Raw genomic sequence first — 56,471 nt, 5'->3', positions numbered from 1 at the left:
TTGTAAGGGTCTTTGAGGGAGTGGCTGAGTACGAACTCCGGTTGTACCCGGCGATACACATCGGCCAGGCGGAACAGGGTGTCCTTGTCGGCGCGCATCGGGTAGTCGCCGATGTCGAAGAACTCCACGCTGGCACCGAGGATTTCGGCCGCCGCCAGGGCCTCTTCACGGCGTGCGTCCTTGACCTTGGCTTCGGTCATTTCACCCTTGCGCCACAGCTTGGCAGACTCACCACGCTCACCGAAAGACAGGCAGACCACGTGCATGGCATAGCCTTGCTCAGCGTGCAGCGCAATGGCGCCACCGGCACGCCAGACAAAGTCGGCGGAATGTGCGCTGACCACCAGGGCGGATTTTTGTGGGGTATTCATGGTTCGCTGGCTCCTGCAGTGGGGGTGGGCGCAGGATGTCATTGGCCTGTGCAGGGCACTAATGCGTTCATTTGCAGCGGCTATGCGTTTTATTTATTGCCGGGCAAGCGGGGTAGAGGCATAGTCGCCGCAGTCACGAGCCGAGCGCCGGGAGCCCTTATGATCGATGTCGAACTGCCCAACCTGATGCAAGTGCGCGCGTTCATTCGGGTAGCCGAGCTGGGCAGCGTTTCGCGGGCGACGGAGGTGCTGTTCCGTGCTCAGTCCGTAGTCACCCGCGCCATCGCCGAACTGGAGGCGCGCTTTGCCGTGCCCCTGTTCGAGCGCCATGCCAATGGCATGCGCCTGACCGACTATGGCGAGTGCCTGCTGCCGCGTGCACAGCGCGTGCTGGCGGAACTGGACGGTGTGCCGAGTTTGCTGGGCACCGCGCAGGGCGAGCCCCTCTACCTGTTTCAGGCGCGGCGCCTGCAGGTGTTCGTGAAGCTCTGTGAAACACGGCACATGCAAACCGTGGCGCGGCACTTCGGCCTTAGCCAGCCGGCGGTCAGTGCTGCCTTGAAAGTGCTCGAAGGCGGCTGCGGACAGCCCTTGTTCGTGCGCACGTCGCGCGGCCTGCAGCCCACTGTGGCCAGCCGGGACATTCTGTTTCCCATCCGCCGGGCGCTGAACGAGTTGCGCCTGCTGGACAGTGACCTGAGCGCGATGCAAGGCACCCTGCGCGGGGTGGTGCATGTCGGCGCGTTGCCGTTGGGCCGCTCGCGCATTCTGCCGGATGCCATTTTACGCTTCACGGCCCAGCACCCACAGGTTCGGGTGGTGACCAACGAAAGCCCGTTCGACCTGCTGGCAACCGAGCTGCGGGTAGGGGATGTGGATTTCGTCTTGGGCGCGTTGCGGCCTCACGACTATGCCAGCGACCTGGTGGGCGAGCCGCTCATCAACGAGGAAATGGTGGTGCTGGCCCGTCGGGGGCACCCGCTGTTGCACACTCACCTGACGCTCAAGGGCGTGCACCAGGCGCGCTGGGTGTTGCCGCGGGCCGGCTCGCCGGCCCGTCAGCTGCTCGACAACTGCTTCGCCGCCGCGGGCCTGACAGCGCCGTGGCCGGTGGTGGAAAGCGCTGATCTGGCGGTTATCCGTGGCCTGCTGGTGCGTTCGGACATGCTGGCGGCGGTGTCTGCGCACCAGTTGGCTTACGAGATTGCCAGCGGCGAACTGCAACGCCTGCCGCTGGCACTGCCCGGCACTGCCCGCGCCATCGGCCTCATGCAGCGCAGTGGCTGCCTGCAGTCACCGGCGGCAGTCGCGCTGATGGCCTGTATCCGCCAGGTCATCACCGAGCAGGCGTGAGCCCAGGAGGGTGCCTTAAAGCAGGCTCAGCGGGTAGCTGACGATCAGCCTGTTCTCATCGAAACTGTTGGTGCTGCCCCAGTCCCGGCGCTGGCTGGAGTTGCGCCACTTGAGGTTCAGGGCCTTGAACGGCCCGGACTGGATCACATAGGCCAGCTCGCTTTCGCGGCCCCACTCGGTGCCGTCCTGGGTGCTGGCGTTGTGCACGTTGTCGCCGTGGATATAGCGGTTCATCAGGGTCAGGCCGGGTATGCCAAGCACCACGAAGTTGAAGTCGTGGCGCACCTGCCAGGAGCGTTCGCGGGCGCTTTCGTAGCTGGAGCCGAAGGCGTCGTTGGCCAGCGTGCCGCCGCTGGCGCCGTTGACCCGGAACCATTCATCATCGCCCATGACCTTCTGCAAGCCGACGTAGAACGTGTTGCCACCCAGCTTCGCCGAGAACAGGCCCGAAGCGGTGCGGTTGTCCAGTTCGCCGGCTTTGGCGCCACCGTCGTCCTTGCCCCAGAAGTAGCCCAGGTTGGCGCCCAGTACCCAGTTGCCCAGCGGCTGTTGATGCTGCACCTGGAAGTAGCGCTGCTGGTAGATGTCTTCCAGCTGGGCATACCAGGCGCCGACCAGGGTGCGCTCCTGGTTGAAGCGGTATTCGCCGCCGGCGAAGTTGAAACGGTCCGAGGTGAAGGCTGTGCGGGTGAACAGGCTCATGTCCTGCATGCTGGCGTCGTTGCGCGGGCTGTTCTGGCGGAACTGGCCGCCATACAGGCTCAGGCCGGCCAGCTCGTTGGAGGTGACCTGCGCGCCCTGCAAGGTTTGTGGCAGCGAGCGGCCGTCATCGGCGCGCAGGATGGGCAGGGTGGGTGACCACTCGCCGACCTTGAGTTCGGTCCTGGAGACCCGCATCTTGCCCGCCAGCGCCGTGCGGCCAAAGTCGTCCGCCGGGCGCCCGTCGTCATGAACAGGCAGCAACTGCGTGCCGGCGGTGCCCTTGCCGCCATCGAGTTTGATGCTGTAAAGGCCCAGCACGTCAACGCCGAAACCGACCACGCCGGGGGTGAAGCCGGACTTGAAGTCGAGGATGAAACTTTGCGTCCATTCCTCGGCTTTGCCTTGGCTTGCCGTGCCCGTGTAGTCGCGGTTCATGTAGAAGTTACGCAACGTCAGGCTTGCCTTGGCATCGTCGACGAAGCCTTCGGCCAGGGCTTGCAGTGGCAGGCTGGCTGCCAGTGCGAATGTGGGGACGAGCGGGTACAGGGTGAGGCATTTCATTATTTTTATTCTCCAGGGATGGGCAAAGCGCTGCCCGCCAGCGGCGCATCGGCGCTGGGCAGGTTGAATCAGGGAGCGGTGGGGGTGGCGGCGCGGGACGCGCCGTCACACGATCAAGCGGGTTGCATCGGTCAGTTGGGTGCTTTGCCGGCCACCGAGTAGCGAACCTGCTGGTTACGGGTCTTCATGAAGTCTTCGATGCTCTGCCCGCGCATGGCGGCGTAAATGTCCAGGTTGGATACACCCAGTACGGCGCCCAGCTTCTCCAGCACGAAGAAGATCACCCCGTAGTGGATCAGCCCACGCCAGTCGCGGCGGCGCAGCAGGTCGCTTTCCTCTTCGCTCAGGCCCGCCTCGCGGTACAGCGCTTCGGGTTCGCTCAGGAAACGCTGGCGCCACTGCGGCTCAATCATGCGATGCAAGAACTTGTTCAGGCGGTAGCCCTTGGCACTGCGCTCCAGGGTGTAGGGGTAGGTGCCTTCAAGCTGCTCAGCCCCTGCCAGCTGATGCTGCATGTGCTGGCGGTGACGTTCGTTGACCGGCGCCGGCAGTGCTTGGTCGCGGTTTTCCAGCAGCAGGGTGGCGATGCCGGTCATCGACGGCAGGTAGTAGCTTTGGTGCTTGCGCTCAACGTTGGCAGACAACGCGCCACGCATGATCAACCAGGTAATCACCTCGGCACCTTCCATGCCGCCGAGCGTGGCGTACTCGGCCAGTGTCATCTCGGTAAGGCGCTGCGGGTCGTTCACCAGCAGGTCAAGGAACTGCGCGTCCCACTCTGGGTTGTTGAAGCCGCAACGCTCGCCATGCACCTGGTGTGACACCCCGCCGGTGGCGACGATCGCCACCTTGAGGTCTTCGGGGTAGCTCTCGATGGCGCGGCGCAATGCCTGGCCCAGTTTGTAGCAGCGCCGTGCCGTGGGGATCGGCAGCTGCAGTACGCCGACCTGCAGCGGCACGATCTGTACGGGCCAGCTTTCATCGCAGGGCAGTAGGGCCGACATGGGCGAGAAGAAGCCGTGGTCCAGCGGCTTGTCGCGGAAAAAGCTCATGTCGAACTCATCGGCCATCAGGCTCTGGCCGATGTGCCGCGACAGCGCTGCGTGGCCGCCGACTGGCGGCAGGTCCCGCGGGTTGCCCCCTTCATCGGCCACGCCATATTGCTCGTCTACGCCCAGGGTGAAGGCGCTGTAATGGTCAAAGAAGAACGAGGTGATGTGGTCGTTGAAGATATAGAACAGTACGTCCGGCTGGCGCTGCTGCAGCCACGTGCGAATCGGCTCGAAGCTTTCGAAGATCGGCGCCCAGGCGGCTTCTTCCTGTTTGTCGTGGTCGACTGCGAAGCCGATGGTTGGGGTGTGGGAGACGGCCAGGCCACCAATGATACGAGCCATGCGAAAGTCCTCTGTTACAGGTTACGGCGCGGTTACTGCGGGGGTCGCGCGCAGCCGGGCGTGGCCGTTGGCCAGGATCGCCAGGGCAGCGGCGAATGCCGGCAGGCCGAGGAGGGTGAACAGCAGCGGCAGGCCCAGCCCCAGGCTGAGCACGGCACCACCGATGAGGGAGCCGAAAATGGCCCCGAAGCGCCCGATACCGAGCATCCAGCTTACACCTGTGGCGCGGAACTCGGTCGGGTAGTAGCCAGGGGCGAAGGCGTTCAGGCCGGTCTGCGCACCGCTCATGCAGAACCCGGCAGCCGCCACGCCCACCACCAGCAGGCTCGACTCCAGGCTCAGGGCGCCCAGTGAGACGATGCACAGGCCGCCGAGGGCGTAGGCGATGGCGATGACCCGGTTGGGGTTGCGTCGGTCCATGATCCAGCCGACCACGATTGCGCCCACTGCGCCGCCGATCTGGAACAGGCCGGTAATGGTGGCGGCGCGCTCGATGGACAGCCCGCCATCACGCAGCAGGGTCGGCAACCAGCCCATGGTCAGGTAGATCACTAGCAGGCCCATGAAGTAGGTCAGCCACAGGGCCAGGGTGCCAAACCGGTAGCGCTCGCTGAACAGCTGCCGGGCCGGTGCCTTGTGCTGCGTGGTTGGCTCACTGACGGTAAAGCAGGTGCCGGCAGCGAAGCGGCCGCCAAGCTTGGCCAAGGCTGCCGCAATCTGGCTGGCCGGTGCCTGGCGTGCGGCGAGGAAGCGAGCGGACTCTGGCAGCAGCCACCACAGCAAGGGCAGCAAGGCCAGTGGCAGCAGGCCGCCGGCCAGCAGTACCGATTGCCAGCCGTGATGAGGGATCAGCCAGGCGGACAGGAAGCCGCCCAGGCCCGAGCCCATGTTGAAGCCGGTGAACATGATGGTGATCATCAGCGAGCGGTTGCGTGTGGGCAGGTACTCGGCAAGCAGGGTGGTGCAGTTGGGCATGGCCGCACCCAGGGCAATGCCGGTCAGCAGCCGTAACACAGCCAGCTCATAGGGGTTGCGGGCGAAGGCGCAGGCCAGGCTCAGCAGGCTGAAACCGCTGACCGCGATCAGCAGCACTTTCTTGCGGCCCAACCGGTCGGCGTACGGGCCGGCGGTCAGCGCGCCGATGGCAAGGCCGACCATGCCGGCACTCATCACCGGGCCAAAGGCGGCGCGCGACAGGCCCCAGTCCTGCATCAGCGAAGGCGCGATGAAACCCATGACGGCGACATCGAAGCCATCGAACAGCACGATCAGGAAGCACAGCACCAGGATCAGCCACTGGTAGGCAGCAATGGGGCGGTTATCGATCCAGTCTTTGACATCGATGGGGGCATCGACAGGAGGCTTAAGCATGCGTGGTCACCTTTGTTCTTGTATTGGTGTGAGTTGCGCCGGGTTCCGGTAAGGCTTCGAACGCGTAATGGCCCAGCAGCAACCACCCCGCCGGACGACGGCGTGAGGCGGACTGTAATCCCATGGTCCAGGGCAGCGCCTGCGGGATTTCTTTAATGAGATATCCAATTTTTTTATCGCAGACTTCGCGGCGCTAATGTCGCGTCAAGCTGTGCCGCTCGGCAGCAAGCTGTTGCCCTGTAAAAGACCTGATGCGCTGCTGGCGTCGTCAGGCTTCCTGGCGATGACGACGCTTACGGTGATTTGTTTCTGAATGTGTGATCTCTCCCGCTCAGTCTTCGTCAAGAAGAGTGCCCCTCGCCGTCGTCTGGGGATTGATACAGGGCCTTCCATGCAAACGCTGTTGAACGAGATTCTCGAAGAAGTACGTCCCTTGATCGGCAAGGGCAAAGTCGCTGACTACATTCCCGCGCTGGCTGACGTGCCGGCGAACCAACTGGGTATCGCTGTCTATGGCAACGATGGCAGTTACCACTGCGCAGGCGACGCGCAGGTGCCATTCTCGGTGCAGAGCATTTCCAAGGTGTTCAGCCTGGTTCAGGCCATTGGCCATTCGGGGGAAGCCATTTGGGAGCGACTGGGGCATGAGCCTTCGGGGCAGCCGTTCAACTCGCTGGTGCAGCTGGAGTTCGAGCGCGGGCGGCCGCGTAACCCGTTCATCAATGCGGGGGCATTGGTGATCTGCGATATCAATCAGTCGCGCTTCGCTGCCCCCACGTTGTCGATGCGCGATTTTGTCCGACGGCTTTCAGGCAACCCTCACATCTCGATCAATACCCGGGTCGCTGATTCGGAATATCAGTTTCGCGCGCGCAACGCTGCCATGGCGTACCTGATGCAGTCCTTTGGCAACTTCCATAATGAGGTCGAGACGGTGCTGCGCAGTTACTTCAGTTACTGTGCACTGCAAATGAACTGCCTGGACCTGGCGCGGGCATTCTGCTTCCTGGCCAATGATGGGTTCTGCAAGCACAGCGGTGAGCAGATCCTGACGCGGCGCCAGACCCAACAAGTGAACTCGATCATGGCCACCAGCGGGCTGTATGATGAGGCGGGGAATTTCGCCTTCAGGGTGGGTTTGCCTGGCAAGAGTGGTGTGGGTGGCGGGATCGTGGCGATCGTACCGGGGCAATTTACCGTATGCGTGTGGTCGCCAGAGCTGAATGCGGCGGGCAACTCCCTGGCCGGGATGGCGGCGCTTGAGCTGCTCAGTTCGCGGATCGGATGGTCGGTGTTCTGATCTGCGAACTCAGGGGCCATCAGGCGTCGCCTTGGCGGGGCACACCGGAAATGGAACCTACCGAAGATGACCCGCGAAGCGTTTGCTCCTTATCAGTGCCTTGCCACTGACTTGCTGAAGTATCTGCCGTCTGACCAGAATGATGGCTCCCACGACTTGGCCCATATTCATCGTGTGTGGGTCAATGCGCACCGGATCCAGCGGGTGGAGGGTGGCGACCTTGAAATCTTGCTTGCGGCGACGGTGCTGCACGACTGTGTGGCGGTGGAAAAGCATTCGCCGTTACGTGGGCAGGCCTCGACGTTGTCGGCGAACAAGGCTGCATCAGTCCTTGCTGAGATGGGCTGGCCGAGCGGGCGTGTTGAGCAGGTAGTGCATGCGATCAAAACGCACAGTTACTCGGCGGGGTTGGAACCGCTGACACGTGAGGCCTGCATCCTTCAGGACAGTGACCGGCTTGACGCCATAGGCGCGGTGGGTATTGCCCGGTGTTTTTACGTCTCCGGGCGAATGGGGTCGGCGCTCTATGACTTCGAGAATCCTTTCGCGCAGCAGAGGGCGTACCAGGACGGGGCGTATGCCATCGAGCACTTCCAGACCAAACTGCTCAAGCTCGCCTCGGGCTTTAAAACCCAAGAAGGGGCGCGCCTTGCTGCCGAGCGTCATACCTGGCTTGAAACCTTTCTTACCCAGTTCATGGACGAGATTACCGGGGCAGGTTAGTCATGCCGGGCTTGTACCGTCGTGCTTGAGCTCAGTCAGCCCAGCGCCACAGCGGCTCATCCAGCAACCCAACCCCCCGCAGCTGGGTTTGCCCTTGTATTTTTTCCAGCTCTAGCACATTGCACCCGTCACAGGCTGCCAGCGCGTTGATTAATGGCGCACTGTGCGATACCACCCAAACCTGGCTACGGCGTGATGCACGAATGATCAGCCGCGCCAAGGCCGGGAGCAGGTCCGCGTGCAGACTGGTTTCCGGTTCGTTCAAGACCATCAGCGATGGCGGCCGTGGTGTGAGCAGGGCGGCCATCAGGAGAAGATAACGCAGGGTACCGTCCGACAATTCAGCACCGTCGAGCGGGCGCAAAAGCCCGTGCTGGTGCAGCCGTACACTGAACAGCCCGCCAGGTGGCGCATTGATCTCCAGACGGCTGCCGGGAAACGCGTCATTCAGCGCTTCCACCAGATCCTCCACATCGCCAATTTCGATAATGGTCTGCAACGCCGAGGCCAGGTTGCGCCCGTCGTGATGCAGCACCGGCGAGCGAGTGCCCAGTTGGGGTTGACGGCAAGGCGCGTCACGGTCAATCCGGAAGTGATCGTAAAACCGCCAGCTGTTGATGAACGCGCGCAGGTCACCGATTTCCGGTGCCTGGCGGGGCCGGCCGACGATGTTGAAGAAGCTCTCGCCGCTGTCAGCATGCTGATCGAGCACCGCCCAGCTGTTGCCCTCGCGGGCCCGCACCAGGGCGTTCTTGCGCTCGACCAGCAAGGACGAGGGCCGATAGGCGCCAGCGCCCCAGATGGCCTCGCACTTTATTTCAGGGTCGAGCATGAACGCGCTCGGATACGGCAGGGGAATTGGCAGGCCGAGGGTGATGGCAAACCCGAGGTCCTCGGTGGCAAAGCCCAGGCGCAGGCGCCTGGCTTCGCTCGGATGCTGGCCTTGGATGGGCACTTCGCCGCGCCGCATTCGTGCGCTGGTTTCCGGGCCAGCCCACCAGGTCGAATCCAGCCCGCCCTCACGGGCGAGCGCTTCGACCACGCCGCCCTGTGCGGTTTCGGCCAGCAGGCGCAGCGCCTTGTACAGGTTGGATTTGCCGCTGCCGTTGGCACCGGTCACCAGGTTGAGTTGGCTCAGCGGCAGCACCAGGTGGTTGATCGAGCGGTAGTTGCCGATGGCGAGGGTAGTGAGCATGCAGTGCTTCCCAGCGTGGACCAGGCGACCGATTGTGGCCGAAGCGTGCCTCCCTTGTCAGCCATCCCTGCTGAGGCGGTTGCAAGTGAAGCAGGCGTGCGCACCGTCTATAGTGTGGGGCAACCTCTCTCGCAAAGGATGCTCACATGGCCAGATCAACAATCATGACAGCCGTTGTCACCTCATTGGCGGTGGCCTTGGCCTCTGGCCCGGTGCTCGCCGACCCGGGTAATGGCAAAGGCCAGGGCCAAGGTCAGGGGCACGGCAAGGGCCAGGCGCCGCACGCCCAGGGCCAGGGCAATTCGGGCGGCCACAAGCAGAGCGTCGGCGGCAATGACTGGCACGGCGGCCCGTCCATCGACCGTGGCGATGTACTGGGCATCCTCGGTGGCCACCGCAACTACTGGAGCCCGGGCCCGGCATTGCCTCCAGGTATTCAGAAGAACCTGGCCCGCGGCAAGCCCCTGCCACCTGGTATCGCCAAGAAACTGGATGGCCGTCTGCTGGGGCAGCTGCCTCACTATGACGGGTATGAGTGGATGCAGGCAGGCGCAGACCTGATACTGGTCGCCGTGGCGACCGGGATCATCTATGAGGTGTTGAACGGGGCGTTCGACTAAGGCCGCAGGTGCGAGCAGTCCGCCCGGTCCCTGCAGGCGCTGGCTTGCCTGCGATGGGCTGCGAAGCAGCCCCAACGGCCTATCAACGTCGCCGCAACACAGCGGCCAGCCCAAGGGTCAGCACCACAGCGCACAGCATGGCCAGCCCGATGGTCACGCCAACGCCCCACGTTTCCAGCAGCCCCGCCAAGACCAGATAGAACGCAATCACCCCCACTGCGCCGATCGCATTCCCCCGCACCATCGCCGCCATCCCGGCTCGCCCGCCCTGCACATGGGCGAACACTACCAGCGGCCAGGCAATCACCGGAATCGGCGCCAGCATCCCGCTGGTCGCCGGGCCCAGCCAACTGGCCAGGCTGGTGGTGATCATCAGCAGGGAAGTGGCAGATACCATGCGCAACGGGATTTCCCAGTGCCGGTGCCGGGGGCGGGCCAGGGTATCAGATTTGGGCTCGCGGCCGCTGGCGCGGATCAGCACGCCGATCAGCACCAACGCCACTGCAATCGACAGGTACAGGCTGCCCCAGTGGGTAAAGGCATAGGCGGCCAGGCCATAGAACAGCAACGCCAGCAGTACGGCCACGGCGATGCCGAGTGTGCGCGTGGCCAGCAGGTAGACGGTGTAGGTGGCCTGCACCGCCGCCAGGCCGCCCAGTGCGCCGGGCAATGCGCCCAGGGCGAAGGCCGTGCCCTGTTCCAGGCACAGGAAGGTCATCACCAGCGCCGAGGTGATCGGCAAGCCGGACAGCAATCCGCCTAGCAGGCCGCCCCAGCGCCGGGAGGCGAGGGAGATGGCCCACATCAGCAGGGGTGTGATGGTGAGTTTCAGGTAAAACAGGGTCATTGCGGGTGCATCCAGGCTTGATGAAGGTGCGCCCGCCTTCGACATTGGGTAGGGCGCGGGTGAATCAGCCGCGGCTGGCCTCCAAGGCCTGGGCCAGGTCGGCGATGATGTCGTCACTGTGTTCGATGCCGATCGACAGGCGCACCATGTCCCGTGGCACGCCGGCCTTCTCCAGTTCCTCGTCGTTGAGCTGACGGTGGGTAGTGGAAGCGGGGTGGCAGGCCAGTGACTTGGCGTCGCCGATGTTCACCAGGCGTACCACCAACTGCAACGCGTCGATGAAACGCGCGCCAGCCGCCTGGCCACCCTTGATACCGAACGACAGGATCGATGCCGGCTTGCCGCCGGTGTAGCGCTTGGCCAGTTCATGTTCGGGGTGATCGGGCAGCCCGGCGAACTTCACCCAGGCCACTTGCTCGTGGGCTTGCAGGTAATGGGCGACCTTTAGCGCGTTCTCGGTATGGCGCTCCATGCGCAGGGCCAGGGTTTCCAGGCCTTGCAGGATCAGGAAGGCGTTGAACGGCGACAGCGCGGCGCCGGTGTTGCGCAAGGGCACCACACGGCAGCGGCCGATGAAGGCGGCAGGCCCGAAGGCTTCGGTGTAGGTGACGCCGTGGTAGGACGGGTCGGGGGTGTTGAGCAGGGCGAAGCGTTCCTTGTTTTCGGCCCAGGGGAATTTGCCGGAGTCGATGACGATGCCGCCGATGCTGGTGCCGTGACCGCCGATGTACTTGGTCAGCGAGTGCACGACGATGTCGGCGCCGTGCTCGAACGGCCGGCACAGCACCGGGGTGGCCACGGTATTGTCGACGATCAGCGGCACCCCGTGGCGGTGGGCGGCCTCGGCCAGCGCAGCGATATCGACGATATTGCCGGCGGGATTGCCGATGGACTCGCAGAATACCGCTTTGGTACGCGCATCGATCAGCGCTTCGAGGGCGGCGATATCGTCATGGGCCGCGAAGCGGGTGTGGATACCCATGCGTGGCAGGGTGTGCGCCAGCAGGTTGTAGGTGCCACCGTACAGCTTGGCCACCGAGACGATATTGTCGCCGGCTTCGGCGACGGTCTGGATGGCGTAGGTGATAGCCGCCATGCCCGAGGCTACGGCCAGCGCGCCAACCCCGCCTTCCAGGGCGGCCATGCGCTGCTCGAGCACGTCGTTGGTGGGGTTCATGATGCGTGAGTAGATGTTGCCGGCAACCTTCAGGTCAAACAGGTCGGCGCCGTGCTGGGTGTCGTCGAAGGCGAAGGAGGTGGTCTGGTAGATCGGTACGGCCACCGCCTTGGTGGTCGGGTCGGGGCTGAAGCCCGCATGGATGGCAAGCGTTTCCAGCTTCATGCAATCGTTCCTTGAGCGTGGGTGGAAGCGTTCGAGCATGCGGCGGCGAGCGCGCATGGGTCAAGGGTGTCGCTCTGGCGGTTTACGGTTCGCGTGACAATTCGCTGATCGGCAGTTGATCCTGCTTCACGTCGGGTGCCTGAGGCGAGCGCACTCTGTTCGCCACCCCAAACGGTACATGCACCATCGGCAGGTTTCCCGCTGGCGATTGCAAGTGCGTGCGCTGGTCGTCGAAAAACACATGCGGCTTCAATATCGACAACACCCTGGGCTTATCCATGCCGCCTAGGAAAAAGCACTCATCCGGGGATACGCCCCAATCCTTCAAGGTCGTCACCACCCGCTCATGCGAAGGCGCGTTGCGCGCCGTGACGATGGCAATGCGCAGAATCCGCTGGTACGTCGGGTCCTCGGCCAGCTTGCGGTCCTCCAGCATGCGTATCCGCGAAAGCTTGCGGTAAAGGTCTGCCAGTGGCCCCGGCGAATGCGGGGTGCCCTTGTGCATGCGCTCGTGTTCCTGGAAGTCGTCCAGGTTGTCGTTGCGCTTGTAAACACTCTCTGCCTCGTCGTCGGCAATCACGCCATCGAAGTCGAAGGCCACCCGCAGCTCGGTGTCGATTTCATCATCGTAGATGCGCGTAGGCAGCACACGCCCGGCAGGGTAGTTGGCGTCGATGGCCTTTTGCACATCTTCCTCGTTGGCGCTGAGAAACAGCGAGGCATTGAACGCCGGGATGTATTCGTAGGGCGAGCGGCCCGACATGAATGCCGCGCGGGTGATGTCCAGCTGATAGTGGCTGATGGAGCGGAACACCCGCAGGCCGGTTTCCGGCGAGTTGCGCGAGAGCAGCACCACTTCCACCGGCAACTGGTCGGGGAACGCCTTGTTGATGCTCAGGAAGCGGCGAATGAACGGGAGCGCCACCCCCCTGGGGAACGGCTCGTCCAGGTTCTGCTCCTGGTGTTGGCGGTAAGCCTCGACACCTTGTGTCTGGTAGATGTCATCGGAGACGGAGAGGTCGAACAGCGCACTCGAGGCTACGCCGATGACCAGTTTTTCTTCAATGGGGTAGGGCATGCAGCGGCTCCTGCGAGTGGCATGAAGGCAAGTGTACGCGCACGTTCTGACGAAAGCCGTCAATTGCGCGACTGATCAGTGGATCCGGTAGTGTCATTTTGATAGCTTCTCGCCCCTTACCGCAGTATCCGGACAGTGATTGATGAACCAGCTACATGAACACGGCACCCTGACTCCGCTTGCCGAGGCGAATGGGAACACGATGCACGAAAGCCACCTTGAGGCAGACGCGTCGGCCCAGCAGGCCACCGAGCACGAAGCACTGCTGGCCAGTATCGAGGCGCTGAACAAAAAGCTCGTGGCAACTACCCTGGCCCGTGTGCAGAAGGAAGGTGCGATCCACAAGCGTCTTGAGCAGTGCCAGCAGCAACTGGCCGCCAGCAATCAGGCTCGGGAAGGGCTGTCCATCACGGTGACCACGGCGCTGAAGAAGCTCGCGCTGGCAGCGAGCACCCAGGCAGACCGCGTGGACAGTGTGGAGGCGCGCTTGACCCGCCTGGCTGAGCGCCAATGTGAATGCACGTCGCAGTCAGCAGCCGGTTGGCCCGCGTATCTGGAGCGTCATGCCGTGTCGTTGGTTGCCTTGGCCGTGGCTGTGTTTACGCTGGGGCTGCATTTGCTCGGGTAGTGCAACTTCAAGGCTGCGCCGGGTTCAAGCGTTGAATTGCCAAAGCTTGAGGGTTGGCGACGTTCTTCGGCACCCCGTCGAAAAACGCCAGCACATTGTCGAAGGCGTCACCGAAGTACAGCTCGTAGCCGTTCTTCTCCACATACCCCAGGTGGGGCGTGCTGAGTACCCGTGGGTGGCGCAGCAGTGGATGGGCCGGGTCGAGTAACGGCTCGTCCTCATAAACATCCACCGCCGCGTAGCCCGGCCGCCCGGCATCCAATGCCTGCAGTAATGCGCCTGGTGCAATCAGTTCCGCGCGGCTGACGTTCACCAGCAAGGCGTCGGGCTTCATGTGGGACAGGTCGTCGAAGGTCACCCCATGGCGTGTCTGATCCGAAAGGCGCAGGTTCAGGCTGACAATATCCACCTCGGCAAAAAACGCCTCACGCGAGGCGGCAGCAGCGTGGCCATCGGCTTTGGCTGCGGCGCGGCTGTTGTCGCTGCCCCACACCAGCACGGGCATGTCGAAGGCCTGCGCATAACGCGCCAGGCGCTGGCCGATCTTGCCATAGCCCCAGATGCCCAGCGTCTGCCCGGCCAGCGCCTGGCCCAGGTTGACCTGCCATTGGCCTTGGCGGAAGGCATCAATGGCCGGCAGCAGTTGCCGGCGGGCATTGAGGATCAGCGCCCAGGCCAGTTCGGCAGGCGCTACCGGCGATCCGCGCCCCTCGGTCACGGCAATGCCGCGCGCGGTGCAGGCAGCCAGGTCGAGGTGGCTGGATACCTTGCCGGTCTGGCTGATCAGCTTGAGGTTGGGCAGGCGGTCGAGCAAGGCGGCGTCGATGCGTGTGCGTTCGCGGGTGAGTACCAGGGCGTCGGCATCGGCAAAACGTGCTGCAAGTTGTTCCAGCGTGGCAGGCGGGAGCTCATGAAGGACGCTGACAGCATGCCCGCTCAGCTTGCCGAAGCAATCGAGGGTACGGATTACATTTTGGTAGTCGTCGGGAATGACAATGCGCATGGTGGTCTGGCTCGGGCGGTACAGTGAAGCGTCGAAGATAACCTAACGGGCGGTATCGGTGTCAGATCGGGCTGCAGTCGTCGCACACCATCACCGGCTCATGCGCTCCATCAAGCAGCTTCACGAATTGCCCGCCGATGAACCACGCCGGCCACGCTCTTCAGCACGCACCCCAACACCACCGCCATCCCTGCACTGGCAAAGATCATTTCCCGCCCGGCACTCTGTTGCTGCAACGCCACTAACGCCGGCGCTGCCGCCGCGGCCCCCAGTTGCAGCGCACTGACCCAGGGTGTCAACGTGCCGCGTGGGTCATTGGTGGCAATTGCCCCCATGTAGTAGGTTAGCGCCAGCACCCAGCCGAAGTTCATCAGAAACAGTGCCATGCACAGCTGATCGGCATCATGTGTATAGCGCGCCAGCAGGGTGATTGACACAAGCACTACCAGCGAGCCCAGGCCGATCATCGGGCCGCGGCTCACCCGTGCGCCCAGCAGGCTGGGCAGGGCGCCGCCAGGCAAGCCACCCAGTATTCCCAGCCCGAACGCCCAGCCCACATCCACCGCCTCGATGCCACGTTCGCGCGCCAACTGTTCGACAAACCCCCACAACGAATAGATCGCCAACTGCAGGCACAGCATCCCCAGCAGGGCGTAGCGCCCGATAATCGCGGAGCCGCCGCCTGGCTGCGCCAGGCGCACGGGGGTTACACGCTGCAGCCGTACCGGAATGAACAACGCAGCCATAGCGATCAGCACGAACCAGAAACCCAGTGATGCAATCGCCGTGCGGTGACCGAACTGCTCTGCCAGTTGTGGCAGGCAGGTCGCGTACAGGGCAAAGACAGCGGTTTGAATCAGCAGCGACAGGCCGTACGAGCGATCCTGGCCCGGCAGCCGGCCAAGCCCGCTGATCGACCCGGCATACAGCAGGCCCGCAGCGATACCACAGGCAAAACGGCACAGAATCAGGTTCGTCAAAGTGTCCAGCGCAGCGCTGAGGAGGTTCAACATCAGCGCTGCAAAGGCTGCCGCCAGGTACAGCCCACGGCCACTTGGATGACGCCTTGGTATCGATAGCAGCAGGCAGCCGAGCAGTGTTCCGCTCATTTCACTGGAAAGTACCCAGCCCTGTTGGCTAAGGTCCAGATGCAACCGCTCGGCCAGCAGGCCGATGAAGATGGGTTGTACGCCAATGATGATCAAGGCCGTGGCGGCGATGTAGATCAGCGCAGCACGCAGAAGCAGGGTGTTGTTATTGTTGTGCATGGTCGGGTCCGGGGTCAGGCGCGGGGCAGGGTACCTGCGTCGTGGGTGATGCGGCCGTTCATTACGGTCAGCGCTACTTCGGTATTGCCGATCTGGTAGCGGTCCAGTTCGAACAGGTCCTGCTCCAGCACGATGATGTCGGCACGCTTGCCAACGGTGATCGAACCGATTTCCCGTTCCAGGCCCAGTTGGTATGCACCGTTGAGGGTATAGGCGGCGATCAGTTGCGGGATACTCAGGCGCTCGTCGGCATCGGGCATCACAGGGGCATCGGGTTCGCCACTGAGCTGGCGGGTGTGGCCCGATTCGATGTGTTCCACCGGCTTGTGCTGGCATCGGCATTGGCACACCAGGCCGTCCATGCCGATGGACACGGTCACACCTTGGTCGATGAAGCTGCGGAATTTATACATCGACGCCCAGCGTGGGTAGCCATAGGTCTGCTGGATGGCCTCGGCGTAGGCGTCGACCACGCCCCACTGCAACTGGGTGTTGGCCATGACGCCGATACGGCGAAAGCGCGGTATGTCGTCGGGGTGGGTGAGAAAGGCGTGAGTGATGACGTGACGACGGTCGCGGGGCGGATTGCTGGAGAACGTGCGCTCGAACACGTCCAGCGCCATGCGCACGGCGGCATCGCCCACTGCATGCACCATCACGTCGATACCGAGGGCGTCGGCCTTGCGCACATGGCCCTCGAACACTTCCTCGGGCATGGTCGTCGACCCGCAGCTGTGTGGCTTGTCGCAATAGGGCTCGAGCAGGAACGCGGTGTGGTTCAGCTCGGTCCCGTCCAGCATCAGCTTGAGGGTCTGCGCCTTGACCAGCGGCGAGTCGTAGCGTTCGCGCATGGCCTGCAGCCGCGTGACCGGATCGTCCTCGGTGCCCATGTTGATGTAGCTGCCGACCACCCGCAGTTTCAGGCGCTCCTCACGCTCCAGTTGCTGCAGGGTTTCATACAGCAGCGACTGGTCGCCAGCGGGGTCGAGGAACCCGGCATCGAATACCGTGGTAATCCCGGCCGCCACCAGTTTCTCTTGCCAAAAAGGAATCGAGCGCAGGTACAGGTCGATGCCTGTCGGTAGGTAGCCGGCTTCGCTCAGACGTTGCATCAGCAGCGAATAGGCGGCGCAGTCAATGATCACACCCGTGGGCTCGCCGGTGATCGGGTCCTTTTCGAACCAGCTGGCGCCCTCTTCTACTGGCGGGGTGTTGCGGTCGATGCCGGCAGCGTTCAGGGCGAAGCTGTTGACCCACATGGTGTGATAGTCGGTGGACAGCAGGCACACGGGCTTGTCCGCACAGATGGCATCCAGTACTTCGCGGCGCAACATATGCCCAGGCATCAATGGCTGGATCCAGCCCATGCCGGTAATGGCTTTTTCACAGGGGTTGGCCTCGACGTAGGCCTGGAGCAGGGCCAGCACCTGTAGCGGGTCGGTATGGTTGACCAGCGCCTGAAAGGCAAAGGCGGTAGAGGAAAAATGCCAGTGAGACTCGACGAAGCCCGGCAGCACCAGTTTGCCGCCGGCATCCAGCAGGCGTGTGGCAGGGCCGGCGTATGCCATGACGCTGCCGTGGTCGCCCACGCAAACGATGCGTTCGCCGCAGATGGCCACCGCCTCAGCCCAAGGCCTGTGCGGGTCGACCGTGTAGATGCGGGCATTGTGAATAATGAGGTCTGCGGCGGTGGACATGGCAACTCCCAGGTCAGAATGGAGCATTAGTTTTGAGTTCATTAAAACTTTTAGTCAATAAAATATTTTTACGGCGCAGCTTTGCGTTATGCTGTGCGCCGACGTGTACGATTCGAAAAAGGTGTGAATGTGAGCGGACTGCGCGAGCAGCAGAAGGCGATGCGTCGTGAAACCATCAGCCGAACGGCGCTAGGCCTGTTTGAAACGCAGGGTTACCAGACCACCACCATGGAGCAGATCGCGCGCTTGGCCGCAGTGTCGGTGCCCACGGTGTTTGCTTATTTCGGCAGCAAGCAGGAAATTTTGCTGGAGAAGCTCCGCGAGGCCGACCACCGGGCGGTGACCGAAGCCCGGCGGCGCCTGCCGGAATTCGACGATGCGCTGGAGGCCCTGTGCTGCTACGAAGCGCACTTGACCGATTACGCATTCGAGGTGCTGCCTGCACCGCTCTGGCGCGAGATATTGCCGCCGTTGCTGCCGTTGCTGGGGGCTGATCAGCAGGGCGTGCCGGATGCCTACAGGCGCGTCAACGACGCGTTGGTCAACGAGTTGAAATGCCTGCTACAGGACTTGTGCGACAGCGGCAGGCTGGCGGCTGGGCTGGACGTGGGCTATGCGGCGTTCCTGATCAACGATTACGGGCACCTTCAGTTGCTGCGCCTTTGCAGCCGCGAGCCGCTGGACATGACGGCACACCGGGCGGATGTGCGGCGGTTCATGGGCTTTATCCTGGCCGGCATGCAAGCGCGATGAGACTGATCAGGGCGCGCGTGGGCGGCCCTGTCGCGACATGAGGCCGACCCTACAGGCCATCAGATAGCTGTTCCACCAGAAAATCCACAAACACCCGCACCCGCGCCGGCATCGCCGGGCCGCCGACGAACACCGCATGAATCGGTTCCCGATCACCCGGGTTGTAAGCCTCCAGCAACGGCACCAGTTGCCCGTTGGCCAGGTCATCGGCCACGGTAAAGGTGCCGATACGCGCCACGCCGGCGCCCAGCCTGGCCAGCTGCGCCAGCGCCTCGCCGCTGCTGCATTCGATATTCCCTTTCACCTTCAGTGAGAACGTATGCCCGTCGCGGTGAAACGGCCAGTCAGGCATCGCGCGGCGGAAGTTGAAGCGCAGGCAGTTGTGCCTGGCAAGGTCTTCAGGTTCAAGCGGGGTACCGTAGCGTTGCAGGTATTCTGGCGAGGCCACCACTACCTGGCCGGTCTCGCCAATGGCGCGAGCGCTCAACGAGCTGTCCGGCAGGTGACCGAAGCGCAGCGCCACGTCGGCCTGGCCGCCGAGTATGTCGGCCACCTCGTCGCTGAGGGTCAGGTCAACCAGCACTTGCGGGTAGCGTGCGCTGAAGGCCGCCAGCAGCGGCACTACGGTCAACCGGGCATGGCCCAGCGCAGCGCTGACCCGCAAGCGCCCGCGTGGCACGCCTTGGTCAGTGATGGCTTCTTCCACTTCGAGCATGTCCGCCAGCACCCGCCGTGCGCCGCGCAGGTAGGCCTCTCCCTCGGGGGTGAGGGTGAGCGCCCGGGTCGTGCGCAGCAGCAGGCGGGTACCCAGGCGCTGTTCGGTGCGGGCGAGAATGCGGCTGACCGCCGAGGGCGTCAGGCCTAGCGCTCGGGCGGCAGCAGACAGGCTGCCCGCTTGCGCCACCTTGGCAAAAATCTCCATCTCGCCGGATCTGCCACTGAAGTCCATTTGTGCCTCTAAAGCAAAGGTGGTTCGCAAAAATGCAGTCTAGTGCGCGTTTTAAACGGATCGTAGCATTTGCGGCATAGATAAGGAGCTTGCCATGCGTATCAATCCACCGCTTGTCGCACTCGCCATCGGTGCCTTCGGCATCGGCGTTACAGAGTTCGCCCCCATGGGCATGTTGCCCAGTATCGCTACCGACCTTGGCGTTTCCATTCCTGCTGCCGGGCTGCTGGTCAGTGCCTATGCCCTCGGCGTGCTGATCGGCGCGCCGCTGATGACCCTGGCCACGGTGAAGATCCCGCGCCGTTACTTGTTGATCGGGCTGATGGCCATTTTCACCTTGGGCAACCTGATGTCGGCCCTGGCCAGCGACTACGCCAGCCTGCTGGTGGCCCGCGTGGTCACTTCACTCAACCACGGCGCCTTCTTTGGCATCGGCTCGATCGTCGCGGCCAGTGTGGTGCCGCCCGAGAAGCGCGCCGGGGCCGTGGCTGCAATGTTCATGGGTTTGACCCTGGCCACCATCGGCGGCGTGCCGTTGGCGACCTGGTTGGGTGAAATGCTGGGTTGGCGCATGGCGTTCTGGGGTATTGCCGGGCTTGGCCTGGTGGCGATGACCACGCTCTGGTACGCATTGCCCAATGTTGCGTCGCCCAAGGGCGAGGGTGCCATGGCCGAGATCCGTGTGCTGGGCCGCAGGCCGGTACTGGTGGCCTTGTTGCTGACCGTGGTGGGTTCCAGCGCCATGTTCACGGTGTTCACCTACATTGCGCCGATCCTGCAGCATGAAGCGGCGGCGTCCACCCCTTTCGTGACGGCCATGCTGGTGCTGTTCGGTGTCGGCCTGACCTTGGGCAATGTGTGGGGCGGCAAGGCGGCGGACCGCTCGATTGATCGCACCCTGATCCTGTCACTGGCTGGGCTGATTGCCGTGCTGCTGGTGTTTCCGCTGGTACTGGACTGGCCGCTGCCGACGGCCCTGGCGATCCTGGTTTGGGGGGCGGCCAGCTTTGCCCTGGTGCCGCCGCTGCAAATGCGGGTCATGGAAGCGGCCAAGGATGCGCCCAACCTGGCCTCGGCGGTGAACATTGGCGCGTTCAACCTGGGCAATGCGATCGGTGCGGCGCTGGGCGGCGCGGTGATCAACGCGGGGCTGGGCTACCCGGCGATTTCCCTGGCGGGGGCTGCGATGGCGGCGCTGGGGCTGGTGCTGGTGCTGCTGCTTGCCTGGCGTGGGCGAGGGGTGGTAGCCGGGCGGCAGGTTGCGGTGTAACAGGCCGGAACCTTGGGGCGCCTTGCGCCCCTGGATACACGTCCTTGCGGGTACTACGGGGTACCGTTTCGGCCATGCAGGTGATAGGCAGGGCGCTCGCTCAGGCGCTCGTAATAATCGCGCACCGCGGGCAGGTGCGGGTGCTCGAACGGCGTTTCGAACCAGCGGTTGACCGACAGGCCGATCGGGATGTCGGCCAGGGTGAACTGGCTGCCGGCCACATAGGCACCGGTGCCGGCCAGCTGGCGGTCGAGGATGCGCATGTAGCGTGACCACTCGGCACAACCGGCAGCCAGTGCTTGCGGGTCCTGGTGAGCGGGCGAATGCCTGACCAGCGACATGAACGCGTAGCTCCAAGAGCGGTTGAGGTCCGAGGCCTGCCAGTCGATCCACTGGTCGATCCTCGCCCGCGCCTGGGCCTCGCCGGGATAGAACGCGGTGGCGCCGTAGCGGCTGGCCAGGTAGCGGATGATGCTATTGGATTCCCACAAGGTGAAGTCGCCGTCCTGGATCACCGGAATCATGGCGTTGGGGTTCAGCGCGAGGAACTCGGTGCTGTCAGTGGCCTTGAAGCCAGAACCCCAGTCTTCGCGCTCGAATGCGATCTCGAATTCGGCGCAGGCCCACAGGACTTTTCGCACATTGATGGAAGAGGCTCTTCCCAGTATCCGCAGCATGGTGTTCGTCCTTGTGTGGGGGAGGTTGATCGTCCGCCACTGCCCGGGGCGGGTCAAGTGGGCTGAGCGGTGGCTCGGCGCTCCCTGTGCAGGGTTCTTGTAGTCCATTTCCTAAAGTGACCCTTTCCACCCCTTTGTCATTGTAATGGGGTAGGCAGCGGCCTAGCCTCGGCAAGCGCATAATCTTGAGGAATGGACATGGACAGCGAAACGCCGAAAAACAGCAGCAAGCCCTATGTCGTGCAAGCCGCGAGCCGCTTTGGCAACAGCGATGCCGAACTGGTGCAAATGAAACCGCAACTGCCAATACGCACCGCACTGATGGAAGCTTCGGGCATCATGGGCTGCATCACCGAGATCACCCGCAAGGCCATCGACAGGCCTGACGACCGCCAGGTGATGATGAAGGCCACGTACTACCTGGCCGGGATGGCCAAGTCACTGATCGACGGCCAGCTGCTGCAGATACGTCAGGCGCGCGAAGGCGGGGGCGAAGCCTAGCCAGGCTTGCCTGGGGGGCGCGAACTTGGCACCCTTGGGCGGTTTTAATCGTCTGTAACACGACAGAAGGAAGCATGCATTGAGCTGGGACAAGGTGGGGAAGCTTCTCGTCGCCGTGCTGATCGGCCTGATGGTCCTGTTGGCCGCCTACGCGTTGCTCAGGGGCAATCCGCGCCTTGAGGCGTCACTGACCTATGCCTACCTCACTTACCCCAGCCAGTTCAGCGAGCGGATCAGCAAGGCCAGCGAGCAGCTCAAGTACGAGCAGTTGCAGGGGCGAATCAACGGTATCGTTCAAGGCCAGCTGGCCCATGATCAGGTCGAGCGGCTCATCGAAATGGCGCAGGCCCCTTATGCCCAGCTGTTCGCCAAGCCTTTCGAGGCCGGGCTGGTGGACCACCGTACCGGCCTGCTGATCGAACTGCACAACAGTGGTGATGCGCAGGTCCGGCAGGTGAAAATCCGCCTGCCAGCCAAGGGCCTGGTGCAGGTGCGCGATGCTGCCGGCAACGACACGCTGCTGGAAACCGCCATCGCCCAGGTTGATATCCCGGCCATCGAGCCAGGTGGCACCTGCAAGGTGTGGGTGTATTTCGATGCCGACTACTCGCAGATCCGCCATGGCGGGGTCAGTATCAGCCACGCCGACGGTGAGGCCCATGTGCAGGTGTACCGCGAGGTCATCGGTTTTCCGGCCATGGTAGCCCGTTACAGCCGTGAGCTGATGATACTGCTTGGCATACTGGCGGCCAGTGTACTGGCCTTGGCCTATGCCTGCCTGGCACGTCGTGCGCCGCGGTAAAACAGCCTGCAGAAAGGTGCGTGCATTCGTTCTGCAATCAAGGGTCATTTGCGCAAAACTCAACACGCCCCCGCAGACGACGCTCTATAGTGCTCGGCATGACGAAACCCCTACCGAGCCTGCCTGATGATCCCTTCTCTGGACGCCATTTTTTCTCGCCTGCGCCTTCGCCAGTTGCGTTTGCTGATCGAGCTGGACCGCTGTGGCTCGCTGCACAAGGCAGCTGAAGCCATGGCCATTTCCCAGCCCGGTGCCACCAAGGCCCTGCGCGAGGTCGAGGAGGTGCTGGGCGTACCGTTGTTCCAGCGAATGCCCAGCGGCCTGGTTGCCAACGACGTGGGCCGCTGCGTGGTGCGCTACGCGCGGCTGATCCACAGCGACCTGGGGCATCTGCGCGAAGAGGTGTTGGGCATCGTCCAAGGCCAGGGCGGGCGGCTGGTGGTGGGCAGTATCATGGGGGCTATGCCCACACTGGTCAGCGCCCTCGGCCGCTTGCGCCGCAAACAGCCGCAGCTGGCAGTGGAAATCGCCGAGAATACCAGCGCCAACCTGCTCGCCCAGCTGGACGAAGGGCGCCTGGACCTGGCCATCTGCCGGCCAGGGCTGGGCCGTAACACGGCGGAGTATGGCTTTGTCGAACTGGCCCAGGAGCCGTTGGCGGTGGTCGCGCATCCGCAGCATCCGCTGGCCGGGGCGGCGGCACTCAAGATCAGCGACCTTAGCCATTATCGCTGGGTGGTTTATCCGGCCAACATGCCCATGCGCCAAGCGCTGGAACGCGAGTTGAGCGAGGCGGGGGTGGAGGTGTCACGGTATCCACTGGAGACCTTTTCCACCTTCGCCACCTTCATGCTGCTTGAAGATGACCCGACGTTGGTGGCAGTCATTCCCCGTGCGGTGGCGGCCTTTGCCGAGCAGCGCGGGTTGCTGGTGTCGCTGGCGGTGCCGCTACGGGCGCTGAGCGAGCCGTTCGGCATCGTGCACCGGGTCGCGGCGCCGTTATCGCCTGCGGCACGATTGCTGGTGGAGGAACTGACGGCGGGTGAAGTGTGACGGTCCCCATTGATTTCCAGTCCGTTGCCGAAGCGCTGGCAGGGATAAGCGGCGGTTATCGGTGGATCAGTTCTTTTCATTATCGGTGGCCCTGTCCCGTCCTCTAAATTGCCCCGGCAGCGCCTGTCAGTCACCCTGTCACCCTGATTGCATCAAGGAGCAAACCAATGGATCTAGGCATCACCGGCCGCTGGGCCATCGTCTGCGCGGCCAGCCAAGGCCTTGGCAAAGGCTGCGCCGAAGCGCTGGGCAAAGAAGGCGTCAACCTGGTCATCAATGCCCGTACCCAAGCCACTCTGGAGCAGACCGCCAGCGAGTTGCGCAGGGCCTGCCCGGGCATCGAGGTCCATACCGTGGCAGGCGATGTTGCCGATCCCAAGGTGCGCCAGGCGCTGTTGGCGGCCTGCCCGCAGGTCGACATTCTGGTCAACAACGCCGGTGGCCCGCCACCGGGGGACTTCCGTGATTGGGGGCGTGATGACTGGCTGAAGGCGCTGGACGCCAACATGCTCACGCCCATCGAGCTGATCAAGGCGGTGGTAGATGGCATGGCCGAGCGTGGTTTTGGCCGGGTGGTGAATATCACCTCCGGCGCGGTGAAGGCACCGATCGACATGCTGGGTTTATCCAACGGTGCCCGCAGTGGCCTGACCGGATTCATTGCCGGCCTGGCCCGGCAGCAGCGTCTGGCGGGCTGCAATGTGACTCTCAACAACCTGTTGCCTGGGGCGTTCGATACGGCGCGCCTGCAAAAGACCTTGAAGGCTGCGGGTGGTGATGTGGAAGTCACTGCCCAGGCGCGGCGCAAGGCCATTCCGGCGTCGCGTTTTGGCGATGCCGCGGAGTTTGGCGCGTATTGCGCATTTCTGTGCAGCGCGCATGCCGGGTACATCACCGGGCAGAACCTGCTGATCGATGGCGGGGCGTATCCGGGAACCTACTGACGCCGTTGGCGCTATTGCTTGCAGCCGCCTTCGCCCTCATGCAGCGCCAGGCTCTGGCGCAATTGTTCAATCATGGCCGCGCGCAGCGCCTGCGGCGCCTGGATGCGGATCGACCCCGCCTGGGACAGCAGCCAGCCCATCAGCGCGCGGTTGTCGTCGACGGTGGCCACCAGCGCGGCGCCGCCGCCAGCCTGCGGCGTCAGTTGCATATCGACGGACAGGGGGGATTGCTCCAGGCGGCGGGCCAGCGCGTCATCGACCCAGGCATACAGTACGACGTGTGTCGGTGGGGCAAGTGCGTCGGGTTGCAGCTGCTGCGCTTCGCCCAGGCTCAAGCCCGGTTGCCAGTACCAGCCATAAGGCATGCCTTTACTGTTGCACTGTAGGGGGAACAGTGCGGCGAGCTCGACCAGGTCGCGCTCGACGGTGCGTTTGCTGGTGGTATGGCCCACGGTTGTCAGGGCAGCCTGCAACTGGGTGGAGCTCATTCCCGGGTGGCGGCCGGGCAGCAACTTGAGCAGTTGCCACTGGCGGGCGATGGTGTGGCGGGTCGGGTGGCTGGGCAAAGGCTCGTCCTTGAAGGCAGGCACCGAGCCTGCCTGGGTAGTGGCGTTTAGCTATTGCCTAGCATACCCCGTCACAAGATGGGATCCAAGTTGTGGCGTAAGGCCTCGGTCAAGTGGTGCGCCGCCAAGTCAACGACGAGCGTGTCGTTGTGGTAGTGGTAATCAGTTGGCAAGCGCGAATGCTGAGCGGTCTATCGAGCGGCCCAGCGCGTCAGGTGATGACCCGCTGCAACGCCTCGATAAACATCTCCTCCGCCCGGCTGAATCGCTGCTCTCTGTTCCACAGCAGGTGAATGTCCACATCGGCAATCCCTTCGTGCGGCGACAGCTTCCAAAGCAAGCCCGCGTCAACATCCGGTGCCACCACATGTTCGGGCAGGCAGCCGATGCCAAACCCGGCAATCACCAGTCGGCGCACTTCCTCAAGGCTTGGCGATGACGCCACGATACGCCCGGCAAACCCTTGTTGGTCGCGGAAAATGGTCAGCGGCGACAACATGCCGCCAATTTGGTCGCTGGTGAAACTGACAAAGTTCTCCCGCTGTAAATCGCCTTCGGCCTGACCGAACAAGGCATGGTGCTTGCCACAGAAGAATGCATATCGTTGGCGCAGAAACAGCCGCTGCTCCAGCCGTGGCTGTGCACGCCGGTTGAGGCTGAGGCCCGCTGTAGCGGTTTTCTCCTGCAGGGCGGCGACGATATCGGAGCTGCGCATCACGTCGATTTCCAGCTCGACCCTTGGGTGCTGGCGATGGAAGTTGGCCAGGAAGTCATCGAAACGTTCGCTGACGATGCGACTGATCATCAGCAGGCGCACTTTGCCCACCAGCTCGTCCGCCGGTTGCTCCAGCAAGCCGCCGATCTGCGACATCTGCCCGTACACCTCGCCAGCCAGCTGGAACAGCTGCTCGCCCATTTCTGTCAATACGAAGCGCGGTCCGCGACGGGCAATGAGCTGGCGGCCAAGCTGCTCTTCAAGGCGTTTGAGCGCCTGACTCACTGCCGGCTGGGTGAGGTGCAGGCGGGCGGCGGCACGGCTGATGGACAGCTCCTGGCCGATGACCCGGAAGGTGCGCAGCAGGTTCCAGTCGAGGCGGTCGTTGAGCAAGCGGTCAGGCATGGCAGGGCTCGATGATAAGCATGGCTAATAGTGCGCATAATAAATAGAAAATTGACTAATCATAGCCTCCGGCCGATAAATCGCAGTCATCGAAACCTGTTGGATCGACGTTGCCCCTCTTCGCGGGTGAATCCCCGCCTGCAGTGATCGCGCAGACCCTGTGGAAGCGGGTTGTCCCGCTGAAAAGGCACCATCGAGTCAACAGGCCAAGCGCCAGCAGAGCGCCCCGTGACCCTTGCAACTCCTGCCAGAACAACAAGCAAAGGAGCCCCCATGAAGCCGACCGCTTCCGCTCAACCGCGTCGTGCCGCCGCCGCCGCATTCATCGGCACCATGATCGAGTGGTACGATTTCTACATCTACGCCACCGCCGCCGCGCTCGTCTTCGGTGCCTTGTTCTTCCCCTCCGACGACAGCCTGTTCAGCACCATGGCCGCGTTCGGTACCTTCGCCGTGGGCTTCTTCGCCCGGCCGCTTGGCGGCATCATCTTCGGTCACGTGGGCGACCGTATCGGTCGCAAGAAGTCGTTGGTCATCACCCTGCTGATGATGGGCATCGTCACTGTCTGCATCGGCCTGCTGCCGACTTACGCACAAATCGGTGCGGCCGCGCCGGTGCTGTTGATCTTGCTGCGCATCGTCCAGGGGATTGCCGTGGGCGGCGAGTGGGGCGGGGCGGTACTGATGGCCGGCGAGCATGCGCCCAAGGGCCGCCGCAACTTCTTCGCGTCGTTCGCCCAGTTGGGTAGCCCGGCGGGCCTTATCCTGTCGCTGCTGGCGTTTGGTGCGGTCACCCGTCTGCCTGAAGAGGCGCTGATGAGCTGGGGCTGGCGCGTGCCGTTCCTGGCCAGTGCACTGCTGCTACTGGTGGGGCTGGCTATTCGCCTGGGCGTGAATGAGTCGCCCGAGTTCATGGCCAGCCGCGAGCAGGCAGAAAAGGCCAGGTGCAAGGAGCAGGCTCCGGCCCTCGAGGTGCTGCGCACCGCCTGGCGCCCGCTGTTGCTGTGTATCGGCGCCAATACCCTGGGCATTGCCGGGGTCTACTTCACCAATACCTTCATGATCAGTTACACCACCCAGCAATTGCACCTGGAGCGCTCGTTGATTCTGGAATGCCTGTTCTTCGTGGCGATCATCCAGTTCTGTGTGCAGCCCCTGGCGGCCTGGCTGTCGGAGAAGATCGGTGCAACTCGCTTCCTGGCCCTGGTCGCCCTGCTGGCGATGGCCTCGCCCTACCCGATGTTTGTGCTGGTGAGCTCGGGCCACGGGCCCCTGATTGTGCTAGGCATCGCCTTGGCCGCTGCCTGCATGGCCTCTTTCTACGCGGTGATCGCCGGCTACGTCAGTGGCATGTTCGAAACCCGCGTGCGCTACACCGCCATTTCCCTGGCTTACCAGATCTGCGGCGCCCTTGCCGGCGGCCTGACCCCGCTGATCGGCACCTGGTTGGCCCACACCTTTAGTGGCCAGTGGTGGCCGATGGCAGTGTTCTACACCTTCATCGCCACCCTTTCGCTGGTCTGCGTGCTTGCCCTGGCGCGCCAGTACGCCCGTAGCCAGCACCTGGAACTGGCCTGATCCGATTGACTCTGGAGTACCCGCACATGTTGAAAAGCAATGGCGAACGCCTGTGGGCGAGCCTGATAGCCATGGCCGAAATCGGCGCCACCGCCCGCGGCGGTAGCTGCCGCCTGGCGCTCAGCGACGAGGACAAGGCGGGCCGTGAACTGTTCAGCCACTGGTGCCGCGAAGCCGGCCTGACGCTGACGGTGGATGCCATAGGCAACCTGTTCGCCCGTCGTCCAGGTCGTGACCCGAATGCCGCACCGGTAATGATGGGCAGCCATCTCGACACTCAGCCCGAAGGCGGTCGTTTCGACGGTGTCTATGGCGTGCTGGCCGGGCTTGAAGTGGTGCGCCGCCTCAACGAGCTGAACATCCACACTCGCAAGCCGCTGGAAATTGCCGTGTGGACGAACGAGGAGGGCGCGCGCTTCACGCCGGCCATGTTTGGCTCGGCAGTGTTCACCGGCAGCCTCGCGCTGGCCGAAGCGCTGGCTATCCGCGATGCCGATGGCCTCAGCGTCGCCGACGAACTGCTGCGAACGGGCTTCGCCGGCCAGCGCCCTTTAGGTGGCCCGGTGGATGCCTATTTTGAAGCGCATATTGAGCAAGGTCCGATCCTTGAAGACAACGCCAAGGCCATTGGTGTCGTCAGCGGCGGGCAAGCGATTCGCTGGTTGGACGTCACGGTCGAAGGCATGGCGGCCCACGCGGGTACGACACCGATGCCCCTGCGCAAGGATGCCCTGTATGGCGCGGCGCGGATGATCCAGGCGGTCGAGCAGTTGGCAGCGGACTTCGCACCCGAAGGGCTGACCACTGTGGGCGAGTTGTCGATTGCCAAGTCCTCGCGCAACACCATTCCTGGCCTGCTGCGCTTTACGGTCGACTTGCGCCACCACTGCGATGAAGCCATCGAAGCCATGGAGCGCGACCTGAGCCTGAAGCTGCAAACCATTGCCAGCCAGCGCGGCCTGCAGGTACGCATCGAACGCCACTGGGTCAGCCCGGCCACGCCGTTCGACCCTGCATGTGTGGCTGCCGTGCAGCAGGCGGTGGACGAACTGGGCTACGCCCAGCAATCAATCGTCAGCGGTGCCGGTCACGATGCCATCCTGCTGGCCCGATACTGCCCGACGGCCATGGTGTTCATCCCCTGCGTCGGCGGCCTGAGCCACAACGAAGCCGAAGACGTATTACCCGACGATGCCCGACAGGGTGCCGATGTGCTGCTGAACGCCGTGTTGGCCCGTGCGGGCCGTGTCGAACAAGGAGAAGGCTGATGCGTTGCTACTTCCACCCCGAACAACTGCTGCACCACCCACGCAGTTACTACTCGCGCGGCGCCATGCGCACCCCGCAGGAAGTCCCCGAGCGCGCCCAGCGCCTGCTGAAGGCGGCCAAAGACCTGGGTTTCGACATCCGCCAGCCCGACGATGCCGGCCTTGAACCGCTAAAGGCCGTGCATGGTGAGGCCTACCTGGCCTTTCTCGAAGAGGCCCATGCACGTTGGAAAGAAGTGCCCGAAGACTGGGGTGACGAGGTCATGTCCAACATTTTCGTGCGTGAGCCCAACGCTCTGCGCGGCATCCTCGCCCAGGCCGGCCGCTACCTGGCAGACGGTAGCTGCCCGGTGGGCGAACACACCTGGCACTCGGCCTATTGGTCGGCGCAAAGCGCGGTTGCAGCGGCCAAGGCCATCCTCGACGGGGAGCCTGCCGCCTATGCCTTGTGCCGACCACCGGGGCACCATGCGCGGTTCGATGCCGCTGGCGGCTTCTGCTACATCAACAACGCCGCCGTGGCCGCCCAGGCCCTGCGCAGCCGCTACAACCGTGTAGCGATCCTCGATACCGACATGCACCATGGACAAGGAATTCAGGAGATCTTCTACGATCGCCGTGATGTGCTGTATGTGTCGACCCATGGCGACCCGACCAACTTCTACCCGGGCGTGGCCGGGTTCGCGGACGAGCGTGGCAGGGGTGAGGGGGAGGGTTACAACCTCAACCTGCCGATGGCGCATGGGGCGAGCGAGGCGGACTTCATGGGGCAGCTGGAGGTTGCGCTGGCTGCAGTGACGGACTTTGGTGCCGAGGTACTGGTGCTGTCGCTTGGGTTCGATATCTACGAACTGGACCCGCAGAGCAAGGTGGCTGTGACCACTGCAGGGTTCGCTGCGTTGGGTGAGCGAATTCGGGCGTTGCGCTTGCCTTGCCTGATTGTCCAGGAGGGGGGCTATCACCTGGAGAGCCTGGAGGTGAATGCGCAGGCGTTCTTTGCTGAACAGGCGGACTGGCGATAAGTGCCAGAGGCCGGCATCGGTGGTTTGGCTGCCGGCCTTTTCGCGTCTGAACCCATTCCCATGGGCGCTTTGCGGCTTTCGAGTTTTTGCCCGCCATCGATAGGGGGCGACACCCCCTACATCCCACCCCGTCGCACGTGCTTCACCAACACCTTCTCCAACAACTCCCACATCGCCGGGTCCGTACTGAACGCCACGTTGAACCGCATCCACCCGGTCGCCTTGGCGTCGACCATGAACAGCTGCCCTGGGCCTAGCATGATGCCTTTCTCCAGCGCATCGTCCAGCAACGCGGCACTGTCGGGAATCGCCGGGTGGCGGGTCCAGATGTACATGCCTTCATCCGATTCGGTGAACAGTTCGAAGCCCAATCGATGCAGATGCCGGCCAACTTCCTGATGCGCCTCGGCCAGCCGCTGGCGCAGGCGCTTGAGGTGCTTGCGCCAGCGCCCGTCGATGATCGCCGCATACACCACGCGCTCCATCACCTGCGAGGTGGTCAGGCCTGAGCGCATCTTCAGGTGCAGCAGTTTTTGCATCAGCTCGGGGTTGGCCAGCATGTAGCCGACCCGCACGTTGGGCGAAATGCTCTTGGAATAGCTGCCCACGTACACCACCTGCTGCAGATGGTCGAGGCTGGCCAGGCATGGCTGCGGCTCGGCGACCATGTCGGCGTACAGGTTGTTCTCCACCAGGCGGAAGCCATGCTGGCTGGCAAGCTGCAGCAGGCGGTGCAACTGCGGCAGCGGGGTGCGCGAGCACGTCGGGCTGTGCAGGTGCGGCTGGGTGAAGAACGCCGTTGGGCGGTGGTGGCTGAGCAATTGCTCCAGCTGGTTCAGGTCGTAGCCGGCCGGCGTACGTGGCACGCCTACCAGGGTTGCGCCTTGGGTGCGCAGGATGCTCATGAGGTTCGGGTAGCCGGGGTCGTCCACCAGCACCACATCGCCCGGGCGCACCAGTGTGCGTGCGGCCAGGTCCAGGGCCTGGCTGGCGCCGTGGGTGAGCATCAGCTGTGCCGGGTTGGCGACGATCGACAGCTCTTGTTGCAGGTTCTGGGCGGTCAGCGCACGCAGCTCCATCAGGCCCATGGGGTCGCCGTACCCCGACAACTCCAGCGGGCTGCCGGCCACCTGGCGCAGGCCGCGGCGCAGGCCGTCTTCGTACATCCAGTCGTTGGGCAGCCAGCCGCACCCCGGTTTGTACGGCAACTGGCGGATTTCGAAAATCTGCTGCAGGTACCACTCGGAGTTGAACGTTGGTCGACTGGTGTCGGCCTCGGTGTTGTGCTGCTCCAGCAGTTCGCCCGCCGCACGGTTGACGAAGAACCCCGCATTGCCACGGCTCACCAGCAGCCCTTGGGCGACCAGGCGGTCGTAGGCCTCGACCACGGTGAAGGTACTCACCGAATAGCTTGCGGCAAAGGCGCGAATCGACGGGACCTTGGCGCCTGGCTTGAGGGTTTGGTTGTCGATCAGCTCGCGCAGCCCATCGATGATCTGGTTGACCAGCGGGGTTGAGGAGTCTGGATGTAATTCGAACATTCGGGGCCTTCAGGGTGCGTATCGCCTGGCGTCTGCAGGGTGTACTGCATGGGCGACCTATACAGTGCAGTGCGAGATTCATGCCACTGTGCATGGCTCTCTGCGTCGGACATTTTTACATTAGGTGTCGGATATCGCCACATAAAGCATGTTCAGTTCGCCTCAGGCAGTCGCCCTGGGGCGCGTCAGCAGGCCGCCATGGAAGGCCTGCGTGTGTAATTCACACCATCCTGCCCGCATTAGCACTGATGTACAGGTGAAATCGCCAGCCATCGGGATTTCACAGTTTTCCTTGGATAAGAAGAAGCACGGGGTACACAACTGATGGACGCAACATCCACAACCACCACCGCGAAAAGCGGGCACGAGAGCAAGCTCAGTGCCTCGCTGAAGTCGCGCCACCTGACGATGATGTCGATCGCCGGGGTTATCGGCGGCGCCTTGTTCGTCGGTTCCGGCAGCGTGATCCACAGTGCCGGCCCAGCCGCTGTCCTGGCCTACCTGGCAGGCGGCATCCTGGTGGTGCTGATCATGCGCATGCTGGGTGAAATGGCGACTTCCTCGCCTGACACCGGCTCGTTCTCAACCTACGCCGACCGCGCCATTGGCCGTTGGGCCGGTTTCACCATTGGCTGGCTGTACTGGTGGTACTGGGTCATCCTCATGGCCTGGGAAGCCTATGTGGCGGGCAAGATCCTGCATGGCTTCTTCCCCGACGTCAGCGTCAACGTGTTCGTGCTGGCCACGACCTTGTTGCTGATCACCGTCAACTTCTTCAACGTCAAGCACTACGGTGAGTTCGAGTTCTGGTTCGCCTTGATCAAGGTGATTGCGATCGTCTGCTTCCTGATCGTGTGTACGGCTGCCGTGATGAACATCTGGCAGTTCGGTGAAGTGCGTGGCATCAGCCACCTCACCGCCGAAGGCTTCATGCCCAATGGCATCACCACTGTGATCGGTGCCTTGCTCGGGGTGATGTTCGCCTTCCTCGGCGCCGAAATCGTTACCATCGCGGCCTCCGAAGCCAAGGACCCGGCTGCGCAGATCGTCAAGGCGACCAACTCGGTGGTCTGGCGTGTGTGCCTGTTCTACGTCGGCTCGATCTTCCTGATCGTCTGCCTGGTACCGTGGAACGACCCGCACCTGGGTGTTTCTGGCTATGGCGCCTATCGCCGTACCCTGGAACTGCTGGGCGTGCCGTATGCCGAGCTGCTGATGAACTTCGTGGTGCTGACTTCGGTGAGCAGCTGCCTGATCTCGGGCCACTACACCGCTTCGCGCATGCTGTTCTCCCTGGCCCAGCGTGGCGATGCGCCGTCGTTCTTCAAGATCACCCGCGCCGGTACCGGTGTACCGGTGTACGCGATCATGGGTTCGTGCGCCGTGGCCGTGGTGTGTGCATTGATCAACTTCAGCGAGACCCTGCGCCCGAAAGACGTGCTGGACACCCTGATGAACACCACCGGCATGATCGCCCTGCTGGTGTACCTGGTTATCGCCTTCTCGCAGCTGCGCATGCGCCGCAAGCTGATTGCCGAGGGCAAGGAAGTACGCCTGAAGATGTGGCTGTTCCCGTGGCTGACCTACCTGGTGATCGCGTTCATCGTGGCTGCCCTGGTCACCATGGCCTTCATGCCTGACTACCAGATCCTGGTCATTTCCACCGGTATCGCTGCGGCGGTCGTGGTGGCGATGGGTGTGGTGCACCAGATCCGCTCTGGTAGCAAGCAGCACTAAGCGTCACTCGCGTCTGGAAACGGCCGGCTCCCTTGGGGACCCGGCCGTTTCGCGTTGTTGGGCCTGGGCTTTTTCTGCGGGCATGTGGAAACGCTGGTTCATCCACGGTGAACCGAGCAGGGCGGCCGCAGCGATCAGGGCCAGGATGGCGAGGGCGATGTAGGTCTTCACGGGCGTGCGCATGCAAGGACTGACTTCAAGCACAGGTGATCAGTTCCGGCGTAATCCGTTCGCAACCGTCCCGCCGGGCGACAGATGGCATATGCTAGGCACATTGCCCGCCCAAAGGAGCCGCACATGGCCTGGTCTGCCAACCAGTATTCCCTGTTCGAAGACGAACGCACACGCGCCGTACGCGACCTGATTGCCGCCATCCCGCCACGGCCGGTGCGCCACGCCACCGACCTGGGGTGCGGCCCCGGCAACTCGACCGAAGTGCTGCTGCAGCGTTACCCCGATGCCCAGGTGACGGCATTGGACAGCGACCCGGACATGATCGACAAGGCCCGTGAGCGCAAGCGGCTGTGCATCCCGCGTGTGCGCACGGTCATTGCCGACATTGCCGGCTGGACTGCCCCCGAGCCGCAGGACCTGATCCTGGCCAATGCCTCGCTGCAATGGGTACCTGACCACGCCTTGCTGTATCCGCACCTGGTGCGCCAGCTCAGCGAAGGCGCCAGCCTGGCTGTGCAGACCCCGGACAACCTCGACGAGCCGGCCCACCGGCAGTTGCGCGAGATCGCAAGCCAAGGCCCCTGGGCGGCGAAGTTCGCCGACTTGCAGCTGCCGCCACGGCACAACGCGGCGTTCTACTACGACTTGCTCAGCCCGCTGTGCGCGCGGGTGGACGTGTGGCGCACCACCTATCATCACCCGTTGGTGGGGGGCGCCGAAGCGGTAGTGGAATGGTTCAAGGGCTCGGCGTTGCGGCCTTATCTGGCCAGGCTTGATGAGCAGGAGCAGGCCGACTTCCTGCAGATGTACCTGCAGGCCATGCAGCGCGACTATCCGCCGGCCTCTGATGGCAAGGTCCTGTTGCCCTTCCCGCGGTTGTTCGTGATCGCTACCCGCTAGGGCGGCGCCAGCGCCAGGCCACGTAGCTGTAGATGCCGAGGTTCAGCGCCAGCACGAGGGTGCCCAGCAGCAGCTGGATCTGCGGGGTCAGGCCGGTGGGGTAGATCAGTGGCCAGACGTAGTGCTCGACGAAGCTGCCCTGGTAACCTGCATCACCGGCGGCATTGCGCATGCGGTTTTCCCAGGTGGTGAGCGGGCAGCCCAGGTGCAGGCACTCCACCGCCAGGCCCCAGGCCAGGACCGGCAAGTGCAGCAACAGGGCAGGGCGCCAGCGCAGCACCAGCAGCCCGCCGAACAGCACCAGCAGGATGAAGGCCAGGTGCAGCAGCACCAGGGTGTCGGCGGCAAGGCGGTAGAGCATGGGTTGGGTGCCCGGGGATTGGGGTTATCCCAGCATAGTCGGGTTGCCTGATCTGGCCCCTTCGCAGGGTCGCCCGCTCCCACAGCATCACCACAGATTCCGGATGCCGCGCAGGACCTGTGGGAGCGGGCGAGCCCGCGAAAAGGCCAGCACAGGCCTAGACTCCTTCCTCGACCATCTGCAGGAAAGTCGCCACCACCCGGCGCGTACGCTGCTCGCTCAGGCACACCAGGGTCTCGGTCAAATGCCGCTGGCAATCGACGATCGGCAATGCACACACCCGCGCATCGGCACCGAACTCCGCCGCCGACACCACGCCCACGCCAATGCCTACCACCACCGCTTCACGCGCCGCTTCCCGGCCTTCCACCTGGATCGCTGCGCGTATCCGCAGGCCGGCACGTTGCATCTCTTCCTCCAGCGTCTGCCGCGTCACCGAACCGGGCTCGCGCAGCACCAGTGGCGTGTCATCGAGGTCGGCCAGGCTGATCGAGCCACGGCTGGCCCATGGGTGGTGGTGGGAAACGAACGCCACCATCGGGTCACGACGCAGCGGCAGGCAATGCAGGCGCTCGTCGTCGACATCCCGACCCAGCAGGGCCAGGTCGGCCTGATAGCTGAACAGCCGCGCCAGCGATTCGTCGGTATTGCCGGTTTCGATCTTCACCTGGATACCCGGATAGCGCTGGCAGAAGCGGGCGATCTGCGGCAGCACGTGCACCGGCGCATCCACTGCCAGCACCAGGCTGCCGGTGTGCAGCGCACGCGAGTCGTGCAGCAGTTCCTGGGCTTCGGCCTCGCAGGCGAACAGGCGCTGGCTGATGCCCAGCAGCCGCTCGCCAAGGTCGGTGAGCTGCACCGAGCGTTTGTTGCGGTGGAACAGCAATACGCCGAAGCGCTCCTCCAGTTTGCGCACCTGGTCGGACACCGCAGGCTGGGTAAGAAACAGCTTTTCGGCGGCGCGGGTAAAGCTGCCGTGCACGGCCACCGCATGGAAAGCCTTGAGTTGAGCGTGGGACACCGACATGACGACCTCAGTAACAAGCTGGGCTTATGTGTGTAATACGATAAATCGATTTTATTTATCTTACAGCAACTGTTTCCATGGATTTCAGCCCGACGCTGGCACCACGAATGCCGCCAGGGCCATGGCGCTCACACGGCGCCACCTGACCCGATGACAGCCTCGTCATCGCTGTGCGTAACACAAGAACAAGACAGGCGTTTCTTCACATTCTGCCGGCACACTTGAGCAAGAGGTCAGACTTACATGAATCAATCCCTAGCCGCGTTCAAACGCTGGCGTATCCAGATTTTCGCCATCACCTGGCTGGCTTACGCCGCCTTCTACTTCACCCGCAAAGCCTTCTCGGTGGCCAAGCTGGGCATCGCTGAAGACCCAGGTTTCATGCTCGACAAGGCCGCCATGGCCAACCTGGACGCCATCTACCTGGCCGCCTATGCCGTGGGCCAATTCACCTGGGGCATGCTTGCCGACCGCTTTGGCCCGCGCGTGGTCGTGTTGGGCGGGTTGCTGATTTCTGCGGCGGCGGCAGTCGTGATGGGCAGTTACGCAACCTTCCCGATCTTCGCTACCTGCATGCTGGTGCAGGGCCTGGCGCAATCCACCGGCTGGGCCGGCTTGTGCAAGAACATCGGCAGCTTCTTCCCGGCTTCGCAGCGCGGGCGGGTGCTGGGCCTGTGGAGTTCCTGCTATGCCTTCGGCGGCCTGGTGGCCTCGCCGTTCGCGGGCTGGTGGGCCTACACCCTGGTGGGTACCTGGCACGCGGCGTTCTTCTCCAGCGCGGCAGTGGTGGCGCTGGTGGCGGTGCTGTTCTTCTTCCTGCAGCGCAACAAACCCGAGGACGTCGGCTTGCCGGCGGTTGAGCCCGAGCCGCAAAGCATGGCTCCAGCCGGCAACCTGTGCAGCGTGTGGGCACCCCTGAGGGAGATCCTGCGCAACCGCACGGTGTTGACCCTGGGCCTGGCGTACTTCCTGCTGAAGCCGGCGCGCTACGCCATCTTGCTGTGGGGCCCTGTGATCGTCTTCGAGCAGATGCCCTCAGTGGGCAAAGTGGGCGCGGCAATCATCCCGACTGCTTTCGAACTGGCCGGGCTGCTTGGCCCGATCATGATCGGCCTGGCCTCGGACAAACTGTTTGGCGCCCGGCGCATGCCGGCCTGCGTGATCAGCCTGGTGCTGCTGACCGTGACACTGGCGGCGTTCATGGCGGCCATGCACACCGGCAGCGTGCTGCTGGTGGTGGCCTTGCTGTTCGTCATGGGCCTGACCCTGTACGGGCCGGACTCGATGATCAGCGGCGCTGCAGCCATCGACTTCGGCACCGCCAAGGCCGGCGCCACCGCAGCAGGTTTCGTCAACGGCTGTGGCTCGGTGGGCGCGGTGCTGGGCGGGCTGCTGCCGGGTTACTTCGACGGCGTCACGGTGTTCATCGTGTTCGCGGGCTGCGCGCTGTTCTCGGCGCTGGTGTTGCTGCCGCACTGGAACAGCCGCCCGGCCAGCAGCGCGCAAGGCACTGACGTGGCACCGAACACCAGCATGGCAATCAAGCCACTGCGTACTTAAAGGAAAGCGAGCGAATGAGACCCTTCTGGCTGCAACAGGCCCTTGAATCGGCGCAGGAGGCGGTATGCCCGCCGCTACAAGGCGATACCCGTTGCCATGTGTGCATTGTCGGCGGTGGGTACACCGGCCTGTGGACGGCGCTGATGCTCAAGGAAGCGGTACCGGCCCTGGATGTGGTGCTGATCGAGGCCGACATCTGTGGTGCCGGTGCCAGCGGCCGCAATGGGGGCTGTGCGTTGTCCTGGTCGGCCAAGTACTTCACCCTCGAACGCCTGTTCGGGGGGGCGGAGGCGGTGCGGCTGGTGCGCGAGTCGGAGCGCAGCATTACAGACATCGGGGTGTTCTGCGCGGCCAATGGCATCGACTGCGACTTCCGCCTGGACGGCACGCTGTACACGGCCACCAACGCAGCCCAGGTCGGTGCCACCGACGCGGTGATCGCCGCGCTGGAGCACAAGGGCATCAACTCGTTCCGCCGCTTGCCGCTGGAGCAGGTGCAGCGCCTGGCCGGTTCGGCACGGCACCTGGAAGGCTGGTTCTCGCCGGCCGCCGCCACCGTGCAGCCGGGCAAACTGGTGCGCGGCCTGCGCCGGGTGGCCTTGCAGCGCGGCGTGCGCCTCTACGAAGGCACCGCTATGACCGGCCTGGAACACGGCGCCCCGGTGCAGGTACGCACGGCCCACGGCACGCTGCGCGCCGACCGTGTAGTGCTGGGCCTCAATGCCTGGATGGCGCGCGTCTTCCCGCAGTTCGAGCGCAGTGTGGCAATCGTTTCCAGCGACATGGTCATTACCGAACCGTGCCCCGAGCTGCTGCGCCAGATCGGCCTGGACAGCGGGATCAGCGTGCTCGACTCGCGTATTTTCGTGCACTACTACCACAACACCTCCGATGGCCGGCTGATGCTCGGCAAGGGCGGCAACACGTTTGCCTATGGCGGGCGCATGTTGCCGGTATTCGACCAGCCGTCGCCGTATCGGCGGTTGCTGCGCGAAAGCCTTGGCGGCTTTTTCCCGGCCTTGGCCGAGGTGCCACTGGCGGCCAGCTGGAACGGGCCGTCAGATCGCTCGGTGACCGGCCTGCCGTTCTTTGGTCGGTTGGACGGGCAGGGCAACGTGTTCTACGGCTTTGGTTACTCCGGCAGCGGTGTTGGCCCGTGCCACATGGGCGGGCAGATTCTTTCGTCGCTGGCGCTGGGGCTGGACAACCCGTGGACCCGGTCGCCGCTGGTCAAAGGGCCGCTGGGGCTGTTCCCGCCCGAGCCGATCCGCTACCTGGGCTCGCTGATGGTGCGCAATGCCATCCGCCGCAAGGAGCAGGCCGAAGATCGTGGTGTGCGCCCGCGAAGGCTGGACGTGCGGTTGGCGCGGTTTGCCGCAGCGGCGGGCAAGGCCGATAAAGGCTGATGAGATTTCTTGTCGATCCCATGCTCGAGGGCGTATAAAATGCACCCACTTTTGGCCGGTCGCTTCCTGAACCGGCCGCTGAAACAAGAGAGTCGACATGGGCGCACAGTGGAAAGCCAAACATAGAGAAACAGCGGCCAATGCCAAAGGCAAGATCATGGGCAAGCTGTCCAAGGAAATCCAGATCGCGGCCAAGTCGGGTGCCGATCCCGACATGAACCCGCGCCTGCGCCTGGCCATCGTGCAAGCCAAGAAGGCTTCGATGACCCGCGAGACCCTGGATCGGGCAATCCGCAAGGGCGCTGGCCTGGACGGTGATGCCGTGCAATACCATGCGGTGAGCTATGAAGGTTTCGCTCCGCACCAGGTGCCGTTGATCGTCGAGTGCCTGACCGACAACATCAACCGCACCGTCGCGCAGATCCGCGTGCTGTTCCGCAAGGGCCAGTTGGGTGCCAGCGGTTCTGTAGCGTGGGACTTCAACCATGTAGGCCTGATCGAAGCCACGCCTGCGAGCGCTGACGCTGATCCGGAAATGGCCGCGATCGAAGCCGGTGCCCAGGACTTCGAGGAAGGTGAAGAAGAGGGCTCGACCCTGTTCATTACCGACACCACCGACCTGGACGCGGTGCAGAAGGCCCTGCCGGAGCATGGTTTCACCGTGACCGCGGCGAAAATCGGTTACACCCCTAAAAACCCGGTAAGCGCGGCCAGCCTGAGTGCTGAAGCGTTGGCCGAGGTCGAAGCGTTCCTCGAGGCGATCGACGAGCACGATGACGTGCAGAACGTCTATGTTGGCCTGACCGAGTAATCGTCGGGGCTGCGTTGCGGCCTGTTCGCGGGCAAGCCCGCTCCCGCAGGTTTTTCACGATGCTGAACGATGTGAGAACCCTGTGGGAGCGGGCTTGCCCGCGAGAGGGCCCTTGAATTCCACCGCAGGGAGCCTGCATGAACCCCACCTTCGCCTCCCTCAGCCTCGCCCACCTGCGCACCCTCGACCACCTGTTGCAGCTTAAAAACCTCAGCCACGCGGCCGAGCGCCTGGGCGTCAGCCAATCGGCCCTGAGCCGCCAGCTGGCCCACCTGCGTGAAGCCTTCGATGATCCGTTGCTGGTGCGCCAAGGGCGTGGTTACGTGCTTAGCGAACACGCCGAAGCCTTGGTCGAGCCTTTGCGCCAGGTGCTCGAAGAACTGCACGCGCTGCGCCAGCCCGCCATCTTCGACCCGGCGCGTTGCGAGCGGCGGTTCTGCCTGGCCGCTTCGGACTATGTGGCCGAGCACATGCTGCCGCTGCTGGTGGCAGCGCTGGAGCGCGAAGCACCAGGTGTGTCGCTGGAGTACCGCACCTGGCAGGCCGGCCAATACGCCTTGCTGGCCAGCGGAGAAATCGACCTGGCGACCACCTTGTTCGACGAGTCGCCGCCCAACCTGCACGGACGGCTGTTGGGTGAGGACCGCGCGGTATGCCTGATGCGCCAGGATCACCCGCTGGCCGCGCAGGCCGCGCTCAGCCAGGCCGACTACCTGGCGTACAAGCATGTGCGCATTTCGGGCGGTGGCGACAAGGACAGCTTCATCGACCGGCACTTGCGTGCACAGGGCCTGCAGCGGCGGGTCAGCCTGGAGGTGCCGTTCTTTTGCGCCACGGTAAAAGTGATTGCCAACAGTCAGGCAGTGGCCACGGTCCCCGAGCACATTGCCCGACAGCTGAGCCGTTTGCATGACCTGGCCTGGCGACCACTGGGCTTCATCGACCACAGCCAGCGGTACTGGGTCGTATGGCACCAGCGCCTGCAGGCCTCGGCCGAGCACCGCTGGTTGCGTAACCGGGTATTCGAGTTGTGGCGCCAGTCGCAGTTCGGGGTACAGGGTGGGCATGCGGGTTCGCCATAGCAGCTATGCGTGAAGCGGGGTTATTCGGCTGGGGATAGGTGCCTAGACTGGGGCATTGTGTTGATTGTGCGGCTTCTTCGCGGCTGTAGGAGCGGGTTTACCCGCGAAAGGGCCAGCACAGGCAATGGATAACCCCCAGGAGAGCTAGCGTGACCCCCGAACAATTCCGCCAGTACGGCCACCAACTGATCGACCTGATTGCCGACTACCGTCAGACCGTGGGCGAACGCCCGGTCATGGCCCAGGTCGAACCTGGCTACCTCAAGGCTGCCTTGCCCGCAACTGCCCCTCAACAAGGCGAACCTTTCGCGTCCATTCTCGACGACGTCAATAACCTGGTCATGCCCGGCCTGTCCCATTGGCAGCACCCGGACTTCTATGGCTATTTCCCTTCCAATGGCACCCTGTCCTCGGTGCTGGGGGACTTCCTCAGTACCGGTCTGGGCGTGCTGGGCCTGTCATGGCAATCCAGCCCGGCCCTGAGCGAACTGGAAGAAACTACCCTCGACTGGCTGCGCCAGTTGCTTGGCCTGTCTGGCCGGTGGAGTGGGGTGATCCAGGACACCGCCTCGACCAGCACCCTGGTGGCGCTGATCAGTGCCCGTGAACGCGCCACTGACTACGCCCTGGTACGTGGTGGCCTGCAGGCCGAGCCCAAGCCTTTGATCGTGTATGTCAGCGCCCACGCCCACAGCTCGGTGGACAAGGCTGCACTGCTGGCAGGTTTTGGCCGCGACAATATCCGCCTGATTCCCACCGACGAACGCTATGCCCTGCGCCCAGAGGCACTGCAGGCGGCGATCGAACAGGACCTGGCTGCCGGCAACCAGCCGTGCGCCGTGGTTGCCACCACCGGCACCACGACGACCACTGCCCTCGACCCGCTGCGCGCGGTGGGCGAAATCGCCCAGGCCAATGGGCTTTGGTTGCACGTTGACTCGGCCATGGCCGGTTCGGCGATGATCCTGCCCGAGTGCCGCTGGATGTGGGACGGCATCGAGCTGGCCGACTCGGTGGTGGTCAATGCGCACAAATGGCTGGGTGTGGCCTTCGATTGCTCGATCTACTACGTGCGCGATCCGCAGCACCTGATCCGAGTGATGAGCACCAATCCCAGCTATCTGCAGTCGGCGGTGGATGGCGAGGTGAAGAACCTGCGCGACTGGGGGATACCGCTGGGCCGTCGGTTCCGTGCGTTGAAGCTGTGGTTCATGTTGCGTAGCGAGGGTGTCGACGCATTGCAGGCGCGGCTGCGGCGTGACCTGGATAATGCCCAGTGGCTGGCGGGGCAGGTCGAGGCGGCGGCGGAGTGGGAAGTGCTGGCGCCAGTACCGCTGCAGACCTTGTGCATTCGCCATCGACCGGCGGGGCTTGAAGGGGAGGCGCTGGATGCGCATACCAAGGGCTGGGCCGAGCGGCTGAATGCATCCGGCGATGCTTATGTGACGCCGGCTACACTGGACGGGCGGTGGATGGTGCGGGTTTCGATCGGTGCGCTGCCGACCGAGCGGGAGGATGTGCAGCGGCTGTGGGCACGTCTGCAGGACGTGATCAAAGGCTGAAGCCTTAGCGGGCAAGCCCGCTCTCACAGCATCGCATCAGGGCTGAAGCCTGTACGGTACCTGTGTGAGCGGGCTTGCCCGCGAAGGGGCTGCAAGGCAGCCCCTGCAATCTATCAGTGACTCACCGCCTGAAAGCTACCTTTACGGCTGGCTTCATAGGCTGCCTTTTCCATCGGCTTGGCGTCTGGGTTGCCCAGATCGTCCATCGCCAGGCGGTGGGTTTCCGGGGCAATGTAGGCCGCCAGGGCGCACACGCCGGTGATGAAGAAGGCCAGCCCACCGACTACCAGCGGAATGTTGTCCGAGCCAGGTGGGGCAACCATTGCGAACAGCGCGGGCAGCATGGCGGTCAGCATGGTGCCGATGTTCTGCGCGATGGCCATGGCCGTAACGCGGTAGCGGGTGTGGAACAGCTCTGGGTAGAAGCTTGGGAACACCGCGTTGTAACCCTGGTAGACCATGCCCCACATGACGATCGAGGCGGCGAACGCCATCGGCACGTTCTGGATGCTGATCGCATACAGGTAGACGAAGGCCAGCAGGCCAGAGCCCAGACAGCCAGCGATCATGGTCGGGCGACGGCCGATCTTGTCCGACAGGTTACCCACGAACGGGATCACCAGCACCGCGACGATGTTACCGACCACCGGAATCCACAGGTACACGCTCTTGTCGAAGCCGATGCCATACGCCGGCTGTACCGCGTAGGCCGCACCGAAGATGGTGGCCACGACCGGGATCACGTTCATCAGGGCCATGAACATCACCAGCACCATGTGCTTCCAGCTGTGGCGGAAGGCTTCGCTGATGGGCGACTTGGCAACCTTGTCCTGTTTCTCTTCTTGAACGAACGCTGGGGTTTCGTGCACTTCCTTACGGATGATGAAGCCGGCAATCAGCACGATGGCGCTCATCAGGAACGGAATGCGCCAGCCCCATTCGGTAAAGGCTTCGCTGGGCATGAAGTAAGCCAGTGGCAGGAATACCGCCGCCGCCAGGACCTGGCCCGCTTGCACACCTTGCAGGGTGAAACTGGCGTAGTAGCCTCTTCGGCCAAACGGCGCGTGCTCCATGATCATCGAGCTGGCACCGGAAATTTCCCCGGCCACGGCAAAGCCCTGGATCAGGCGCAACACCACCAGCAAGGCCGGTGCGAGGTAGCCGATGTCGTGGTAGGTGGGTAGCAGGCCGACAGCCATGGTCGACAGGCCCATCAGGAACATGCACAGCAGCAGGACGTTCTTGCGACCGCGGGTGTCACCCCAGTGGCCCAGTACGAAGGCGCCGATCGGGCGTGCCAGGTAGCCCACGCCATAGGTGGCCAACGAGGCAATGATGGCCATTTTCGGGTCGGTGTTAGGGAAGAAAATCTGCGGGAAAATCAGCGCAGCGGCCTGGGCGTAGATGAAGAAGTCGTAGTACTCGAGTGCCGAGCCTATCCATCCACTGGCGGTCGCTTTCTTTGCTTGCGAGCTGGAGTGAGCCATCGTTGTCTCCGTTGTTATTGTTGTTTGCGCAGGTTCCGCCAGAGGTTATGCCAAGGCAGGAGGCAACGGTCGGTGTGCCTGCGTCTGTGGTCCATGTTGACCACGGGCCCGCGGTCTAGCAATTCGCTAAAACGGGTTTTGTGCGATAATCGAACGCAAAACTAACCATTCCGTACAAAGAGATTGAAGCGACGACTTTACCTGCGAATAATCGATCGTGCCATAAACTGTTACAGGGGTTGTTTGCCCGAATGGCACCGTATTCCTCCAACAACAAGGAACTCCCGCCATGCAGCGTTCGATCGCTACCGTGTCCTTGAGCGGCACTCTGCCGGAAAAGCTCGAAGCCATCGCCGCCGCCGGTTTTGACGGCGTCGAGATCTTCGAGAACGATCTGCTCTATTACGCTGGCAGCCCGCGCCAGGTGCGCCAGATGTGCGCCGACCTGGGCATTGCCATCACCTTGTTCCAGCCTTTCCGCGACTTTGAAGGTTGCCGCCGTGACCGCCTGCAGAAAAACCTCGACCGCGCCGAACGCAAGTTCGACCTGATGCAGGAGCTGGGTACCGACCTGGTGCTGGTGTGCAGCAACGTCCAGGCCGATGCCCTGGGTGACGAGCAACTGTTGGTCGACGACCTGCGCCTGCTGGGCGAACATGCCGGCAAGCGTGGCCTGCGCATTGGTTACGAAGCGCTGGCCTGGGGCCGCCACGTCAACACTTACCAGCAAGTGTGGAACCTGGTGCGCCAGGCCGACCACCCGGCACTCGGGGTGATCCTCGACAGCTTCCACACCTTGTCGCTCAAAGGTGACCCCAGCGCGATCCGCGACATCCCCGGCGACAAGATCTTCTTCGTGCAAATGGCCGATGCGCCGATCCTGGCCATGGATGTGCTGGAGTGGAGCCGCCACTTTCGCTGCTTCCCGGGGCAGGGCGAAATGGACATGGCCGGTTTCCTGGCGCCGATCCTCGCCACGGGTTACCGTGGCCCGCTGTCGCTGGAAATCTTCAACGATGGCTTCCGCGCCGCACCGACCCGGCAGAATGCCGCCGACGGCTTGCGTTCGCTGCTGTACCTCGAAGAGCAGACCCGCTTGCGCCTGGAGCAGGAAAACACGCCGATCGAACCTGGCGTGCTGTTCTCCCCGCCGCCGGCCAGCGCTTATGACGGCGTGGAGTTCCTGGAGTTCGCGGTCGACGAAGCCGTCGGCGCGCGCCTGGGCAACTGGCTGAAGCGCCTGGGCTTTGCCGAAGCCGGCAAGCACCGCAGCAAAGAAGTGCAACTGCTGCGCCAGGGTGATATCAACATTGTGCTGAACGCCGAACCGTATTCCTTCGGCCACAACTTCTTCGAGGCCCATGGCCCGTCGCTGTGCGCCACTGCGCTGCGGGTCAAGGACCAGCAAGCGGCCCTGAAGCGGGCCACCGCCTTCCGTGGCCAGCCGTTCCGCGGCCTGGTCGGCCCCAACGAATGCGAAGTGCCGGCGGTGCGTGCGCCCGATGGCAGCCTGCTGTACCTGGTAGAGCAGGGCACTGCCGGCCACACCCTGTACGACACCGACTTCAGCCTGGACAACAACGCAACCGCGACCGGCGGCCTGCGCCGCATCGACCACATGGCCCTGGCCCTGCCGGCCGAGTCGCTGGACAGCTGGGTGCTGTTCTACAAGAGTTTGTTCGACTTCGCCGCCGACGACGAAGTGGTGCTGCCCGACCCGTATGGCCTGGTCAAGAGCCGCGCCCTGCGCAGCCAGTGCGGCACCTTGCGCCTGCCGCTGAACATCTCGGAAAACCGCAACACCGCCATCGCCCATGCGCTGTCAAGCTACCGTGGTTCGGGCGTGCATCACATCGCTTTCGATTGTGACGACATCTTCCGCGAAGTTGCGCGGGCCAAGCTGGCAGGGGTACCGCTGCTGGAAATCCCGCTGAACTACTACGACGACCTGGCGGCGCGTTTCGATTTCGACGACGAGTTCCTCAGTGAGTTGGCGTATTACAACGTGCTGTACGACCGCGATGCTCAAGGTGGCGAGCTGTTCCACGTCTATACCGAGCCGTTCGAGGAGCGTTTCTTCTTCGAGATCATCCAGCGCAAGGCGGGGTACGCCGGTTACGGCGCTGCCAACGTTGCGGTGCGCCTGGCAGCCATGGCCAAGGCCCGTAGCGGAGCGGCGCGCAAGCCGGTGCTGTAGTCGCCTGCACCGGTCTGTCTTGTGGGAGCGGGGTGAACCCTGCTTCCACAGGATCGTTACGGCCCGATTCAGTGACGCTCAGCCACCATCAACAACGACTGCGGCACCGCGCTCTGCGGATGCTGCGGTTCCTGCAGACTGCCCAGTCTCAACCCCGCCATGTCCAGCGCATTCAGCCAGCTGGCCAGGGTGCGGAAATACCAAGGCATCGGTTGCCAATCCCCGGCAAACCCGGCAAAAGACTCCTCTCGCCAGCCATCCTGATAATCCCCATCGGCCACGCTCCACGGGTGCAGGGTCTGGATCACCAGCGCACCGCCGGGTACCAGCAAAGCACGCATGGCCGACAACAGTTCAATGATGTCCTGGTGCAACAGCGCGAAGTTGGCGCAGATCAGGTCATAGTCCTTGCCAACATGCACCTTCGCCTCAGCCAACTGCGCATAGCTGGCCAGGTGCACCTCACCCGCGCCCGCAGCACGCGCTGCATCCACCAGCGTTCTGTCGCCGTCGACGCCCACCGCCTCGATACCCCGGTCGGCCAGCGTGCGCAGCAGCCAGCCCTCACCGCAGCCTAGGTCGAGCACCCGTTCGGGCTGGCGGCCAAGGATGGCCAGCAGGATGGCCTGGTCAGTGACCTGGCGACGGCTCTCGATGGCGCTGTTGCGTACGGCGTCGATCCAGACTTGGGCGTTATGGTGCCAACTGTCGAGCAAGGCGTCTTCAGGGTTGCGCATGATCGGCTCCATCAGCGGAAAAGGTGAAGGGCGAGCCCGGCAACGGCGCAGCCGATCAACACGTGTATCACCCCGCGCTTGTAGCGGAACAGCGCCACAGCCGCCGCGAGCGCTATCACAGCCGAGGACCAGTGGAACGCGCCATCGAACCCGTTCGGCCACAGCACGTGGTAGCCGAAGAACAGCGCAAGGTTGAGGATTACCCCCACCACCGCCGCAGTGATCCCGGTCAGTGGGGCGGTGAACTTCAGTTCGTTATGGGTCGACTCCACCAGCGGGCCTCCGGCGAGGATGAACAGGAACGAGGGCAGGAAGGTGAACCAGGTCACCAGGCTCGCTGCCACTGCGCCCGCTAGGAACGCCTGGTGGGCGCCGAACATCGGCTGCAGGTAGCCACCGACGAAACCGACGAAGGCCACCACCATGATCAGCGGCCCGGGCGTGGTCTCGCCCAGCGCCAGGCCATCGATCATCTGCGTGGGCGACAGCCAGCCATAGTGGCCGACAGCCCCTTGATAGACATAGGGCAGCACCGCATAGGCACCGCCGAAAGTCAGCAGCGCCGCCTTGGTGAAGAACCAGCCCATTTGCGTCAGTGTGCCGTGCCAGCCAAAGGTCGCCATCAGCAGGCCCATGGGCAGAAGCCAAAGCGCCGCAACCGTCAGCAGCAAGGTCACCAGGCGGCCCCAGCTGAAGCAGGCGTGCGCGGGTATCGGGGTATTGTCGTCTATCAGCGCCGGGCACTGGCGGGCCCTGACTGCGCTGTGGCCCCCACCGGGCGCGAACTGTGCTGGCCGCAGCCGGCCGCCGACATAACCCAGCAGTGCGGCCGCCAGCACGATCAGCGGGAAGGGGACGTCAAGCGCGAAAATGGCCACGAACGAGGCCGCGGCAATCGCCCATAGCCAGCCGTTCTTCAACGCCCGCGTGCCAATGCGGTGGGCGGCATGCACGACGATGGCGGTCACGGCCGGCTTGATCCCTTCGAAAAGCCCGGCGACCACCGGAACTTCGCGCCAGGTCAGGTACACCCACGACAGGCCGATCAGGATGAACAGCGACGGGAGCACGAACAGAGCGCCGGCAATCACCCCGCCCCAGGTGCGGTGCATCAGCCAGCCGATGTAGGTGGCCAGTTGCTGGGCTTCGGGCCCGGGCAGCAACATGCAGTAGTTGAGGGCATGCAGGAAACGCCGCTCACTGATCCAGCGGCGCCGCTCCACCAGCTCCTGGTGCATGATCGCAATCTGCCCGGCCGGGCCGCCGAAACTGACGAAACCCAGCTTCAGCCAGAACAGCAATGCCTGGCCCAGGCCGACAGAGGCGGGTGTTTGCCCGGCAGTTTCTTGCAGGTGTTCAGCCATGCGGTGTGCCCTTGCTTTCAGCCAGTCGCAGCGCGTTGGCGCTTGATTCGGTACATGTGCCCGTCAGCATGGCGCAGTAACATGTCGGCATCGTTGCCGTCTTCGGGAAAGCGGGCCACGCCAATACTGCAGGACGGTGCATCGATGCCGGCAAACTCGGCGTCGAGCGGTTCGGCCATGACCGCGAGAATGTGCTGTACGTGCGTGGCAATGGCCTCCGGCGACGGGCAGTCGGGCAACAGTACGGTGAATTCGTCGCCGCCCATCCGCGCTACCGTGCCAGCCGCCCCTACGCAGCGTTCCAGGCGGCGGGCCAGCGTGCACAGTACCCGGTCACCCACGCTGTGGCCGTGGTTGTCGTTGATCTGCTTGAAGTCATTGATATCGAGGAACAGCAAGGCCAGCCTGCGGTTGTGACGCCGGGCCGCGGCCAGGGCGGTGTCCAGCCGTTCATTGAACATGGCGCGGTTGGCCAGCCGGGTCAGCGGGTCATGATGGGCGAGGAAGCGCAGTTCGTCTTCGGCCTTGCGCTGGGCGGTAACGTCCCGTGCCACGCCGATACGCGCCTGGGCCTCATCAGACCAGCAGGCCGACCACAGAATGTGCACCACGCTGCCGTCCTTGCGAAGGTAACGGTTGCAAAAGTCGTAGTGCGGCTGGCCGTTCATCACCCGCATGATCGAGGCGCGCGTGGCCGCGAGGTCGTCAGGGTGCATGTAGCGGGTGATCGGCGTACCGATCAGTTCGCAGGCCTCGTAGCCCAGCAGTGTCTTGCAGGCATCACTGACGAACACGATCTGGTTGTCCCTGTCGACCACGAATACCGTATCCAGCATCAGGTGGATCAGCCTGGGATACAACGCTTGCAGGTCTACGGGCATGGCTCAGGGTGTCCGCGGCAGGGTGACCGATCATAGCCTGAAGGAATACGTCGCAGCTACGGCAGCCTTCAGGGTTGGTACCACCTTCCTTGAAACCGTGAACGACCGCATCGAAAAGGGCGGTCTGTACAGCGGTGGTTCGGGCCTAGGCAGGGGCAAAATGAACCAGGTAAATGGCATGGCACCTGACAAAACTGCCAGTTGTAGCGAAATCCGTCTGCACATCAAATGAAGCGCGAGTGTTCTGAACAGCCGCTCAAGTATTTGGCTCCCGCAATGTACAAATGGAGAGTGCCATGGATTATTCAACCGAAGAACTGGTCAAGTGGTTAGGTGAAGAATCACGTCTGTTGGGCTGGGACATGGTTTTCTTCTTTGATGGAGGAAAGATTAATGCGCTATTGAAGCAAACATCCATCCGGCGCTTCAATACAGCGGATCGTTTACCGCCCATTTCCGGATTCATCAGCAACGGGGCTGACTATCGTTTTGCCTTGTCCAATTGTAATCTCACTTTGCCCAGATTGATTTTCGATGTGAACCTTGCCGGTAACAAGGCGCACCTGCTGATGACAATTGCTGAAGCCAATGTGTACTCGCTGATGTACAAGAGTCAACAGTGGCAAGTGCGCCAGTTGGATGTGCTAGGGGGTGTGCAACACGCTGATCTGAGTCTGGACATTGATCTGGAAGCGTCTGGTGGCCACGTGGATGAAACTGACACGATCAGTCTGGATCTCAGTGAAGCGGAAAATTTTTCCATGCCGTGCTACACCGGCGAGACCCGCTTGTTGACCGAGTTTTTCAGGCAGAAATTTTCGGCGCTGCCTGATGAACAGCGTCAGTTTCCGATTGGCCATTTGTCAAAGCTCAATGTCGATTTGCATCGCCCCGTCTCGTTTAGCCTGCGTACCCAGGCCAGGGGAAGGGGGCCCACCGATGTGGAGGGTGCAGTCGTGCTGTTTGTCGATATGAAGGATGGAGCGGGGGGGGATTTTCCTGGCGCGGATTACAAGTACGCAATACCCAATGATGGTGACTATTCGGCAACTGTGCTGTTCAATAAGGAGCGTTTGTTGCTTGCGCAGTTAGTGGCCGCCGCGAGCCGTGTGATCAAGGATGCTGAGTTTGAGTTGCTCCGGCATGATGGCGATTTACCGACAGTTACCTGCAAGGCGGGATATATTACACTGCCGCACCAGTGGGTTGATGAGACGATACTGACTATTGCGTTTGACACTCTGTGGGAAGTGACGGGGACTTTTGAGTTTTTCGAAGCCAACATAGACATGGCCGATGCGTTGACCATCAGCAATGAAGGTGACCAGTGGAAGATGAATTTGTCTATGCGTGGCAACCTGAAGGTCCAGTATAATAATATCGATGATGCCACGGGCGAACTACGCAACAGACTGATCTTTGAAGACTTTGACCTGGATGATTTCCTGGCGCCTGTGCAAGCAGATTTTCACTATGACGCAGAGCTGGCATACAGCTTTGATCCCGAAGGCGTGACACAACTGGTGTGCGAATCCTATGAATTTGCCGAACAGGTTGGCTTTCAACCGGTTTTTGGCAACATAAAGCCTCCGCCTGCACGTGATTCTTCCGGCTCTGCGAGCGAGTTTCTCGCGTATTTGGTAGGGCCGGCGATGTTCTGGTTAAGTTTGTCGCTCAGGAAACGTCTTACCAGCTTTGGTACTTCGGGGTTTGTCTCGCTTCAGGATGGTTTGGTGGAAAACCTGAAAACCAATCTGATTTTCGAGTCTCGCACAAGTAAAATAGCGAGCGATGTGCTGAGGTTAAATTTTCAGAGCATTTTTACGGGGACAAAACTCTTGGCCCCGCACGATATAGCTTTTTTCGGCAAGGTAAATCCCGCTGCTGGTTATTTCAACGTCAGTCCGATGGAAACTACCCTGCTCGCAGGTAAAACCACGAAATTCGAGGCCGAGCCTGCCTGGGCGCGGGTACGTTGGTCCGTTGAGGCCGTTTCCGGCATTGCAGAAGGTGTTCCTCTTTCTATCAACGGAGGCTTCTTTACCGCACCCAGTGCCAGCGACATGACAAAGTCATGCGCACACCTGCTGGTAACAGCCACCAATATTTTGATTCCGGCAATTCAAAGCAAGGCCTTGATCACCGTGGTTCGCGAAACGCTGCAAGCCAACCCTGCGGTTGTGGTTGCCCAGGCAGGCAGAAACGTCGATTTCAATGCCTGGACGCTCGGCAATCCTGCGACCTTGCAATGGCGTTATCAGGACGAACCTGTGGGCACGGGGCAGGCAGTGACGGTCACCAGCCCAGCCGACACGGGCACGGTTGCTTATGTCGTCGAAGAAATCCAGGTGACAGACCCTGAAAGCCAACAAACCAGTACCTGTGTACTGATCACCGAGATGGGGCAGTTGACGCCCATGACGCTGAGCGCCACTGTTGACCCGGCTGGTACGAAAGCGGTGTTGGATGTCAGTCAAACCCCGTTCCCGCCGGAGGGCTTCAACTGGGAGGTGCGCTACGGACCCGGTAGCGTTTCGGCAGGAGTTTATACACCGGGTATAGACGAGACAGCCCGCTTCGCATTGATAAGCGCAACCTTCGATAGCGGTGATTACGGTGTTTTCGAAGGGTATGTCCTGCTAGTCCTGCCACTTGCCGAACACCGAAATATCACAAGCGTTCAGGCAGATTGAACGATGGGTAGATGGTATCAACCCCCACTGCGCCAATGAGCGTTGACCAGGCCCTGGCGCCACGCGTAATACTCCGCGCCCACCGGCGCGCTGCTGATCAGCCTTGGGGACCGTTGCCACCGGTCAGGCCTTGCTGGCCTGTTCGCAGTTCAAGGCTGCTCGTGCAGGGACACTGCATGGCTTGAGGTGGCTATCAATTGCTGACTATCAGCTCCGGCCCCAGGTAATCATTGATCTGCTCGATATCATCATCCCCCAGGCTGCCCACCGACGAGGCCAGCCGCAGGCGCGACATCAGGTAGTTGAGCTTGGCCTCGAACAGGTCATGGCGGGCGTCATACAGCAGCTCCTCGGCATTGAGCACATCCGAGTTGGTGCTGGTGCCACCTTCCTTGAAGCCCTTGCGGGTCGAGGTCAGCGAACGTTCGTTGGAGGCCACGGCCTTTTCCAATGCTTGAATGCGCAGGGCGCCACTCTGTACGCCACGGTATTCGCGGGTCGTGTTGGAAATCACCTCCTGGCGAGTGGCGTCCAGCTCATCCAGGGCCTTGGAGCTGTTGGCGCTGGCCTGGCGGGCCAGGGCACTGGTGCTGCCACCGCTGTACAGCGGGATGTTCAGCTCCAGCCCGATCGAGCTGTAGTGGTTGCGCTGGTTCAGCTCGGAAATCGACTGGCTGCTGCCCGCGGTGTAGCCCGCAACGAAATCCAGGGTCGGGTAATGGCCGGCACGGGTGCGGTTGACTTCTTCCTCGGCCAGCGCGTAGCTGTGCCGGCGTGCATGAATCAGCGGGCTGTCAGCCTGGGCCTTGACCAGCCACTCCTGCAGGTTGCCCGGCATCAGCGGCGGGGTGCTGAAGCCCGCCTGCAGGGTGGTCAACGCCTGCGGGGTTTCACCAATGTATTCCTCCAGCTTGCGCCGGGCATTGACCAGGTTGTCCTGGGCGTCGATCAGGTCGGCCTCGGCCAGGTCGCGCCGGGCCACCGACTCGTCGATGTCGGTGATGGTGCCGGCGCCCAGTTCCTTGCGCCGCTTCGCCGATGCCAGCTGTTCCTCGAAAGCGTTCAGCTTGGCCTTGGCCAGGGTGATGGTTTCGCTGGCCAGCAGCACGTCGAAGTAAGCGTCGGCCAGGCGCACCGCTGCGTCCTGGCTCTTGGCGTCGAACACCGCCACGCTGTAGTCGGCCCGTTGCTGGCCCTGGCGGTACTCGGCCATCTTCTGCTTGTTGAACAGCGGCTGGCGCAGGCGCACGTTGGCGCCCTTGGAGTCATAGTCGAGGTCATTGTCCTGGCCATTCTGGCGCTGGCTGCCATTGACCTGGTTGAAGTAGGCCGAGGCGTTGATCTGCGGCAGCAGGCCGGCCTCGCCGATGGCGCGGTTTTCGCCACCGGCTTGTTTTTCATGCACGGCAGCGCGGTAGATCGGGCCCTGGTACTGCAACAGGTCCCAGGCTTGCTTCAGGTCCATGGCACTGGCCTGTACGGCAACTCCCAGCAGGCACACCATCAGGCATGGGCGTTTCATGTCATTGCTCCTTGAACGCGGCGTCCACACGTTCGAGCATTGGTTTGAGCAGGTAGCTGAGCAGGTTGCGCTCGCCGGTCTTGATGGTGACGGTGGCAGGCATGCCGGGGCGGATGTGGTTGCTGCCCAGCAAGCCCATGCCGGCCGGCGTCACTTCCACCTGGGCCAGGTAGAACGGCTGCTTGCTTTCTTCGTCGAGCAGCCGGTCGGCGGAAATGGTTTTTACCCGGCCGGGAATGTTCGGCGTCTGCGCATGGTTGAAGGCCGGGAAGGCGATGTCCACGGCAAGGCCTGGGACCATCTTGTCGATCGCCTGCACCGGGATCATCGCATCGACCTGCAGCGGTTGGTCGAGCGGCACCACTTCCATGATCTTGGCGCCGGGCTGGATGATGCCGCCGACCGTGGCGATGCTCAGGCCCTGGACCATGCCGTCGATCGGCGAGCGGATCACCGTGTGGGTCACTTCATAGTCCAGTGCGCGCAAGCGGTCGGCCAGGGTGGTGTTTTCCTTGGCGGTATCGGTCAGTTGCGACTCCACCTCCTTCAGGTAGTCGTGCTGGCGCTGCAGGATGCGCAGCTTGATCTCGGTGGCCTGGCTGCGCGCCCGGGCAATGTTATTGAGGTTTTCGGCCTGGCCGGCGGACAGGTCGGCATTGCTGCGTTCCAGCTCCAGCAGGCGGTTGCGGGGTACATAACCTTCGGCGGCCAGTACCCGGGTGCCTTGCAGTTCCTGGTTGAGGAAGCCGATCTGCGAGGCGCGGGCGCCGTACACCTGCTGCAGGCCCTTCAGTTGCACTGCCGAGGCCGTGAGATTTTCTTCAAGGATGCTCAGTTCACCGGCAAGGCCCGCGCGGCGGGTATCGAGCAGGCGCTGTTGCAGGTCCATGGCGGCCAGCAGGCGTGGGTCATTGGCGTAGTGTTTAAGCAGGGCAGGGTCGAACGTGACGGTATCGCGGCCATCGCGCTCGGCTTCCAGGCGGTTTTCCACGGTCTTGCTGACGATGTACTGGGCGCTGAGTGCGCCTTGCTCGGCTACCGCACGCAGGGCATCGAGGCGCACCACTTCCTGGCCTTTCTTCACCACATCGCCTTCGCGCACCATGATCGCTTCAACGGTGCCCCCGCTCAGGTGCTGGACCGCCTTTCGGTTGCTGGTGACCTTGACCGTACCGGTGGCGACCACGCCGGCGTCCAGTGGCGCCAGGCAGGACCACAGCAGGAAGCCACCGAAGCCGGCGATGACCAGCCATACGCCCCAGCGTACCGGGCGGCCCGCGTCCAGATCGATCAGGTGGCTGCTCTCGGCGGGGATCAGTTCGGCATGTTGAGTCATCTGCATGGTCGGTTACTCCCGTACTTTGACCGAAGCCAGCGGTGCCGCAGCCGTTGCCGGAATCACCGCAGCCTTGCGCAGCGCGGCGAACACTTCGTCGCGGCTGCCAAGCATGTGCACACCCCCGTCGCGCAGCATCAGTATCTGGTCGACCGCGCATAGCACATTGGGCCGGTGGGAAATCAGTACCACCGTGGCGCCGCGTGCCTTGAGCTCGGCCAGGGCATCGACCAGGGCTTTTTCACCCACGTCATCGAGGTTGGCGTTGGGTTCGTCCAGCACCACCAGGTTGGGCTCGCCATACAGGGCGCGGGCCAGCGCGATGCGTTGCTTCTGGCCGCCAGACAAAGGGCTGCCATCGGCGGCCAGGCGGGTGTCGTAACCCTGCGGGAAGCGCAGGATCATGTCGTGTACACCGCTGCTGCGGGCGGCACGGATCACCGCGTCGCTGTCCACCTCGGCAAAGCGGGCGATGTTTTCGGCGATGGTGCCTTCGAACAGCTCCACGTCCTGCGGCAGGTAGCCCAGCCACGGGCCCAGTTCGGCCTTGTTCCAGGTGAAGATATCGGCGCCGTCCAGGCGCACCTTGCCGGCCTGGGCCGGCCACACACCTACCAGCAGGCGGGCGAGGGTGGACTTGCCCGAGGCCGAAGGGCCGATGATACCCAGGCTGTCACCCGGGGCCAGGCTGAAGCTCACCCCGCGTACGATGCTGGTGGTGCTGCCAGGGGCGCCGGCGATCACGTTCTCCACGGCCAGCATGCCCATCGGCCGCTGCAGCGACATGCTTGGTGGCCGTTGCGGGTAGTCCTGCAGCAGGTCATTGAGCCTGCCCCAGGCCAGGCGGCAGCCCAGCAGTTGCTTCCACGCGGCGATCACCTGTTCCACCGGGCCCAGGGCTCGGCCGGTCAGGATTGAGCAGGCGATCATCATGCCGGGGGTGATCGTGCCCTCGATCGCCAGCAGCGCGCCGGTGCCGAGGATCAGCGACTGCAGGGTGATGCGCACGAAGCGCCCGGTGCTGCTGATCAGCGCCGCGCGATCGGAGGCCAGGGTCTGCATCTGCAGGATACGCAAGTGGCCCTGGTACCAGCGCTTGCCGATTGACGGCAGCATGCCCATGGCTTCGATCACTTCGGCGTTGCGCAGGTTGTTGTTGGCGTAGCTGGCCGACGACATGGCTGCCTGGTTGGCTTCGCCCAAGGGTTTTTGCGTGGCCTTTTCAGTGAGGTAGGCCAGGCCGACGAGGATCAGCGAGCCAATCGTGGTGACCAGCCCGAGCCACGGGTGGATCAGGTAGCAAACCAGCAGGTAGATCGGCGTCCAGGGGGCGTCGAAGAACGCGAACAGGCCGTTACCGGTGAGAAACTGCCGTACCTGCGCCAAGTCCTGCAGGGCCTGGGCCGGGTTACCTCCGGCACGGCTGAGGTTGCGTTCGAAGGCAGCGCTGAAAATGCGCCGGTTCAGGCTCATGTCCAGGCCGTTGCCCACCCTTATCAACACCCGGGTGCGGACCATCTCCAGGGCTGACATCAGCAGGAACAGCCCGACCACCAGCAAGGTGAGCATGCCCAAGGTCGTGACATTGCGGCTGACCAGGGCGCGGTCGTACACCTGCAACATATAAATGGCTGGCGTCAACATCATGACGTTTATCACGCCGCTGAAGGCGGCCAGGGCGTAGAAGCTGCGGCGCAAGCGAAACAGCACGTCGGCCAGTTCGGAGCGGGTGCGTGGTGGCTTAGGCATCTGAGGCCTCCCTTTATCACAAAACGGGAAGCCCTTGCGGCGCCCCGTACAACGGCTGTTGTGGCTTCTTGGTCGGCTCGCAGGCGGGTCGCACTGATGGCGATATTGCCCAAACGCTGCGTTGCTCCCACAGACAGCAGCGTAGGTTGCAACGAAACATCCAGTAATATCATTTCGCTCTATAAATACTTTGAACTTTTTATAAGTTGCAGAAAAACAGTGAGTTGCATCGCATTATCATCGTCTAACATTTTTTTTGACGAAATATTGACAAGCTTTTGGCCTACGACTTTAGTCTGAAGTATTCGGGCCCTGTGCGAGCTGGGATCGATGCACGTGCGTTACACCTGTTGCGCACGGTTTACAGGGGCCCTCCGCAACGGGGTGC

Annotated in this window: 50 protein-coding genes (1 of these 50 only partly in view); 24 read left to right on the top strand and 26 right to left on the bottom strand. The window is 63.1% G+C overall.

Annotated features, from left to right (window positions below):
• Positions 1-413 carry the 5' portion of a 4-oxalmesaconate hydratase gene (galB, locus tag PRJ_RS17095; protein ID WP_104962049.1) on the bottom strand. The gene continues 364 nt to the left of window position 1, outside the view, so the window shows 413 of its 777 coding nt (coding positions 1-413); it begins with the start codon at positions 411-413; its stop codon lies beyond the left edge, outside the window.
• A 117-nt stretch (positions 414-530) separates the two neighbouring features.
• Between galB and PRJ_RS17090 the strand changes: the two genes are divergently transcribed.
• On the top strand, positions 531-1,724 hold the full coding sequence (locus PRJ_RS17090; RefSeq protein WP_010953450.1) for a LysR family transcriptional regulator: 1,194 nt from the start codon (positions 531-533) through the stop codon (positions 1,722-1,724).
• Positions 1,725-1,739: 15 nt separating this feature from the next.
• On the opposite strand, the gene PRJ_RS17085 is transcribed toward PRJ_RS17090, so the two are convergent.
• From PRJ_RS17085 to PRJ_RS17075, 3 genes are all read right to left on the bottom strand, one after another.
• Positions 1,740-2,987: an OprD family porin gene (locus PRJ_RS17085; protein WP_104962048.1), complete on the bottom strand. Its 1,248-nt coding sequence runs from the start codon at positions 2,985-2,987 to the stop codon at positions 1,740-1,742.
• A 131-nt stretch (positions 2,988-3,118) separates the two neighbouring features.
• A complete protein-coding gene (locus PRJ_RS17080) occupies positions 3,119-4,381 on the bottom strand; it encodes a gallate dioxygenase (RefSeq protein ID WP_004575382.1) in 1,263 nt (420 codons plus the stop codon).
• A gap of 21 nt (positions 4,382-4,402) precedes the next feature.
• Positions 4,403-5,752 (bottom strand): aromatic acid/H+ symport family MFS transporter, encoded by a 1,350-nt coding sequence (locus PRJ_RS17075; protein WP_104962047.1) that lies wholly within the window; start codon positions 5,750-5,752, stop codon positions 4,403-4,405.
• 391 nt (positions 5,753-6,143) lie between these two features.
• Between PRJ_RS17075 and glsB the strand changes: the two genes are divergently transcribed.
• Together glsB and PRJ_RS17065 are read left to right on the top strand one after the other, a co-directional pair.
• Entirely contained in the window at positions 6,144-7,052 is a 909-nt protein-coding gene (gene glsB / locus PRJ_RS17070; RefSeq protein ID WP_014591518.1) for a glutaminase B, read from the top strand.
• Between the two features lie 66 nt (positions 7,053-7,118).
• Positions 7,119-7,775 carry an HD domain-containing protein gene (locus PRJ_RS17065; RefSeq protein ID WP_104962046.1) on the top strand — a complete coding sequence of 219 codons (657 nt, stop codon included), beginning with the start codon at positions 7,119-7,121 and terminating at the stop codon, positions 7,773-7,775.
• Between the two features lie 31 nt (positions 7,776-7,806).
• Here the strand turns inward: PRJ_RS17065 and PRJ_RS17060 are convergent, their stop codons facing one another.
• The gene (locus PRJ_RS17060) at positions 7,807-8,970 is read right to left on the bottom strand and encodes an AAA family ATPase (RefSeq protein WP_104962045.1); all 1,164 of its coding nucleotides are present in this window, start codon (positions 8,968-8,970) and stop codon (positions 7,807-7,809) included.
• 146 nt (positions 8,971-9,116) lie between these two features.
• On the opposite strand from PRJ_RS17060, the gene PRJ_RS17055 reads away from it, so the two are divergent.
• Entirely contained in the window at positions 9,117-9,590 is a 474-nt protein-coding gene (locus PRJ_RS17055) for an anti-virulence regulator CigR family protein (RefSeq protein ID WP_012052855.1), read from the top strand.
• Between the two features lie 82 nt (positions 9,591-9,672).
• Here the strand turns inward: PRJ_RS17055 and PRJ_RS17050 are convergent, their stop codons facing one another.
• The 3 genes from PRJ_RS17050 to PRJ_RS17040 form a co-directional block, all read right to left on the bottom strand.
• On the bottom strand, positions 9,673-10,437 hold the full coding sequence (locus PRJ_RS17050; protein ID WP_104962044.1) for a hypothetical protein: 765 nt from the start codon (positions 10,435-10,437) through the stop codon (positions 9,673-9,675).
• 64 nt (positions 10,438-10,501) lie between these two features.
• Positions 10,502-11,779 carry a bifunctional O-acetylhomoserine aminocarboxypropyltransferase/cysteine synthase gene (locus PRJ_RS17045; RefSeq protein WP_064490805.1) on the bottom strand — a complete coding sequence of 426 codons (1,278 nt, stop codon included), beginning with the start codon at positions 11,777-11,779 and terminating at the stop codon, positions 10,502-10,504.
• 82 nt (positions 11,780-11,861) lie between these two features.
• Complete coding sequence (locus PRJ_RS17040; RefSeq protein WP_104962043.1) at positions 11,862-12,857, bottom strand: 5'-nucleotidase; 996 nt, start codon at positions 12,855-12,857, stop codon at positions 11,862-11,864.
• A gap of 142 nt (positions 12,858-12,999) precedes the next feature.
• On the opposite strand from PRJ_RS17040, the gene PRJ_RS17035 reads away from it, so the two are divergent.
• Entirely contained in the window at positions 13,000-13,485 is a 486-nt protein-coding gene (locus PRJ_RS17035) for a hypothetical protein (RefSeq protein ID WP_104962042.1), read from the top strand.
• A 7-nt stretch (positions 13,486-13,492) separates the two neighbouring features.
• Here the strand turns inward: PRJ_RS17035 and PRJ_RS17030 are convergent, their stop codons facing one another.
• The 3 genes from PRJ_RS17030 to PRJ_RS17020 form a co-directional block, all read right to left on the bottom strand.
• The gene (locus PRJ_RS17030; RefSeq protein ID WP_104962041.1) at positions 13,493-14,488 is read right to left on the bottom strand and encodes a D-2-hydroxyacid dehydrogenase family protein; all 996 of its coding nucleotides are present in this window, start codon (positions 14,486-14,488) and stop codon (positions 13,493-13,495) included.
• 110 nt (positions 14,489-14,598) lie between these two features.
• Positions 14,599-15,756 (bottom strand): YbfB/YjiJ family MFS transporter, encoded by a 1,158-nt coding sequence (locus PRJ_RS17025; protein ID WP_104962040.1) that lies wholly within the window; start codon positions 15,754-15,756, stop codon positions 14,599-14,601.
• Between the two features lie 14 nt (positions 15,757-15,770).
• Positions 15,771-17,453 carry an amidohydrolase gene (locus PRJ_RS17020; protein ID WP_014860867.1) on the bottom strand — a complete coding sequence of 561 codons (1,683 nt, stop codon included), beginning with the start codon at positions 17,451-17,453 and terminating at the stop codon, positions 15,771-15,773.
• Positions 17,454-17,582: 129 nt separating this feature from the next.
• Between PRJ_RS17020 and PRJ_RS17015 the strand changes: the two genes are divergently transcribed.
• Positions 17,583-18,206 (top strand): TetR/AcrR family transcriptional regulator, encoded by a 624-nt coding sequence (locus PRJ_RS17015; protein WP_017147719.1) that lies wholly within the window; start codon positions 17,583-17,585, stop codon positions 18,204-18,206.
• Between the two features lie 49 nt (positions 18,207-18,255).
• On the opposite strand, the gene PRJ_RS17010 is transcribed toward PRJ_RS17015, so the two are convergent.
• Positions 18,256-19,155, bottom strand: a complete 900-nt coding sequence (locus PRJ_RS17010; RefSeq protein ID WP_104962039.1) for a LysR substrate-binding domain-containing protein — start codon at positions 19,153-19,155, stop codon at positions 18,256-18,258.
• Between the two features lie 94 nt (positions 19,156-19,249).
• Here PRJ_RS17010 and PRJ_RS17005 point away from each other — a divergent pair, with 94 nt between their 5' ends.
• A complete protein-coding gene (locus PRJ_RS17005; RefSeq protein WP_104962038.1) occupies positions 19,250-20,425 on the top strand; it encodes an MFS transporter in 1,176 nt (391 codons plus the stop codon).
• A 53-nt stretch (positions 20,426-20,478) separates the two neighbouring features.
• Here PRJ_RS17005 and PRJ_RS17000 read toward each other — a convergent pair whose 3' ends face one another.
• The gene (locus PRJ_RS17000) at positions 20,479-21,102 is read right to left on the bottom strand and encodes a glutathione S-transferase family protein (protein WP_104962037.1); all 624 of its coding nucleotides are present in this window, start codon (positions 21,100-21,102) and stop codon (positions 20,479-20,481) included.
• A gap of 198 nt (positions 21,103-21,300) precedes the next feature.
• Here PRJ_RS17000 and PRJ_RS16995 point away from each other — a divergent pair, with 198 nt between their 5' ends.
• The 4 genes from PRJ_RS16995 (at position 21,301) to PRJ_RS16980 (ending at position 24,402) form a co-directional block, all read left to right on the top strand.
• A complete protein-coding gene (locus PRJ_RS16995) occupies positions 21,301-21,603 on the top strand; it encodes a DUF3077 domain-containing protein (protein ID WP_003250754.1) in 303 nt (100 codons plus the stop codon).
• Positions 21,604-21,682: 79 nt separating this feature from the next.
• Positions 21,683-22,405: a hypothetical protein gene (locus PRJ_RS16990; RefSeq protein ID WP_010953468.1), complete on the top strand. Its 723-nt coding sequence runs from the start codon at positions 21,683-21,685 to the stop codon at positions 22,403-22,405.
• 126 nt (positions 22,406-22,531) lie between these two features.
• Positions 22,532-23,458 (top strand): LysR family transcriptional regulator, encoded by a 927-nt coding sequence (locus PRJ_RS16985; protein ID WP_104962036.1) that lies wholly within the window; start codon positions 22,532-22,534, stop codon positions 23,456-23,458.
• Positions 23,459-23,625: 167 nt separating this feature from the next.
• Entirely contained in the window at positions 23,626-24,402 is a 777-nt protein-coding gene (locus tag PRJ_RS16980; RefSeq protein WP_010953470.1) for an SDR family oxidoreductase, read from the top strand.
• A gap of 11 nt (positions 24,403-24,413) precedes the next feature.
• Here the strand turns inward: PRJ_RS16980 and PRJ_RS16975 are convergent, their stop codons facing one another.
• Together PRJ_RS16975 and PRJ_RS16970 are read right to left on the bottom strand one after the other, a co-directional pair.
• Complete coding sequence (locus PRJ_RS16975; RefSeq protein WP_041167176.1) at positions 24,414-24,968, bottom strand: WYL domain-containing protein; 555 nt, start codon at positions 24,966-24,968, stop codon at positions 24,414-24,416.
• Positions 24,969-25,179: 211 nt separating this feature from the next.
• Positions 25,180-26,088 (bottom strand): LysR family transcriptional regulator, encoded by a 909-nt coding sequence (locus PRJ_RS16970; RefSeq protein ID WP_014591500.1) that lies wholly within the window; start codon positions 26,086-26,088, stop codon positions 25,180-25,182.
• A gap of 273 nt (positions 26,089-26,361) precedes the next feature.
• On the opposite strand from PRJ_RS16970, the gene PRJ_RS16965 reads away from it, so the two are divergent.
• The 3 genes from PRJ_RS16965 to PRJ_RS16955 are packed head-to-tail and all read left to right on the top strand — an operon-like array spanning position 26,362 to position 29,956.
• On the top strand, positions 26,362-27,666 hold the full coding sequence (locus PRJ_RS16965) for an MFS transporter (RefSeq protein WP_064490797.1): 1,305 nt from the start codon (positions 26,362-26,364) through the stop codon (positions 27,664-27,666).
• A gap of 26 nt (positions 27,667-27,692) precedes the next feature.
• A complete protein-coding gene (locus tag PRJ_RS16960) occupies positions 27,693-28,934 on the top strand; it encodes a Zn-dependent hydrolase (RefSeq protein WP_104962035.1) in 1,242 nt (413 codons plus the stop codon).
• On the top strand, positions 28,934-29,956 hold the full coding sequence (locus PRJ_RS16955) for a histone deacetylase family protein (RefSeq protein WP_104962034.1): 1,023 nt from the start codon (positions 28,934-28,936) through the stop codon (positions 29,954-29,956). Before PRJ_RS16960 ends, PRJ_RS16955 begins: the two co-directional genes overlap by 1 nt.
• Positions 29,957-30,072: 116 nt before the next feature.
• Here PRJ_RS16955 and PRJ_RS16950 read toward each other — a convergent pair whose 3' ends face one another.
• Positions 30,073-31,497: a PLP-dependent aminotransferase family protein gene (locus PRJ_RS16950; RefSeq protein WP_104962033.1), complete on the bottom strand. Its 1,425-nt coding sequence runs from the start codon at positions 31,495-31,497 to the stop codon at positions 30,073-30,075.
• A 324-nt stretch (positions 31,498-31,821) separates the two neighbouring features.
• On the opposite strand from PRJ_RS16950, the gene PRJ_RS16945 reads away from it, so the two are divergent.
• Positions 31,822-33,234, top strand: a complete 1,413-nt coding sequence (locus PRJ_RS16945; protein WP_004575400.1) for an amino acid permease — start codon at positions 31,822-31,824, stop codon at positions 33,232-33,234.
• A 3-nt stretch (positions 33,235-33,237) separates the two neighbouring features.
• On the opposite strand, the gene PRJ_RS16940 is transcribed toward PRJ_RS16945, so the two are convergent.
• Positions 33,238-33,417: a hypothetical protein gene (locus PRJ_RS16940; protein ID WP_004575401.1), complete on the bottom strand. Its 180-nt coding sequence runs from the start codon at positions 33,415-33,417 to the stop codon at positions 33,238-33,240.
• A 114-nt stretch (positions 33,418-33,531) separates the two neighbouring features.
• Here PRJ_RS16940 and tam point away from each other — a divergent pair, with 114 nt between their 5' ends.
• Positions 33,532-34,308: a trans-aconitate 2-methyltransferase gene (gene tam, locus PRJ_RS16935; RefSeq protein WP_019438830.1), complete on the top strand. Its 777-nt coding sequence runs from the start codon at positions 33,532-33,534 to the stop codon at positions 34,306-34,308.
• On the opposite strand, the gene PRJ_RS16930 is transcribed toward tam, so the two are convergent.
• Positions 34,298-34,669, bottom strand: coding sequence for a DUF2784 domain-containing protein (locus PRJ_RS16930; protein WP_104962032.1), 372 nt, complete (start codon positions 34,667-34,669; stop codon positions 34,298-34,300). The genes tam and PRJ_RS16930 overlap by 11 nt on opposite strands.
• Positions 34,670-34,826: 157 nt before the next feature.
• Entirely contained in the window at positions 34,827-35,696 is an 870-nt protein-coding gene (locus PRJ_RS16925; protein ID WP_064490792.1) for a LysR substrate-binding domain-containing protein, read from the bottom strand.
• A gap of 243 nt (positions 35,697-35,939) precedes the next feature.
• On the opposite strand from PRJ_RS16925, the gene PRJ_RS16920 reads away from it, so the two are divergent.
• The 5 genes from PRJ_RS16920 to PRJ_RS16900 all read left to right on the top strand — a co-directional run bounded on the left by PRJ_RS16920 (position 35,940) and on the right by PRJ_RS16900 (position 42,117).
• The gene (locus PRJ_RS16920; RefSeq protein ID WP_104962031.1) at positions 35,940-37,256 is read left to right on the top strand and encodes an MFS transporter; all 1,317 of its coding nucleotides are present in this window, start codon (positions 35,940-35,942) and stop codon (positions 37,254-37,256) included.
• 14 nt (positions 37,257-37,270) lie between these two features.
• A complete protein-coding gene (locus tag PRJ_RS16915; protein WP_104962030.1) occupies positions 37,271-38,662 on the top strand; it encodes an FAD-dependent oxidoreductase in 1,392 nt (463 codons plus the stop codon).
• 97 nt (positions 38,663-38,759) lie between these two features.
• The gene (locus PRJ_RS16910) at positions 38,760-39,473 is read left to right on the top strand and encodes a YebC/PmpR family DNA-binding transcriptional regulator (protein WP_004575404.1); all 714 of its coding nucleotides are present in this window, start codon (positions 38,760-38,762) and stop codon (positions 39,471-39,473) included.
• A gap of 137 nt (positions 39,474-39,610) precedes the next feature.
• Positions 39,611-40,555 (top strand): LysR family transcriptional regulator, encoded by a 945-nt coding sequence (locus PRJ_RS16905; RefSeq protein ID WP_104962029.1) that lies wholly within the window; start codon positions 39,611-39,613, stop codon positions 40,553-40,555.
• A 149-nt stretch (positions 40,556-40,704) separates the two neighbouring features.
• A complete protein-coding gene (locus tag PRJ_RS16900; protein WP_104962028.1) occupies positions 40,705-42,117 on the top strand; it encodes a DOPA decarboxylase in 1,413 nt (470 codons plus the stop codon).
• A gap of 113 nt (positions 42,118-42,230) precedes the next feature.
• Here PRJ_RS16900 and PRJ_RS16895 read toward each other — a convergent pair whose 3' ends face one another.
• Positions 42,231-43,604 carry an MFS transporter gene (locus tag PRJ_RS16895; protein ID WP_014860854.1) on the bottom strand — a complete coding sequence of 458 codons (1,374 nt, stop codon included), beginning with the start codon at positions 43,602-43,604 and terminating at the stop codon, positions 42,231-42,233.
• A 289-nt stretch (positions 43,605-43,893) separates the two neighbouring features.
• On the opposite strand from PRJ_RS16895, the gene quiC reads away from it, so the two are divergent.
• Entirely contained in the window at positions 43,894-45,801 is a 1,908-nt protein-coding gene (gene quiC / locus PRJ_RS16890; protein WP_003250790.1) for a 3-dehydroshikimate dehydratase QuiC, read from the top strand.
• Positions 45,802-45,869: 68 nt separating this feature from the next.
• Here the strand turns inward: quiC and PRJ_RS16885 are convergent, their stop codons facing one another.
• Genes PRJ_RS16885 through PRJ_RS16875 form a run of 3 tightly spaced genes read right to left on the bottom strand, consistent with a single transcriptional unit; the run spans position 45,870 to position 48,783 of the window.
• Complete coding sequence (locus PRJ_RS16885) at positions 45,870-46,538, bottom strand: bifunctional 2-polyprenyl-6-hydroxyphenol methylase/3-demethylubiquinol 3-O-methyltransferase UbiG (protein ID WP_104962027.1); 669 nt, start codon at positions 46,536-46,538, stop codon at positions 45,870-45,872.
• An 11-nt stretch (positions 46,539-46,549) separates the two neighbouring features.
• Positions 46,550-47,902, bottom strand: a complete 1,353-nt coding sequence (chrA, locus tag PRJ_RS16880; RefSeq protein ID WP_064490787.1) for a chromate efflux transporter — start codon at positions 47,900-47,902, stop codon at positions 46,550-46,552.
• A 17-nt stretch (positions 47,903-47,919) separates the two neighbouring features.
• Positions 47,920-48,783: a sensor domain-containing diguanylate cyclase gene (locus PRJ_RS16875; protein WP_104887408.1), complete on the bottom strand. Its 864-nt coding sequence runs from the start codon at positions 48,781-48,783 to the stop codon at positions 47,920-47,922.
• On the opposite strand from PRJ_RS16875, the gene PRJ_RS16870 reads away from it, so the two are divergent.
• Both PRJ_RS16870 and PRJ_RS16865 read left to right on the top strand, forming a co-directional pair.
• Positions 48,782-49,015 (top strand): hypothetical protein, encoded by a 234-nt coding sequence (locus PRJ_RS16870; protein ID WP_064490785.1) that lies wholly within the window; start codon positions 48,782-48,784, stop codon positions 49,013-49,015. The genes PRJ_RS16875 and PRJ_RS16870 overlap by 2 nt on opposite strands.
• A gap of 64 nt (positions 49,016-49,079) precedes the next feature.
• Positions 49,080-51,476 (top strand): hypothetical protein, encoded by a 2,397-nt coding sequence (locus PRJ_RS16865; RefSeq protein ID WP_104962026.1) that lies wholly within the window; start codon positions 49,080-49,082, stop codon positions 51,474-51,476.
• Positions 51,477-51,669: 193 nt separating this feature from the next.
• On the opposite strand, the gene PRJ_RS16860 is transcribed toward PRJ_RS16865, so the two are convergent.
• From PRJ_RS16860 to PRJ_RS16850, 3 genes are read right to left on the bottom strand one after another with little or no spacing between them, the layout of a single operon-like run.
• Positions 51,670-52,998 (bottom strand): TolC family outer membrane protein, encoded by a 1,329-nt coding sequence (locus PRJ_RS16860; protein ID WP_104962025.1) that lies wholly within the window; start codon positions 52,996-52,998, stop codon positions 51,670-51,672.
• Position 52,999: 1 nt separating this feature from the next.
• Entirely contained in the window at positions 53,000-54,340 is a 1,341-nt protein-coding gene (locus tag PRJ_RS16855) for an HlyD family type I secretion periplasmic adaptor subunit (RefSeq protein ID WP_104962024.1), read from the bottom strand.
• A gap of 6 nt (positions 54,341-54,346) precedes the next feature.
• On the bottom strand, positions 54,347-56,083 hold the full coding sequence (locus PRJ_RS16850; RefSeq protein WP_104962023.1) for a type I secretion system permease/ATPase: 1,737 nt from the start codon (positions 56,081-56,083) through the stop codon (positions 54,347-54,349).
• Positions 56,084-56,471 lie beyond the last annotated feature (388 nt).

Origin of the sequence: Pseudomonas sp. XWY-1, from assembly GCF_002953115.1 — a bacterium.
Taxonomy (GTDB): domain Bacteria; phylum Pseudomonadota; class Gammaproteobacteria; order Pseudomonadales; family Pseudomonadaceae; genus Aquipseudomonas; species Aquipseudomonas alloputida.
The sequence above is the reverse complement of the archived record's forward strand: the minus strand, read 5'-3'. Positions and strand labels throughout refer to the sequence as shown.

Coding starts and splice junctions, on each gene's coding strand:
- PRJ_RS17090 (WP_010953450.1), top strand. CDS start 531: ATGATCGATGTCGAACTGCCCAACCTGATGCAAGTGCGCGCGTTCATT.
- PRJ_RS17085 (WP_104962048.1), bottom strand. CDS start 2,987: ATGAAATGCCTCACCCTGTACCCGCTCGTCCCCACATTCGCACTGGCA.
- PRJ_RS17080 (WP_004575382.1), bottom strand. CDS start 4,381: ATGGCTCGTATCATTGGTGGCCTGGCCGTCTCCCACACCCCAACCATC.
- PRJ_RS17075 (WP_104962047.1), bottom strand. CDS start 5,752: ATGCTTAAGCCTCCTGTCGATGCCCCCATCGATGTCAAAGACTGGATC.
- glsB (WP_014591518.1), top strand. CDS start 6,144: ATGCAAACGCTGTTGAACGAGATTCTCGAAGAAGTACGTCCCTTGATC.
- PRJ_RS17065 (WP_104962046.1), top strand. CDS start 7,119: ATGACCCGCGAAGCGTTTGCTCCTTATCAGTGCCTTGCCACTGACTTG.
- PRJ_RS17060 (WP_104962045.1), bottom strand. CDS start 8,970: ATGCTCACTACCCTCGCCATCGGCAACTACCGCTCGATCAACCACCTG.
- PRJ_RS17055 (WP_012052855.1), top strand. CDS start 9,117: ATGGCCAGATCAACAATCATGACAGCCGTTGTCACCTCATTGGCGGTG.
- PRJ_RS17050 (WP_104962044.1), bottom strand. CDS start 10,437: ATGACCCTGTTTTACCTGAAACTCACCATCACACCCCTGCTGATGTGG.
- PRJ_RS17045 (WP_064490805.1), bottom strand. CDS start 11,779: ATGAAGCTGGAAACGCTTGCCATCCATGCGGGCTTCAGCCCCGACCCG.
- PRJ_RS17040 (WP_104962043.1), bottom strand. CDS start 12,857: ATGCCCTACCCCATTGAAGAAAAACTGGTCATCGGCGTAGCCTCGAGT.
- PRJ_RS17035 (WP_104962042.1), top strand. CDS start 13,000: ATGAACCAGCTACATGAACACGGCACCCTGACTCCGCTTGCCGAGGCG.
- PRJ_RS17030 (WP_104962041.1), bottom strand. CDS start 14,488: ATGCGCATTGTCATTCCCGACGACTACCAAAATGTAATCCGTACCCTC.
- PRJ_RS17025 (WP_104962040.1), bottom strand. CDS start 15,756: ATGCACAACAATAACAACACCCTGCTTCTGCGTGCTGCGCTGATCTAC.
- PRJ_RS17020 (WP_014860867.1), bottom strand. CDS start 17,453: ATGTCCACCGCCGCAGACCTCATTATTCACAATGCCCGCATCTACACG.
- PRJ_RS17010 (WP_104962039.1), bottom strand. CDS start 19,155: ATGGACTTCAGTGGCAGATCCGGCGAGATGGAGATTTTTGCCAAGGTG.
- PRJ_RS17005 (WP_104962038.1), top strand. CDS start 19,250: ATGCGTATCAATCCACCGCTTGTCGCACTCGCCATCGGTGCCTTCGGC.
- PRJ_RS17000 (WP_104962037.1), bottom strand. CDS start 21,102: ATGCTGCGGATACTGGGAAGAGCCTCTTCCATCAATGTGCGAAAAGTC.
- PRJ_RS16995 (WP_003250754.1), top strand. CDS start 21,301: ATGGACAGCGAAACGCCGAAAAACAGCAGCAAGCCCTATGTCGTGCAA.
- PRJ_RS16985 (WP_104962036.1), top strand. CDS start 22,532: ATGATCCCTTCTCTGGACGCCATTTTTTCTCGCCTGCGCCTTCGCCAG.
- PRJ_RS16980 (WP_010953470.1), top strand. CDS start 23,626: ATGGATCTAGGCATCACCGGCCGCTGGGCCATCGTCTGCGCGGCCAGC.
- PRJ_RS16970 (WP_014591500.1), bottom strand. CDS start 26,088: ATGCCTGACCGCTTGCTCAACGACCGCCTCGACTGGAACCTGCTGCGC.
- PRJ_RS16965 (WP_064490797.1), top strand. CDS start 26,362: ATGAAGCCGACCGCTTCCGCTCAACCGCGTCGTGCCGCCGCCGCCGCA.
- PRJ_RS16960 (WP_104962035.1), top strand. CDS start 27,693: ATGTTGAAAAGCAATGGCGAACGCCTGTGGGCGAGCCTGATAGCCATG.
- PRJ_RS16955 (WP_104962034.1), top strand. CDS start 28,934: ATGCGTTGCTACTTCCACCCCGAACAACTGCTGCACCACCCACGCAGT.
- PRJ_RS16950 (WP_104962033.1), bottom strand. CDS start 31,497: ATGTTCGAATTACATCCAGACTCCTCAACCCCGCTGGTCAACCAGATC.
- PRJ_RS16945 (WP_004575400.1), top strand. CDS start 31,822: ATGGACGCAACATCCACAACCACCACCGCGAAAAGCGGGCACGAGAGC.
- PRJ_RS16940 (WP_004575401.1), bottom strand. CDS start 33,417: ATGCGCACGCCCGTGAAGACCTACATCGCCCTCGCCATCCTGGCCCTG.
- tam (WP_019438830.1), top strand. CDS start 33,532: ATGGCCTGGTCTGCCAACCAGTATTCCCTGTTCGAAGACGAACGCACA.
- PRJ_RS16930 (WP_104962032.1), bottom strand. CDS start 34,669: ATGCTCTACCGCCTTGCCGCCGACACCCTGGTGCTGCTGCACCTGGCC.
- PRJ_RS16925 (WP_064490792.1), bottom strand. CDS start 35,696: ATGTCGGTGTCCCACGCTCAACTCAAGGCTTTCCATGCGGTGGCCGTG.
- PRJ_RS16920 (WP_104962031.1), top strand. CDS start 35,940: ATGAATCAATCCCTAGCCGCGTTCAAACGCTGGCGTATCCAGATTTTC.
- PRJ_RS16915 (WP_104962030.1), top strand. CDS start 37,271: ATGAGACCCTTCTGGCTGCAACAGGCCCTTGAATCGGCGCAGGAGGCG.
- PRJ_RS16910 (WP_004575404.1), top strand. CDS start 38,760: ATGGGCGCACAGTGGAAAGCCAAACATAGAGAAACAGCGGCCAATGCC.
- PRJ_RS16905 (WP_104962029.1), top strand. CDS start 39,611: ATGAACCCCACCTTCGCCTCCCTCAGCCTCGCCCACCTGCGCACCCTC.
- PRJ_RS16895 (WP_014860854.1), bottom strand. CDS start 43,604: ATGGCTCACTCCAGCTCGCAAGCAAAGAAAGCGACCGCCAGTGGATGG.
- quiC (WP_003250790.1), top strand. CDS start 43,894: ATGCAGCGTTCGATCGCTACCGTGTCCTTGAGCGGCACTCTGCCGGAA.
- PRJ_RS16885 (WP_104962027.1), bottom strand. CDS start 46,538: ATGCGCAACCCTGAAGACGCCTTGCTCGACAGTTGGCACCATAACGCC.
- chrA (WP_064490787.1), bottom strand. CDS start 47,902: ATGGCTGAACACCTGCAAGAAACTGCCGGGCAAACACCCGCCTCTGTC.
- PRJ_RS16870 (WP_064490785.1), top strand. CDS start 48,782: ATGGCTCAGGGTGTCCGCGGCAGGGTGACCGATCATAGCCTGAAGGAA.
- PRJ_RS16875 (WP_104887408.1), bottom strand. CDS start 48,783: ATGCCCGTAGACCTGCAAGCGTTGTATCCCAGGCTGATCCACCTGATG.
- PRJ_RS16865 (WP_104962026.1), top strand. CDS start 49,080: ATGGATTATTCAACCGAAGAACTGGTCAAGTGGTTAGGTGAAGAATCA.
- PRJ_RS16860 (WP_104962025.1), bottom strand. CDS start 52,998: ATGAAACGCCCATGCCTGATGGTGTGCCTGCTGGGAGTTGCCGTACAG.
- PRJ_RS16855 (WP_104962024.1), bottom strand. CDS start 54,340: ATGCAGATGACTCAACATGCCGAACTGATCCCCGCCGAGAGCAGCCAC.
- PRJ_RS16850 (WP_104962023.1), bottom strand. CDS start 56,083: ATGCCTAAGCCACCACGCACCCGCTCCGAACTGGCCGACGTGCTGTTT.